The sequence below is a fragment of the Stappia sp. P2PMeth1 genome, from assembly GCF_900185735.1.
Lineage (GTDB): Bacteria > Pseudomonadota > Alphaproteobacteria > Rhizobiales > Stappiaceae > Stappia.
Window position 1 is genome coordinate 55932 of record NZ_FYAW01000035.1, and the last position, 55730, is coordinate 111661.

The following is a 55730-nucleotide window of genomic DNA, read 5'->3' on the forward strand; positions in this document are numbered from 1 at the left end:
GACGGCGTGATCCAGCAGATCGCCGATCCCGATACGCTGTTCCAGCGGCCCGACAATCTCTTCGTCGCCGGCTTCATCGGCTCGCCGGGCATGAACTTCCTCTCCGCCGATGTGGAACGGTCGGCCGGCGGGGCGGCGATCACCCTGTTCGGCAACCGGATCGCCGTCGACGAGGCGCGGCTCGCCGGCGCCTCGACCGTCATCGCCGGCATCCGGCCGGAGCATTTCCGCCTCGGCGAGGGCCCTGCGACCTTCGCCATCCGTCCGAGCCTCGTCGAAAGCCTCGGCTCGGAGAAATACGTCTATTTCGACGGAGGCGAGCACATGGTCGCGGCCGGCGAGAGCGAGGACGACAAATCGAAGGGCCTGATCGCCCGGCTCGCCCATTCGGGCCCGATGGCGGAAGGCGAGGGCCTCGTCCTGTCCTTCGATCCGGCCGAACTGCATCTCTTCGATGCGGTGAGCGAAAAGGCGCTGCGCTGATGCTGGTTCTCGTCACGGGAAGCTCCGGCCGCGTCGGCCGGGCAACGGTCGCGGCCCTGCGCGCCGCCGGGCACGAGGTGCGCGGCTTCGACCTGCGTGCCTCCAATCCGAACCAATCAGGCTCCGATCTCGACGAGGTGGTCGGCAGCTTCGAGGATGCCGAGGCCTGTGCCCGCGCGGTCGCCGGCACGGATGCGGTGCTGCATCTGGGCGCCTTCATGTCCTGGGTGCCGGCCGAGCGCACGGCGATGTTCCGCGCCAATGTCGAGGGAACGCGGGTGCTGCTCGACGCGGCGGCCGACGCCGGCGTGCGCCGCTTCGTCTTCGCCAGCTCCGGCGAGGTCTATCCGGAGAACGCGCCGCTGTTCCTGCCCGTCACCGAGGAGCATCCGCTGCGGGCGAACAGCCCTTACGGCCTCACCAAGCTGCTCGGCGAGGACCTCGTCTCCTTCCACCAGCGTATCGGCAGTTTCGAGACGGTGATCCTGCGCTTTTCGCATACGCAGGATGCGAGCGAGTTGCTCGACCCGGACAGCGTCTTCTCCGGCCCGCGCTTCTTCCTGCAACCGCGCATCCGCCAGCAGGAGCGCATGGGCAACACCGCGGTGGCCGAACTGCTGCGCGCGGCCGATCCCGGACGGCCCGCCCATGTGCTCGCCCGCAATGCCGCCGGCAAACCGTTCCGGATGCACATCACCGACACCAGGGATATGGTGACGGGCGTGCTGCTGGCGCTGGAATCGGACCGGGCGGCCGGGGGGATCTTCAATCTGGGGGCGAGCGACCCCGTCGATTTTGGGCGGCTGCTGCCGGCGATGGCCGAAATCACGGGATTGCCGGTCGTCACCGTTGACCTGCCCGGCGCCGGCGTCGATTACCAGACCTCGAACGCAAGGATACGCGAGACGCTGGGGTTCGAGCCGGAATGGACGATCGATCGGATGTTGCAGGAGGCGGCGCGGACATGGCGGACGCGAGCACAGGCCTGAGCCAGTCCCGCAAGGACGTCCCCTCCGGTACGGCGGCGCTCGCCAAGGGCCTGACGCTGCTCGACATGGTGGCCGATGCGGAGACGCCCTTGCGCTTCGCCGACCTGCTGCGCCAATCCGGCCTGCCCAAGCCGACCTTCGCGCGCATCCTGCGCACGCTGATCGCCTTCGGCCTGGTGCGCCAGAACGAGGAACGCGGCACCTATGTCATCGGGCCGCGCTTCCTGGAACTGTCGCACCGGGTGTGGGACACGTTCGACCTGCCGACCGCCGCCGCCCCCGAGCTGGAGCGCCTGTCGGCCGAGCTCGGCGAGACGGTGGCGCTGTGCCGGCTCGACGGCGACCAGGTGCAGTATCTCGACGAGCGCTCGGGCGACGGGCTCGGCGTCAGGGTCGACACCGGCCGCCGCGTGCCGCTGCATTGCACCGCCGCCGGCAAGGTGCTGGTCGCCTTCCAGGAGCCGGGGTTCGCCCGCGCGCTGCTGGAGCGGCTCACCCTCGACCGCCACACGCCGCGCACCATCACCACGCTGGAAGCCTTGCAGGCCGACCTGACGCTGACCCGCGCGCGCGGCTATTCGGTCTCCTACGAGGAGCACCTCAACGGCGTCAACTCCGTCGCCGTCGCCATTGCCGGCAAGGACGGCACGCCCATCGGCGCGCTGGTCGCGCTGGGCCCCTCGTCGCGGCTCGACACGTCGCATATCCACCCGGTCGGACGCGAGCTGATCGCCGCCGCCCGCAGGATCACGGGCGCGGCCGGTGCCATCGCCATCAGTTCCCGCCCGCGCCCGCGCACCAGCCAGTCGCAGACGCCGGCCGATCTCGCCTGCGTCCTGCCCTGGGGCGCGCAGCTCGGCGAGGCCCCGGTCTGGGACCCGGTCGCACGCAGCCTCTACTGGGTCGATATCCTGCATCCGGCGGTCTACCGCTTCGACCCGTCGAGCGGCCTCAACGAGACCTGCGAGACCGGCAAGCTGGTCAGCTCCGTGATGCCTTGCGGCGACGGCTCGCTGGCGGTGGCAACGCAGGACGGCATCGAGTTCCTGGACTTCGTCTCCGGCACCCTGCAGCCGCTGGTCGACCCGGAAGCGGGCATCCCGGAGAACCGTCTCAACGACGCCAAGGTCGGCCCCGGCGGGGCGATCTGGGTCGGCTCCATGCGGCTCGATGCCAGCAAGCCGAGCGGCGCGCTCTACCGGGTCGCCGCCGACGGCACGGTGACACGCAAGGAAAGCGGCATCTCGGTCAGCAACGGCATGGCCTGGAGCCCGGACAACCGGGTCTTCTACTTCGTCGATACGGTGCCGGGCCTGATCTACGCCTATGATTTCGAGCCCGGAAAGGGCGTTCTCGGCAACCGCCGGGTGCTTGCCCGCATCCCGGAAAGCGAGGGCCGCCCGGACGGCATCGCCGTCGACAGGGAAGGCGGCGTGTGGTGCGCGATCTGGGACGGCTGGCGGGTCAACCGCTACCTGCCCGACGGCCGGCACGAGCGCAGCATCGAGCTTCCCGTTCCGCGCCCGACCAGCGTTGCCTTCGGCGGCGAGGGGCTGGCGACGCTCTACATCACCAGCGCCCGCACGCGGCTGCCGGCCTCGACCCTGTCCGAGGCGCCGCTGTCCGGCGGCCTCTTCGCCTGCACGCCGGGCCTTAGCGGTGTGCCGATCACCCTGTTCGACAGGGGTCAGAGCGCCGCATGAACACGCTCGAGACGATTTTCGGCCTTCACGGCCGCGTCGCGCTGGTCACCGGCTCGAGCCGGGGCATTGGCGCGGCCATCGCCATTGGGCTTTCAGGCGCCGGCGCCACGGTCGTGGTGCACGGCCACAGCCTGGAAGCGACCGCGGGAACCGTTGCCGCCATCGAGGCGGGCGGCGGCACGGCGCTCGCCCTTGCCGCCGACCTTGCCGAGCGCGGCGCCGGGCGCCGTCTGGTGGAGGAGGCGGAGGCCCGGCTCGGGCATCTCGACATCCTCGTCGTCAATGCCTCGGCCCAGGTCAATGCCGAGCTTGCCGACCTCACCGAGGCGGATTTCGACTTGCAGGTGGCGGTCAACCTGCGCTCCACGGTGGAGATGCTGCAGACGGGCCTGCCGCGCATGGCGGCGCGCGGCTGGGGCCGGGTCGTCAGCATCGGCTCGATCAACCAGCTCCGGCCCAAGGCCATCGTCACCGCCTATGCGGCGACCAAGGCCGCCCAGCACAACCTGATCCAGAGCCAGGCGCGCGACTATGCCCGCTATGGCGTGCTGCTCAACACGCTGGCGCCCGGCCTCGTCGACACCGACCGCAACGCGGGGCGCAAGGCGGCGGACCCGCAAGGCTGGGACGACTATGTCCGCACGCTCAACTGGATGGGCCGGGCCGGGCAGGCCGAGGAGATGGTCGGCGCGGCGATCTTCCTTGCGTCTGACGCCTGCAGCTTCATGACCGGCGAGAGCATCGTCCTGTCCGGCGGCTATTGAGCCCTCACGGCTTGTAGAAGATCAGCCCGGCGCCGGCGACGATCAGCGTGAAGCCGGCGAGATGCGTCCAGCGCAGCGGCTCGCCCAGAAACCAGATCGAGAACACGGCGAAGACGCTGAGCGTGATGACCTCCTGGATGGTCTTCAGCTCGGCGGCGCTGAAATGCCCGTGGCCGATGCGGTTGGCCGGGACCTGCAGCACATATTCGAAGAAGGCGATGCCCCAGCTCACCAGGATGACGATGACGAGCGGCGAGCTCTTGAACTTCAGGTGCCCGTACCAGGCGAAGGTCATGAAGATGTTGGAGGCGAGCAGCAGGCCGATCGTGACGAAGGGCACGTAGGAGAGATTGGCAAACGGCATCGGGGAGATCCACCGCCAGCGCAGGGACACGCCTGCCGGGCGGCGCGGTCGCCCGGTGCGGCATCGACCCGGACATCCGGTTTCCCTCGCGCCCCCGGCACGCCGGAGAGGGCGGAGCGATTCGACGGCAGGAAGATAGCGCCGTTCGCGGATTGCAAAAGAGGCAAGACGGGCCCTCGCGACGGGAAATCCCGCAAGGGCGCGGCGCGCGGGCGACATTCTCGACCGGCGATGGAATTGCCGCTAAGAGTGAGTCGCATCGGTTGTTTCGTTTCCGCAAGACTATTGAGGGAGTTGCGTGTGGGTGCTGACGCAACGTCGAAGCCGCGAGCGCCGCGCGGCGTCCAGTCCGTCGAGACCGGCGGCGCCATCCTGATGGCGCTGGCCCAGGCCGGCGGCCCGCTGAAGCTGAAGGACCTCGCCGAGGCGCTCGGCATGGCGCCTGCGCAGTTGCACCCCTACCTGGTCAGCTTCCGCAATATCAACATGGTCGAGCAGACCGAGACCGGCCAGTACCAGCTCGGCCCTTTCGCCTTGTGGCTGGGCCTCACCCGCCTGCGCAACCAGAACGCCTATCGCGAGACGCTGCGCCGGGTGCCGGCGCTGGCCGAGGAACTGGGGCTGATGGTGGCGATCAGCGTCTGGGGCCTGCACGGGCCGACCATCGTCTATATCGAGGAGACGGCGGCGCGCATCCACTCCAACGTTGCCGTCGGCGGCACCTTCATGGTGACGATGACGGCGACCGGCAAGATCTTCGCCGCCTTTCTGCCGAAGTCGACGACCGAGCCGCTGGTCCGCGCCGAGCTGCAGGGCATCGAGCCCTCGCTCTATGGCATCCCGATGGTCGACGAGGCGACGTTCCGCAAGGAGGTCGCCTCCGCTTGCAAGAAGGGCTACTCGATCACCCGCGACGCGCCGATCCCCGGCGTCAGCGCCATCGCCGCGCCGGTCTTCGACCATACCGGCATCATCCAGCTTTCGGTCACGGTGATCGGCCCGACCAACTATATCGATCTCGCCGAGGACGGGCCGTGCCTCAAGCGGCTGATCGAGTTCACGAGCGACCTGTCCCGCGATCTCGGCCATATCCCGCCCGCCTGACCAGCGCGCCGGCAATGTCGAGCGACAGGATCAGGCCGCTGGCGGCGATGGCGACGCCGGCAAGCTGCATGGCGCTCGGCCACTGACCGGCGATCGGGATCGCCAGCAGCACCGCCAGCGGCGGGATCATCGCCGGGAAGAGGCCGGCAAGGCCCGAGCCCAGCCGGCTGATCGCCGCCGCGTAGAGGACGATCGCCAGGCTCCCGCCGAGCGCACCCTGATAGAAGGCCTGTTCGAGCCACATGCCGGCCGGCAGGCGCGCCGGTTCGAGAAACACCAGATAGACCGGCAGCAGCACGACGGTGGTGGTCGCCGAGGCCGCACCGATCGCCTCGACGGCGGGAAGCCGCCAGCGGCCGAGAAGATAGGTGAAAACGCCCCACAACGTGCCCGAGCCGACGAAGCACAGATCGCCGATCAGCGTCGACGTGTCGGCCATCTTCGAGGGCGCGTTGTCGGCGGCGATCGCCACCAGCCCGCCGATCAGCACGAGCATGCCGATCTTGCGGTTCAGCGTCATCTTCTGACCGTCGAGCACCACCGGCAGCAGGTTGGCGACGATGATCGTCATGCCCGGCGAGATCACCACCGCATGCGCCAGCGGTGCGATGCCGAAGCCGGTGTTGAACAGGAAGGCGAAGGGCGGACCCATGGTGATGGTCAGCAGCGCCAGCCGGGGCAGGGTGAGGCCGCTCATGCGCGAGCGGCGCAGCAGCATCAGCGGTGCCATCAGCAACGTCGCCCCGCCATAGCGGAGCAGGGCGAGGTCGGCGCTGGAAAAGCCGTCCGACCGGCCGATATCGACGCCGACATTGTAGAAGGCCCAGGCAATGGCGGCCGAAAGGCCGAACAGGACGCCCGGCAAAAGGCGGCCCGGATGCCCCAGGCCGTCGGTGTCCCTGGTCGCGCGGGACATGGTCAGTCGTTGGCCCCGGCCATGTGGCGCGCGGCGATATAGCCGAAGGTGATCGCCGGGCCGAGGGTGATGCCGCCGCCGGGATAGTTGCCGCCCATGATGCTGAGCGCGTCGTTGCCGGCCGCATAAAGCCCGGCGATCGGCCGGCCCGCCTCGTCCAGCACGCGGGCGTTCCCGTCGGTCTTGAGGCCGGCGAAGGTGCCGAGATCGCCGATCACCAGCTTGACCGCGTAGAACGGGCCCTTTTCGACCGGCGCGACGCAGGGGTTGGGCAGGTGCTCGGGATCGCCGAGCGAGCGGTTGTAGGAGGTCGAGCCCTTGTGGAACATCGGGTCCTCGCCCTTGCGGGCATGCTCGTTGAAGGCGTCGACGGTCTTCTCCAACTGCGTCGCGTCCGCGCCGATCTTCTCGGCGAGTTCGCGCAGGCTCTTGCCCTCGAACAGGTAGCCGGAGCGGATATGGCCGCGATAGGGCACCGGCGCCGGCTTGACGAAGCCGAGGCCGTATTTGCGCAAGGTCTTGTGGTCGGCGATGAAGAAGGCGCAGATCTCGCCGCCCTCGGCCTCGCAGGCCTTGCGCATCGCCTGGCAGAAGTCGTGGTAGGAATCCGCCTCGTTGACGAAGCGCCGGCCCGAGCGCGTCACCGCGATGACGCCGGGCTTGGAGCGGTCGACGAAATGCGGGAAGACGCCGAGCGTGCCGTCGCGGCGCGGCGGCTGCGACACCGGCACCCAGGCCGCGGTGTTGGGCAGGTCGTCGCGGATCGCGCCGCCCGCTGCCGCGCCGAGGCGCAGGCCGTCGCCGGTGTTGCCGGGAGGGGCCGGCGAGACGTGCTCATGGCCGGACGGCGAATGCGGGAACAGCTCCTTGCGCCGCACCGCGTCCTGCGGGAAGCCGCCGGCGGCCAGCACCACGCCCTTGCGCGCGGTGATCTCGACCGGGCCCTCGTCCGTGTCGACGATGGCGCCGGTGACGGTGCCGCGCTCGTCGCGCAGCAGCTCGCGCACCCCGGCGCGGGTCCAGATCGGCACGTTCATGTCGAAGCAGGACCTGGCGAGGCGCCCGACCAGCGCGTTGCCGTTGACGAGGCGCATCGGTCGGCCGTGGAAGGCCATGTCCTTGAGGAACTTGAGGAACAGCTTGGCGACATAGAAGGCCGAGATCGGCGACCTGGTGACGCGGAAGAAGTGCAGCAGCTCCTTGCCCGAGCCGATCATCATGCCGAGGAAGGTGATCTCGGCGAGCGGCGGGCGCAGGCGGCGGATCTCCTTGCCGAGTTCGCGCCCGTCGAAGGGGCGGGCGACGATGGAGCGGCCGCCCGGCATGCCGCCCGGCGCGTCCGGGTGATAATCGGCGAAGGTCGGGCCGAGGTCGAACTGCAGCGCGGTCTTCTCTTCGAAGAACTCGACGGCCTTCGGGCCGGCTTCCAGGAAGGCGTCGACGCGGGCCGGATCGAAGAACGCCCCGGTCTCGTGCTCCAGATAGGTGCGCGCCTTCTCGGGCGTGTCCTCGACGCCGGCGCGCTTCGCCGGACCGCTGCAGGGGATCCACATCCAGCCGCCCGACCGGGCGGTGGTGCCGCCGAACACCGGCTCCTTCTCCACCACCAGGACATCGAGCCGGCGATGGGCGGCCGAGACGGCGCTGGCCAGACCGCCGGCGCCCGATCCGACGACGAGAACGTCGCAACTGTGCTTTTTCATTGGTGCAATTCCTTGAGGGACGGGCCGGATCAGGCCGCCAGATAGCCGCCGTCGACGGGCAGGATGGCGCCGGTCACGTAGCTGGACATGTCGGAGGCGAGGAACAGGACGGGGCCGACGAGTTCCTCCGGCTGGCCGGTGCGCCCGAGCGGCGTATGCGCCATGAACCGGCCGATGGCCGCCTCGTTGCCGCGTGTGTGCTCGGTCATCGGCGTGTCGATGACGCCGGGAGCAATGGCGTTGACCCTGACGCCGCGCGGGGCGAATTCATGGGCCAGCGCCTTGGTGAACTGGGCGAGGGCGCCCTTGCTGGCGATATAGGCGGCGATGCCGGGCCCGGCCGACAGCGACATGATCGAGGCGAGATTGACGATCCGTCCGCCCGTCGCCTCGAGCTGCGCCGCGAAGGCCAGCACCATGTTGCGCGGCCCGTCAACATTGACGCGGAACGTCTGGTCCCACTCCGCCTCGAAGCCCGGATCGCCGAACCGGTGCCGCTTCAGGATGCCGGCATTGTTGACGAGGATGCGGGCAGCGCCCAGCTCCGCGCGGGTCTTCTCGGCGAAGGCGCGGGCGGCGTCCGGATCCGCGACGTCGCATCGCGCGCTCAGGGTCTTCACCCCCGCCTCGGCCGCCAGCGCGGCGGTCTGTGCGGCGGCGTCGGCGTTGATGTCGCACACCGCCACATGCGCGCCGGCCCGGGCAAGACCCAGCGCGATCGCCCGGCCATTCCCCTGTCCGGCGCCTGTCACGACGGCGACGGAGCCTTCAACTCCAATCATGGGCGTCTCCCGGAATTAGTGTATTGCTAATCAGTTTGATTATAGATAACACTTGAGTTAGGCAAGCGGGGGGTCGAAAAAAGCCGCTCGCGCCTCGCCCGCCGCCGGAGAGCGCGGCAGAAAAGCAAAGAGATGCCCCGTTCGGGGTGCGTTTTAGGGAGGTCCTGATGAAGGCACGGCTCGCAACCGCTGCGCTGGCGGCAACCATGCTTACCGCTGTTCCGGCGCTTGCCGACAGCTACGACCTGCAGAGCGTTTTCGGCCTGCAGGTGCCCTCGATCGGCCAGAGCCCGGTCAAGTGGGCCGAGCGCGTCAAGCTGATGACCGACGGCGCCATCGACATCAAGGTGCACGGCGCCGGCGATTTCGTGCCGCCGTTCGAAGTGTTCGAGGCGGTCAGCACCGGCGCGATCCCGATGGGCTTCGACTGGATCGGCTACTGGGCGAGTTCGATTCCGGTCGCCAATCTCGTCGGCTCGATGCCCTTCGGCCCGACCCCGGAAGTGGCGCTCGGCTGGATGTTCGAGGGCGGCGGCCTGGAGATCATCCAGAAGGCCTACGATCCGCACGGCGTGAAGATCATCCCGTGCCATCTCGTCGTGCCGGAGGCCGGCGGCTGGTTCAACAAGCAGATCAACACCGCCGAGGACTTCAAGGGCCTCAACATGCGCATCGCCGGCCTTGGCGGCCAGGCGCTCGCCCGCCTTGGCGCCAACACCCAGCTCGTGCCGGCCGGCGAGATCTTCGTGTCGCTGGAGACCGGCCGCATCGACGCGACGGAGTTCTCCGCGCCGCAGCTCGACATCGGCTTCGGCTTCGAGAAGGTCGCCAAGACCTATTACTTCCCGGGCTGGCACCAGCCGTCGAGCTGGGACTCCATCATCGTCAACATGGACGTGTGGAACGGCTTCACCGAGGGCCAGCAGCAGATCATGGTCGAGGCCTGCAAGGCCAACATCACGGCGAACCTTGCCGACCAGATCCACCAGCAGGCGATCGCCATCGCCAAGATCCGCGAGGCCGGCGTCGAGATCAAGCGCTTCCCCGACGAGGTGCTGGTGGCGCTGCGCGAGGCCTCCCAGGCGGTGATGGAGGACGAGGCGGCCAAGGACGCGATCTTCAAGGAGGCGCTCGACTCGCTGAACGCCTATATCGAGCGCGTCGGCGAATGGGGTGAGTTGCAGGCGCTGCCGCGCTAAGCCAGTCTCACAGACCACTGATCGGACGGCATCCCGCGACGGGTGCCGTCCTTTCGCACTCAACCGCCCCGCAAGGTCACGCCCGCAAGGTGAGGGAGGTCGTCTTGTCCGAACTGAGCCGCAAGGCGGGAGAGGCGCTGTCCTTTCCCGGCAAGATCGTCGGCTGGCTGGTGCTGCCGCTGATCGTCTCCGTCTGTCTCGGCGTGCTGGCCGCCAAGTTCGGCACCAACCGGCTGGCCGACTGGGGCGTGCGCGTGCCGCTGTTCGACACCGGCGTCACCGTCAACACCCTGCTCGACCTGCAATGGCACATTTTCGCGCTGCTGGTGCTGTTCGGCGGCGTCTATGCCTATCGCGACCGCAGCCATGTCAGCGTCGACTTCCTCGCCTCCGGCTTTTCCGCCCGCACCAGGGCCGTGGTCGATCTGGTCTGCGACCTGATCTTCCTCTTGCCCTTCTGCCTCATCATCGTCTGGTTCGGCAGCCGCTTCGCCCACCGGGCCTATATCACCGGCGAGGGCTCGACCTATGGCGGCATGATCGACCGCTGGATGATCAAGGCCTGCATTCCGCTCGCCTTCTCGCTGCTCGGCCTTGCGGCCGTCAACCGCATCATCGGCACCGCGATCGCCCTGGCGCGCGGCGACTTCTCTGCCAAGGACAAGAAGGGCTCGTGATGGAAGACGCTTTCTGGCCGCTGCTGATGCTGCTCGGGCTGATGGGCGGCATCTTCGCGGGCTATCCGGTCGCCTTCGTCCTTGCCGGCATCGGCATCCTCTTCGCCGTGATGGCCGGCGTCCCGCTGATCTTCCTGTCGACGACGGTGGCGCGGATCTATTCCGGCACGCTGACCAACTGGCTGCTGATCGCCATTCCGCTCTTCGTCTTCATGGGGCTGATGCTGGAGCGCTCCGGCGTGGCCGAGCGGCTGCTGAAGTCGCTGGCCTCGGTGTTTCGCGGCATGCCCGGCGGCTATGCCTTCGCGGTCGCGATCATCGGCGTCGTCATGGCCGCCTCGACCGGCATCATCGGCGCCTCGGTGGTGCTGATGGGCATGATGGCGCTGCCGACCATGCTGCAGAACCGCTACGATCCGAAGATCGCCACCGGCCTGATCGCGGCGAGCGGCACGCTCGGCATCCTGATCCCGCCGAGCATCATGCTGATCGTGCTGGGCGACCAGTTGCGCGTGTCGGTCGGCGACCTGTTCATGGCCGCCGTCGGTCCGGGCCTGCTGCTCGGCCTGCTCTACATGCTCTACCTGGTCTTCGTCGCGGTCTTCCAGCCGCATCGCATGCCGGCGGCGCCGGCGGCCGATCCGCGGCCGTTCTGGCGGGCGGCGGCGAGCCTGGTGCTCGACCTGCTGGCGCCCGTGCTGCTGATCGTCTCGGTGCTCGGCACCATCGTCGCCGGCATCGCCACGCCGACCGAGTCCGCCGCCATCGGCGCGCTCGGCGCCATGGTGCTGGCGCTGGTGTCGCGCCAGCTCGACTGGGCAACGCTCTATGCGGCGCTGCGCGACACCACCAAGACCACCGCGATGATCATCTTCGTCATGCTCGGCGCGACCGTCTTCTCGGTCGTCTTCCGCAAGCTCGGCGGCGATGCGCTGATCGCCGACCTGTTCTCGGTGCATGTGGAGCGGCCCTATGTGGTGATCATCATGATCATGGCACTGGTCTTCGTGCTCGGCTTCTTTCTTGAGTGGGTGGAGATCACGCTCGTCGTGGTGCCGATCGTCGCCCCCGTCGTCGCCGGGCTCGACTTCGGCCTGACGCCGGAGCAGACGCTGATCTGGTTCGCCATCGCGCTGGCGGTCAACCTGCAGACCTCGTTCCTGACCCCGCCCTTCGGCTACGCGCTGTTCTACCTGCGCGGCATCGCGCCGAGAGGCGTTTCCATCGGCACGATCTATCGCGGCGTCATTCCTTTCGTGATCCTGCAGGTCTCGGCACTGGCAGCGGTGATCTGCTGGCCGCAGATCGCCCTCTACCTGCCGCTGGCCCTGTCGAAATAGCGCTCCGCCGGCCAGGTCCGGCGGCGGGGGATGAGTTAACTCTTTCGATTGTCATTCATAAATCGTTGGCATTTTGCCGATCTTCGCTTTGAAGCATTTACCTGTTGCAGGCATACTCGGCCCATGAATTCCATCGTCCTCGATGCGCTGCCCGCAAACGAAGACAGTCGCCTGCGGGCGCTGCGCCGGCTCGGCATCCTGCATTCGGAGCGGTCGACGGAATTCGACGCCCTGGTCGAGGCGGCGGCGGCGGTCATGGACTGTCCGATCGCGATGGTCTCGTTCGTCGACGAGCACGAACAGTGGTTGAAGGCCTTTTGCGGGCTGGATTTCCAGGAAACGCCCCGCAAGGCGGCGATCTGCCGCCACACCATTCTCAGCCCCGATCTGCTCGTGGTTCGCGATCTCGCCGCCGACCCCCGGTTCCAGCACGACCGGCTGGTGGTCGAGCCGCCGCATGTGCGCTTCTATGTCGGGTGTCCGCTGTCGATCGACGGCATCCACCGGCTCGGTTCGCTCTGCGTGATGCACACCGAGCCGCGCGATCCGACCCCGTCGCAACTGCAGCAATTGCGCCGGCTCGGCGTTGCCGTGGAAGGGCTGATACGGGCCTATGCCGCCCAGGCGGAGGCGGCCACCTTGCGCGAGGACGCGGTGCGCCAGCAGGCGCTGGTCGAGACCCAGTCCCAGCTCCTTGCACAGACCACCAGCATCTCCGGCGTCGGCGGCTGGGAACTCGACCTGGAGCGCGACACGCTGCTGTGGACGGATCAGGTGCGCCGCCTGCTGGAGGTGGACGACGACTACGTCCCGGACTTGAAGGAGGCCTTCGGCTTCTTCCGGCCCGAGGCGAGAGGCGAACTGCGCCGGGCGCTCGACGATGCGCGGCTGAGGGGCTTTCCCTTCAGCCTCGAACTCCTCGCACGCACCGCCAAGGGCCGCGAGCGCTGGGTCCGTCTCGCCGGCAAGCCGTTGATGCGCGAGGACAGGACCCTGCGCATCGTCGGCGCGATCCGCGATGTCACCGACCGCAAGACGGCCGAGATCCGGCTGCAGCATTCCGAGGCGCTGTATCGCACGACGCTGCTGTCCCTGTCCGAGGGGGTGATCGTCGCCGATGCCGACGGCCGGATCCTGTCCCACAACCCGGCGGCGCTCGCCATGCTCGGCCTGGACGGGCAGGACATTACGGGCCGCGAGTTGCAGACGCTCGACCTCGACTTTCTCGCCAAGGACGGCGGGCAGGGCAGCCTTGGCAACCTTCTCGCGCGCGGCGTCGCGGATCCGGCCAGCCTGTCCAGCACCGTTGCCGGCCTGCGCCTCGGCGATGGGGTCCTGCGCTGGCTCAATCTCAATGCGGTGGCCTATTCCGGTCCCGGCGACGGGGCCGGCGGGGGCGCGGTGATCTCCCTCACCGATGTCACCGAGACGGTGCGCCAGGCGGTGACGCTCGAAGGGGTGTTCCGGAACTATCCCGGCGCCGTGGTCTATTTCGACCAGGACCTTGTCGTCGCCGGCTGGAACCGGGCTTTCGAGACCCTGCTCGACGTGCCGCCCGACTATCTGAGGCGGCGTCCCTCGCTCGCCGACTACGTGCTGATGAACGCCGAGCGCGGCGAATATGGCGAAGGCGATCCGCGGGAACTCGCCCGCCAGCGGCTCGAAACCATCCTCGGCGGACCCGAACATGCCTATGAGCGCAGCCGGCCAAACGGCATGATGCTCGATATTCGCGGCACCTTCCTGCCGGGCGGCGGGTTGCTGTCGACCTTCACGGACATCTCCGACCGCAAGCGGATCGAGCGGCAGCTTATCGAGAACGCGCGTGTGGCACGCGAGAAGTCCGACGAGTTGGAGACCGTGCTCGCCAACATGAACCAGGGGGTCAGCGTCTTCGACCGGGACGGCCGCTTGACCCTGTGGAACGAGCAATATGTCTCGCTGTTCGGCTTCGAGCCCGACGCCATCGCGCCTGGAAGGCCCTTCCGCGAGCTGGTGTTCCAGACCAACGTGCGGCAGGAGGCGCGCGAGGAGGTCGAGGCCCGTATCACAATGCTGATGCGGCGCATGGAAGCGGGCGAGACCATGCGCTCCACCTTCCGTCTGAAGACCGGCCGCATCATCTCCACCGTCCATGCCCCGCTGCCCGACGGCGGCTGGGTGGGAACGCATGAAGATGTCACCGAGCGCGAGCTTGCCGCCGACAAGGTGCTGCATGCGGCCCGCCACGACACGCTGACCGGCCTGGCCAACCGGACCTATCTCAACGAGCAGCTCGAAAAGCTCGCCACCGGCGAGGCGCCGGCCGAGGGGTGCCTCGGAATTCTGATGCTGGTCGATCTCGACCGGTTCAAGCCGGTGAACGACGCGCTCGGCCACAATGCCGGCGACGCGGTGCTATGCGAGGTGGCGCGCCGGCTGCGGCTGTGCGTGCGCGAGAGCGACTTCGTCGCGCGCATCGGCGGCGACGAATTCGCCGTGCTGCTGTTGTCGGGAAGCGGGCTGACCTGGCCGTCCGATCTGGCGGAAGCGGCGGCGCGCAGGATCCTGTCCGCCATGTCGACGCGGTTCGCCGTCGAGGGCAGCAGCATCCAGATCGGCGCCAGCATCGGCATCGCGCCGATCCTTCGCGGCGCCGAGATGTCCGAGCTCCTGCGCCACGCGGATGCCGCGCTCTACCAGGTCAAGCACCAGGGACGGAACGGCTTCCGCATTCACGAGCCGCCGGTCGACGAACCGGCGGGAGCGGGGCAGGTCATCGCCTGGCCGGGAGCGGCGGCGGCGGCCGCGGCCGGCACCGTCGCCCCGGTACTGCTTCGACCGGCGCCCTCCGGCGGCGAGTTGCTGTTCCAGCCGATCGTCTGTCTGCGCAGCCGCGAATTGCGGGGCTATCAGGCGCTGCAGCATCTGCCGGGCCAGACCGGCGGAGCCGGGGACGTGGCGCAGGACACCGCGGCGGTGGAAGCGGCGACCGCCGGGCTTCTGCGCGAGGCGCTGAGCGCGGCGGTCCGGCTGCCCGACGCGCAGATGATCTCCCTGTCGCTCGGTGCGCGCCAGTTCGGCCTCGAAACCCTGGCGGCCACCATCGAGCGGGAGATCGCCGCCGCCGGCATCGATCCGGGGCGCCTCCACCTGCAGGTCGCGGACGGCTACTTCCTGCTCAACTCCGGCGCGGCCTCGGGCCAGTTCGAGGCGTTGCGCGACATCGGCGTGCGGCTGGTTCTCGACAGGTTCGGGGCGGAGGCGTCCTGTCTCAAGCTGCTCAGCCGCTTCCGCTTCGATTCCCTGCGCATCGATGGCTGCAGCCTGCAGGACATCCTGGCCGGAGGGCGCGGCGCGGCGGCGATCCGGGCGCTGGTCGCCGTCGCCGAGACGCTGGGCGTGCCTGTGGGGGTCGAGGGGGTCGACAGCGAGGAGCGTGCGAGCCTGCTCTCGGCCGCGGGCTGCGTCCATGGCCAGGGCCGGCTGTTCGGGACACCCGAACCCATCGAGGCCTTCCTCTCCGTCGCCTGATCTTGGCGGCGCCGCTCCCTGTCGCGTCAACTGGCCCGCGTCAACTGGCCCGCGTCAACTGGGTGGTTGCTTTGCCGCGTGAATTCATTAGGTAAGGGCGGACGGTCGGCGCCCCGCGCGCCGGCTGCGGGCACGACCCCGGGCACAACCCATAAGGTGGCTGATCCATGCGGCAACTGAAGCTGGCGGCGTTGGACGAGGAAGACCTGGCGGTGATTTCCGCGCAGGTGCAGGACGCCGTGCTCAAGGTGGGCGATATCCGCTACTATCCTTCCGACCGGCACCTGGTGCTCGTCATGAACCGCTTCGCCTGGGACGGCGAGAGCACGGGGAGCCGCGCTGCCAACGAGCGCCGCCGTTCCGCCCTGTCCTTCGCCCGGGCGGAGCGCCCGCGCGCGCTGAACATCCGCCAGGACGCGAAGGACGCGGTGCTGTCGCTGCTGGCGGTCAACTTCGTCGCCGGCAGCGAGCCGGCCGGGCGCATCGACCTCGTCTTCGCCGGCGGCGGCACGCTCTCCTTCGATGTCGAATGCATCGAGGCGCAGCTCGCCGACCTCGGCGCGGCCTGGGCGACCGGGCACCGTCCCAGCCACCCGCTCGACTGACGTTTTCTCAACACCCTCCGGGCGGTGCCCGGCAAACCGTGGAGGTCCCGCCGTGGCGATCCGCCTGTCCACCGGCGCAGCCGATTTCGAGGCCGCTTTCGCGGCCCTGCTCGCCAGCAAGCGCGAGGCATCCGCCGATGTCGATGCGGCGGTGCGCGACATCATCGAGGCGGTGCGGGAGCGGGGCGACGCCGCGCTTCTCGACTACCCCCGCCGCTTCGACCGGCTGGAGGCGCAAAGCCTTGCCGAACTGACCGTCACCGCCGAGGAGATCGAGGAGGCGGTGAAGAAGGTCGACGCCCGCACGCTCGACGCCCTGACGCTGGCGCGCGACCGCATCGCCTCCCATCACGCCCGCCAGATGCCGGCGGACGACCGCTACACCGACCCGATCGGCGTCGAACTCGGCTCGCGCTGGACGGCGATCGAGGCGGTCGGCCTCTATGTGCCCGGCGGCACGGCCAGCTACCCGTCCTCGGTGCTGATGAATGCGGTGCCCGCCAGCGTCGCCGGCGTGTCGCGCATGGTCATGTGCGTGCCGAGCCCGGACGGCGCGCTCAACCCGCTGGTGCTGGCCGCGGCCCACCTTGCCGGCGTCACCGAGATCTACCGGATCGGCGGGGCCCAGGCCATCGCCGCCCTGGCCTTCGGGACGCAGACCATCCGTCCGGTCGCCAAGATCGTCGGTCCCGGCAACGCCTATGTGGCGGCCGCCAAGCGGCGGGTGTTCGGCACGGTCGGCATCGACATGATCGCCGGCCCGTCCGAGATCCTCGTCGTCGCGGACGGCGCCAACGATCCCGACTGGATCGCAGCCGACCTGTTGTCGCAGGCCGAGCACGACACCAGCGCCCAGTCGATCCTGATCACCGACGACGCGGGTTTTGCCGAGGCCGTCGAGAAGGCGGTCGAGCGCCAGTTGCGGACCCTGCCGCGCGCCGATGTCGCCGGTCCGAGCTGGGCCGATTTCGGCGCTATCATCACCGTTGCCTCGATGGACGAGGCGCCGGCGCTGGTCGATGCCATCGCCCCCGAACACCTGGAACTGGCCGTCGAGGACGCGGAAGCCCTGTTCGCCCGCATCCGCAATGTCGGCGCGGTGTTCCTCGGCCGGCACACGCCGGAGGCCATCGGCGACTATGTCGGCGGCTCCAACCACGTGTTGCCGACGGCGCGCTCGGCGCGCTTTTCCTCCGGCCTGTCGGTGCTCGATTTCGTCAAGCGCACCTCGATCCTGCGCTGCGATGCGCGGACGCTGCGCGAGCTCGGCCCGGCGGCGATCGCCCTTGCCGAGGCGGAGGGGCTGGCCGCGCACGGCCGCTCGGTCGCCATCCGGCTCAACCTGTGAGGGCGCGGCGTCGAGCAAGCGGCTTGTCGGCACGGGCGTTGACGGGATAGGTGTTGGGACGATTGCTGGACGACGCGCTGCGACGGCGGCGCGGGCAATGGAGGGTGCAAGCGCAGGTCATGGGAGAAAAGAACAGCGCCCGGCTGGTCGCGGTGGAACTCGACGAGGCGTCGATCGTCCGCTCGACGCCCGATATCGAGCATGAGCGCGCGGTCGCCATCTACGATCTCATCGAGGAGAACGAGTTCGAGCCGAACGGCGACGACGGCGGTCCCTACCGGCTGAGATTGTCGCTCGTCGAGAAGCGCCTGGTCTTCCTGGTCGAGCGGGAGGAGGGGCACCCCGTCGTCACCCACATCCTGTCGCTGACGCCGCTGCGCAAGGTGGTGAAGGACTATTTCCTGATCTGCGAGAGCTATTTCGAGGCGATCAGGACGGCGACGCCGAGCCAGATCGAGGCCATCGACATGGGCCGCCGCGGCGTCCACAACGAGGGTTCGCGCATCCTGATGGAGCGGCTGGAGGGCAAGATCCGGGTCGACATGCAGACCGCCCGCCGTCTCTTCACCCTCGTCTGCGCCCTGCACTGGAAGGGCTAGAGCCCTTTCGGCCAATTCGGAGCCATTCTGACGGAGCGATTTTGTGACAAGGTCAAGCAAAGGCACGCAGGTCGTATCTGGATACGGACAAGGGGCTTTGCGCCGGAGTTGGCGCAAAATCGCCCGTCCCGCAGGGCTTCCGATTGGCGGGCGCCCGACGCCGAACCGATCTTGCCCGATGCGAAGGCATCGCGCGGCGACCGTTTCGACGCCGGATCGCCGCTCCAATCGAGAAGCAGAATTGACTTCGAATTGGCCGAAAGGGCTCTAGGCGTGTCGGGGCCGGGGGAGACGCCCGGTAGCACGCCTGGAGACGTGCCCGGTACTGCGCCGGCGGCGGCGCCCGGTGCCGTGCTGTTCGCCTGCGGCATGAACGCCGTGCGCTCGCCGATGGCGGCGGCGATGCTCGCCCAACTGTTTCCCGGCCGGGTCTATGTGAAGTCCTGCGGCGTGCGCGCCGGCGAGCCCGATCCCTTCGTCGAGGCGGTGATGAGCGAGATCGGCTGCGATCTCGCCAGGCACCGGCCGAAGACCTTCGAGGATCTCGACGAGTCGGGCTTCGACCTGGTGGTGACGCTGGCGCCGGAAGCCCATCACAAGGCGCTGGAGATGACCCGCACCGACGCGGTCGAGGTGGAATACTGGCCCACCCCCGATCCGACGCTTGCCACCGGCTCGCGCGAGCAGATCCTCGGCGCCTATCGCGCCGTCCGCGACGGGCTGATGACCCGTATCAAGAAGCGTTTCGGCTGGACCGCGACCCCGGCCGGCTAGACCCCTTGTCCGGCCTCTGCACAGCCGCGGATTTTCGCGAATCCCGCTGTTCCCTTTCGCGGTGCGATCCGGTAGGTTCCCCGCCACATCCGGCTCGATAATCAGGAAACCATATGGCCAAGGAAGAAGTCCTCGAATTCCCGGGGGTTGTGACCGAACTGCTCCCCAACGCGACCTTTCGCGTGAAGCTCGAAAACGACCACGAGATCATTGCCCACACCGCCGGGCGCATGCGCAAGAACCGCATTCGCGTTCTCGCGGGCGACCGCGTGCTTGTCGAAATGACGCCCTACGACCTGACCAAGGGGCGCATCACCTACCGTTTCAAGTGACGCCGAACGGCCATCCGGCCCGGTCCGCCACCCGTGACAGAGAGATAGCGGTCCGATGAGCGCCGCAGCTTCCGACGACAGCAAGACCGCAGGGGCCCGCGGGACGGGCGCGCGCCCGACGCTCGTGCTTGCCTCCGGCTCGCCGCGCCGGCTGGCGCTGCTCCAGCAGATCGGCATCGATCCGGACACGCTGCTGCCCGCCGATATCGACGAGACGCCGCGCCGGGGCGAGACCCCGCGTGCGCTGGCGCAGCGGCTTGCCCGCACCAAGGCCGAGGTGGCGCGCCGCGCCGCCGACCGCAATCCGGCGCATGTCGACGGGCTGGTGCTGGCCGCCGACACCGTCGTCGCGGTCGGGCGCCGGATCCTGCCCAAGGCCGAGACTCACGAACAGGCGCTTGCCTGCCTCGAACTGCTCTCCGGGCGCGGCCACCGCGTCTATACCGGCCTGTGCGTCAGCGCCCCGAAGGATGTGGTGCGCCAGCGGCTGGTCGAGACGCGCGTGCGGTTCAAGCGCCTGTCGCGCGCCGAGATCCACGCCTATCTCGACAGCGGCGAGTGGCGCGGCAAGGCCGGCGGCTATGCCATCCAGGGCCTTGCCGGCGCTTTCGTCGCCAAGCTGGTCGGCTCCTACACCAATGTGGTCGGCCTGCCGTTGCACGAGACGGCGAACCTGTTGGCCGGGCTCAAGTATCCGGTTCTTGCCGGCTGGGCCGACCCGGCCGCGATCCGGCCCTGAGACGCTCCGGTCCGGCCGGGCGATTGCCGCTTGGCCTTGCCGGCGGTTCCTGTCACAACGGGTCGGGTCATGAGGCAGGGGCACGTCCGTGCCGGCCGCTCGGGGGGATCATGCGAAGCGGGGAATGCCGATGAATCTCGCAGCCTGGCTGGCGCGTGCCGGACGCGCGCGCGCGGATGCCGTGGCGCTGGCGCGCGGGACGTCGCCGGTCGCCAGCTATCGCGACTTCGCGGGACGGGCGGCCCGGCTCGCCGGCAGCCTGGTCTCGCAATACGGCCTTGTCCGCGGCGACCGGGTCGCCATCGTCGCGAAGAACGGCCCGCATTATCTCGAGGCGCTCTATGCGATCTGGTGGGCCGGGCTGGTCGCGGTTCCCGTCAACGTCAAGCTGCACGGCGCCGAGATCGGCTGGATCCTGGAGAACTGCGGCGCGCGCCTCGCCTTCGTCAGCACCGGCATGGAGGCGGATGTCGCCGCCTATGCGCCCGCGGGCCTGCGCGACGTAGTGACGCTCGGCGGGCCGCCGTTCTGGGCGCTGGTCGCCGGCGATCCGCTGCCGCTTGCCGATGCGGCGCCGGATGACCTTGCCTGGCTGTTCTACACCTCCGGCACCACCGGCCGGCCCAAGGGCGCGATGCTCAGCCACCGCAACCTTGCGGCCATGAGCCTTGCCTATCTCACCGAGGTCGATCCGGTGGCGCAGGGCGACACCCTGCTGCACGCGGCGCCGATGAGCCATGGCTCCGGCCTTTACGCCATGGCCCATGTCATGCGTTTCGGCATCAACGCGGTGCCGGAGTCCGGCACCTTCGAGGCCGGCGAGGTGCTGGAGATCATCGCCCGCACCCCCGGCGTGTCGATGTTCGCCGCGCCCACCATGGTCCGCCGGCTGACCGAGTCTCCGGTCGAGGCGATGGCGGAGAATATCCGCACCATCGTCTGGGGCGGGGCGCCGATGCATCTGGCGGATGCGCGCCGCGCCATCGACCGCTTCGGCCCGCGCTTCGCCCAGATCTACGGCCAGGGCGAAACGCCGATGACCGGCACTGTGCTGTCGAAGGCGGACATTGCCGACCGCGATCACCCGCGCTGGGAGGCAAGGCTGGCCAGCGCCGGCCTTGTCAGCTCAGTGGTCGAGATGCGGATCGACGGCGCCGCCGCCGATCACGGGGCGACCGGCGAGATCCTGGTGCGCGGCGACACGGTGATGCTCGGCTACTGGGACAATCCCCAGGCGAGCGCCGAGGCGCTGCGCGGCGGCTGGCTCCATACCGGCGATATCGGCAGTTTCGATGCGGAGGGCTATCTCACCCTGCTCGACCGTTCGAAGGACGTGATCATTTCCGGCGGCAGCAACGTCTATCCGCGCGAGGTGGAGGAGGTGCTGCTGACCCATCCCGGCGTGCGCGAGGTCGCCGTCATCGGCCGGCCGGATGAGGAATGGGGCGAATGCGTCGTCGCCGTCTATGCCGGCGAGGCCGAACCGGCCGATCTCGACGCGCTCTGCCTCGAGCGGATCGCCCGCTTCAAGCGGCCGAAGGACTATCTGCGGGTCGACGACCTGCCGCGCAACAGCTACGGCAAGGTGCTGAAGACCGAATTGCGCGCCCTCGACCAGCGCCGCCGGCGCGCCAGGGGCTGACGCAGGGCCGCCGGGGTCAAGGTCGACGCCGGAGGGCGGGTCGGGTAGAACTGGCCGACGAGGGCCGGGCACGGGACGAAGGACAGGCAATGACGGGCGAAGGGCGCGAGGGAGACAGCAACGGGGGCGACCGGCAGAGGCGGGCACGGCCATGCCCCGTCTGCGGCAAGCTCTCGGTGGAGCGCTTCCATCCCTTCTGCTCGTCGCGCTGCGCCGATGTCGACCTCAACCGCTGGCTGTCGGGCAGCTACAGCGTGCCGGTGGTCGAACTGGAGCCGGAGGACCTTGCCGCGCTGGAGGCGATGCAGGACACTGGCGAGGACGGCAAGTGAGCCGGACGTGACGCACGGGATTGCGCCGGTGTGTGATCCCGATCACCGCCCGGTCCCGGAAACCTGATAGGTTTGCCGCAGGATGAGCGGGAGAGCCTGCTTGTGACCCGCCGACAGGAGCCTGGACCATGGCCGTGACATTTCGCCCCCTCGCCCTTGCCGCAGCGGCCTGCGCCCTGCTTGCCGCCGCCGCTCCGCAGGCCCTGGCCAGCGAGCGGGTCGGGGTGGCCAGCGCCGTCAACCAGAGCGCCCAGAGCCAGCGTGGCGGCGCGGGAATGCGCACCATCCATATCGGCGCGAATTTCGTGAACCGCGAGAAGATCGAGACCGGGGCCACCGGCCTTGTCCAGGTTCTGCTCGCCGACGGGTCCAACTTCGTTGTCGGCCCCAACTCCACCCTGGTGATCGACGAATTCGTCTACCGCCCCTCGGAGGGCAGCGGGCGTCTCGTGGCGACGTTCGGCCGGGGCGTTGCCCGCTATGTCGGCGGCCGCATCTCCAAGGAGCGCGGCGGCGTCACCATCAACACCCGCCAGGGCACCATCGGCGTGCGCGGCGGCATGGCCAATCTGGTCGACCGCGGCAACGAGGCGATCTTCTCCTTCCTCTATGGCAAGGACCTGACCTTCACGGGCCGGGACGGCAAGACCACCCGCGTCTACCGGCCGGGCTTCTCGATCCAGGCGAGCGGCGGGCGGGGCGTCAGCCAGCGCACGCCGCAGGCGCTGATCGCCAGCGTCAACCAGATCCTGGCCGGCAATCGTCCGTCCGGCAAGCGGCCGACCGGCAGCCAGCTTGCCGGCTTCGCCGCCGTCAATTCCACCCTGCCGCCGTCGGCGGAGGCCCGCTATCCGGCGCCGATTCTCGGCCAGCCGGCTTCGCCGACCCAGCTTCTCGATCTCAGCCACGCCAATTCCGTGGTTCTGCAGGCGACCAAGCAGTATTGCGGTTACTACTGCTACTGACGCGCCGTGCGGCCTGGCCGCGTCATCGGGTACGGTTGATCTGGCTCCGGCAAGCTGGCAGTGTCGCGTGAGCGAAGCCGGGGGCACCTTCGGCCGGGTTTGGCGGCGCGGGCGGGGCCAGGGCATGGCGCCCGGCGGCGGCATGTGAGGAGTGAGCGGGATGCGGTTGGCTTCGTTCGGCGCGGGTGCGCTGTCTGTGATTGGCGGGATGCTGCTGTCGGCGTCCCTCGCGGTTGCTCCGGCCCAGGCCGATTTTGCCCTCACCATCCTGCATATCAACGACCTGCACTCGCGGCTTGAGCCGATCAATCGCTTCGATTCCACCTGCGATGCCAAGGACGATGCCGAGGGCAAGTGCTTCGGCGGCATCGCCCGGATCAAGAGCAAGATCGACGAGCGGCGCGCGGCGCTGGCCGCGGCCGGCCGCAATGTCATCACCCTGGATGCCGGCGACCAGTTCCAGGGCTCGCTGTTCTACACCACCTACAAGGGGGCAGCGGCGGCCGAGTTCATGAACATGATCGGCTTCGACGCGATGGCCGTCGGCAATCACGAGTTCGACGACGGGCCGGCCGGCCTTGCCGCCTTCCTCGAGGCGGTCGAGTTCCCGGTCCTGTCCGGCAATATCGACGTGGAGAACGAGCCGGCGCTCAAGGGCAAGGTGCCGGGAGCAATCGTGATCGAGGTCGGCGGCGAGAAGATCGGCATCGTCGCGGTGCTGGCCGAGGACACGGTCGAGACCTCGTCTCCCGGTCCCAATGTCCTGTTCCAGCGCGCCGAGACCTATCTCAAGGGCGCGGTGGAAGGGCTGCAGGCGGCCGGCGTCAACAAGATCATCGCGCTGACGCATATGGGGCTGCCGCGCGACATGGAGATCGCCGCGCGGGTGGCCGGGGTCGACGTCATCGTCGGCGGCCATTCCCACACGCTGCTGTCCAACACCCATGAGGGCGCCGCCGGTCCCTATCCGTTGCTGGTGCAGAATCCGGCCGGCCGCCAGGTGCCGGTCGTCCAGGCCTATGCCTATGGCAAGTATCTGGGCGAGATCGAGATCGTCTTCGACGATGCCGGCAAGGTGATCTCCGCCGCCGGCAACCCGATCCTGCTCGACGCCTCCGTGCCGGCCGACAAGGCCGCCGCCGCCCGCCTTGCCGAACTTGCCGCACCGCTGGAGGAAATCCGCGCCAAGGTGATCGGCAGCACCAGCGAGACCATCGACGGCTCGCGCGAGACCTGCCGCGCCCAGGAGTGCTCGATGGGCAACCTGATCGCCGATGCCATGCTCGACCGCACCAGGGCGCAGGGCGTGCGGATCGTCATCCAGAACGGCGGCGGCATCCGCGCCTCCATCGATGCCGGCGAGATCACCATGGGCGAGGTGCTCACGGTGCTGCCGTTCCAGAACACCCTCGCGACGTTCCAGATCAAGGGCCGCGATGTCGTCGCGGCGCTGGAAAACGGCGTGTCGCAGGTGGAGGAGGGGGCCGGCCGCTTCCCGCAGGTCGCCGGTATCCGCTTCTCCTGGACCCGCGCGCGCAAGCCCGGCGAGGGGCGAATCATCCAGGTCGAGGTTGAGGGCGACGCCGGCTGGGAGCCGCTCGACATGGACGCGACCTATCTGGTCGCGACCAACAACTACATGCGCGGCGGCGGCGACGGCTACAGGATCTTTTCCGAGGCCGGCACCAATGCCTATGATTATGGTCCGGGGCTGGAAGAAGTGGTGGCCGACTATATCGGCGCCCGTGCCGACGGCTATGTTCCCTATACCGACGGCCGCATCCGCGAAGTGCAGTAGCAGGCCCGCACGGCCGGGGGCATGTGCCCGGATTGCAACATGCCCCCCAATATTTGACGAGGCCTCTTCTTGAGGCAGGACTCGTCGCGGCCGCGTGGCGTAATGTCCTCCCGTTCTAATGTGTTTTTTGATTGGAGGGGCCGGTGAGCTTGGCGGTCTATGCCCGGCGCGAGAGTCTGCGTTTCGCTGGATGTGCCGTGGCCGCCCTTGTCGCGTTTGCCTGCATGCCGGCGCCGGCTGCGCTTGCGCAGGGCGCTCCGCAGGGTGCGCAGGTGTCGCTGTCTCACGAGCAGCTCCGCGCCCGTCAGGCCGAGTTGCTGGCGGCGATGATGCGCGATCCGGCCGACCTCGACATCGCCTTCGAATATGCCAACCTGTCCGCCCGCATGGGCGACTACGAGGCCGCGATCGGCACCTTCGAGCGCATGCTGATCTATGCGCCGGGCCTGCCGCGCATCCAGCTCGAACTCGGCGTGCTCTATTTCCGGCTTGGCTCCTTCGATGCGGCGCGCTCCTATTTCGAGCAGGCGCTTCAGGCGCCGAACGTGCCGCCGGAGGTGGCTGAGCGCGTCCAGACCTTCATGACCGCGATCGACACGGCCGAGGATCCGGCGAAATTCTCGGCGACGGTGATGACCGGCCTGCGCTGGCAGTCGAATGCCAATGCCGGGCCGGGCGGGCGCTTCGTGACGTTGAACGGCATCTCCTTCCTGCTCGACGACACCGCCGTCGGCCGCGCCGACTGGAACGCATTCGTTGCCGGCAACGTGCACGCGGCCTATGACCTCGGCACCCAGGGCGACCTGCTGGAGGCGGACCTGCTGTTCTATGGCGGGCGCTATTTCGACAGCACGCGGCTCAACACCGAACTCGCCGAACTGACCTTCGGGCCGTCGTTCAACATGGCCCGCTTCGACATCGACAATGCCCGCTTCGGCGTCTACGGCATCCTCACGGGCGTGCGCCTCAACGAGACCAACTATACCGGCGCCACCGGCTTCGGCGCTCGCTTCGCCATCCAGCCGGACCCGCGCTCGTCGATCAATGCCAAGGTCGAATACCGCTACCGCTGGTATCGCGACAGCGCCACCTATCCGACCGTCAGCAACCGCAACGGCTATCAGATCCTGGCGCAGTTGAGCCATGCCTACCAGTTCTCGCAGGCCTGGTCGGGGCGGGTGTCGCTGCTCGGCGACTATGAGGAGGCGGCGGCCCGATTCGAGCAGAGCTGGGAGATCGGTGCGACGGCCGGGCTCACCTATCGCTTCGCCTCGCCGGTCGAGATGCTGCGCACCGTCTGGTCGATCGATGCCGATGTCGGCTATGTCCGCCGCGCTTTCGCGGCGCCGGACCCGGTGGTCAGCTTCACGGAAAGCCAGCGGGACAACGAGTTCTGGGTGCGCGGCGCGCTCAACGTGCCGTTCCGCCCGGACATTGCCATGTCCCTGTCCGGGGAGTTCCGCAGGCTGCAATCCAATTACCAGACACGCGATTATTCCAATGCGTCCGTGACGCTCAGTCTGATCAAGACGTTCTGATCTTCTGATTTACGCCGTCCTATCGGGGGCTGATATGCGCAGGCAGTGTTTCATGGCGGCTCTCGGGGCTGCCCTTGTCGTGGTGCCGGGTACTGCTACGGCGCGCAACGACGTGGGCGTTGCGGCAGCGGTCAATCAGGACGCGCGGCGCACGCCGCCGGGCGCCGGCACCCGTACCGTGGTGCTCGGCGACACGCTGATCTATCGCGAGCGGATCGAGACCGCCGGCGAAGGGCTGGTGCAGATCCTGCTGGTCGACGGGTCGACCTTCACCGTCGGCGCCAATTCCGACCTTGTCATCGACGAATTCGTCTACGATCCCGATGCCGGGACGGGCAGGCTGGTCGCCTCCTTCGGCAAGGGCGTCGCCCGCTTCGTCGGCGGCAAGCTCAGCAAGAACCCGGGCGGCGTCACCGTCAACACCCCGGTCGGCACCATCGGCATCCGCGGCGGCATCGCCAATCTCAACCTGACCGACGGCGCGGGGCGCTTCTCGCTGCTGTTCGGCAAGGAACTGAGCTTCCGCGGCCCGGACGGCCAGACCCGCCGCATCTACGAGGCCGGCTACACGCTCGCCGTCGCCGCGGCGGCGGCCGGGGGCTACCGGCCGGAGATCCGGCGCACCAGCCAGGCGGACATTGCCGGCGTGCAGCAGGGGCTGGCGGGGCGCGGCGGCCAGACCGGCGGCGCATCCAGTTCCCCGACCGACGCCCGCGTGCGCGACTCCGGCATCGGCCAGGGCAGTTCCAGCCAGCCCGTCGTCACCGTCATGCCGCGCCCGCGGCCGCTGGTGGTGGCCTCGACCGGCATCGACGACGGCGGCTACATCGTCAGCGACATCGTGCCCGGCGCCAACGGCAACCACATCCGCGAGATCGTCAATGATCCGCCCCAGGTGGACGGCACGCAGGTGGTCCTGCGGGTGCTGACGACCGGCTCCTCCTACGATCCCTCGCTGGAAACCTTCACGGTCTCCAACCCCGGCCGGCAGGGTCTGGTCGGCGGGTCCGCGGCCACCGACACCACCGCCACCTTCACGATCACCGGCGGCGGCACCCAGCTCACCGGGACGATCGGCGGCGAGACAATCACCATACCGCTTCCCGCCGGCGGCCAGGCGGCGTTCCGTGTCGTCACCTCGGGCGGGCGCACGGTGGTCGGGACGGTGCACCGCAACGGCAACCATTTCCTCGCCTTCACCTTCTTCGAGGAAATCTCGTCCTCGGTGCTGGCGGTCAACGATCCCGTCATCGGCATCTGGGGCACGCGCACCGATCCGGCGACGCTGCGCGCCACGGCGGTCAACCAGATCCGCCGTTACCGCCTGTCGGCCGATCCGTTGCAGGTGGCCAGGACCGGCGTTGCCCATGACCTTTATTTCCTCAACCCGCTGGCGGGAGAGTTGCTCGGCCCCGCCTTCCTGCAGACCGTGCGCACCAGCGATTTCCTCGTCGTCACGGGCTCCGATCTCGACGACGACGACGCGCGCTACCTTGTCGCCTCGATGTCCATCCAGGGCAGCGGCGCCGCCCAGGCGTCGGCGATCTCGGTGTCCACCGGACTGATCTACGAGGACGAGACGGAAGGCTTCGTCATCGAGGGGCCGCGGCGCGGCGGCTTCCGCATCTCCGGCTACGACCCTTCAGTGTTGCATGGGGGGCCTGTCGATTCCGTGCCGGGCGCGGATGGGGGCCACATCTTCGGCCCGAACGCGGAGAATTTCGTGCTCGGCTTCGATGTCGGCGGGCTTGAGACCGGCACCGACGTGTCGGCGCGCGGGCCGTATCCCTATGGCTCGTTGACCGAGATGGTTTCCGGCTACACCCATGTCGGCCAGCTTGAGTCGGTCTCGCCGACGGGCGAGTTCATCCGCACCAGCCGGGTGCTCAACGGCTATGCCTCCGGCATGGTCGAGGCGGCGACGAATGGCGGTGTCGCAACGCCGTTCTGGTCCCTTGCTCCGGAGATGCTCACCATCGCCTTCGATGCCGGCAACAATTCGGTCGGCGCGTCGATGACGATCCTCGACACGTTCGACGGCGACGATCACCTTGCCGGCCTGGTGCTCGGCTTCGGCGACAGCCTGTTCACCTGGAGCGGCGACGGTCATTCGGCCCTGATCGACGACGATCGCTACGCGTTGAGCGGCAATTTCGGTGAGACCTTCGCCGTGACCGACGATGGCGAGATCATCGCGCCGGACAGCAACCCGCGCAGCTACATGATACCTTCGACGCTGGTGGCGGGGGCCGACGACGCGCTGTTCACGGATGTCGCGCGCTGCACCTGCGCCTTCCTGGAATGGGGCTATTGGGGCACCCGCTTCCGCGGCGAGGACACGTCCGAGACGGCGCCGTTCGATCCCCGGCGGCGCGATTTCGTGCATCTCGGCACCTGGGCGGCGGGCGATGTCTCCACCATCGGCGAACTGCCGCTCACCGGCACGGCCTCCTATGCCGGCCATGCGGTCGGCAGCGTCACCAACATCACCAATGATGGCCAGGCACAGTATCTGGCGGCCGGCAATTTCAACATGACCTTCGATTTCGGCGCGCGCACCGGCGAAGCCAGCATCAGCAATTTCGATGGTCGCAGCTTCGGCGGCTCGGTCTACTCCCCCACCGGCAGCCCGAGCGACCTCAGCCATTTCGTCGGCGGCCTCGGCAACATGAGCGAGACGGTGTCGGGCGTGCTGACCGGCTCTTTCGTGAACGGTCCGATGGGCGCGGCGCAAGGGGTGGTCGGCAGCTTCGGCATCTCCGACATCACCGGCGCCTACACCGCCACCGGCGTCGTCGTCGGCCAGCGCTAGGCGAGCCGTTTCAAGGGCTTGCCCGCCGCCAGGATCGGTTTGCCGAACCAGTGGCGGGCATGGCCCCGATGCCTGTCCGGCTTGTGCAAAACTTTGCAAGGGCAACTGGACAGGCTTGGTGCGAGCCTCTATAAGACCGGCACTCCGATGCGACGCAGGCAGATGGCCGCGCCGCTTCGCGGGCCCAGGTAGCTCAGTTGGTAGAGCAGCGGATTGAAAATCCGCGTGTCGCTGGTTCGATTCCGGCCCTGGGCACCACTTTCCCTTAGATAAATCCCTACAGACCAAGCCCTTAACGGCGTCCCTTTAACGGTGGCATCGTGTAACTTGGCGAGTCCGTCGTCGAGCCCTGCGTCACGCATCCGGTCCTGTCGATGTGACGCCCGCCGCAACGGCGGCCCGTGAAGTTGGCGCCGGACCTGCGTTGAGGATGTCCTGCAAGGGGAGTGGCGGGCGGAAGATGGGCGGACCGGGCCTGCACAGGTGCCGGAGCGTTCGCTGCCGGGGCGTCCGCTGCCGGAGCGTTCGCCGTGCGTTGCCTCTGCGCGGTCGCGGATCGTGACCGCCCGCGGCGAGGCGAGCGTGGTCACGCCGAAGCTGCGCCCCGAACGGACGCGATCGGCCGCCTCGTCAATCGGCGTATCAGTCGGTCGCCCGCAATCGGTCGCCCTCAGTCGTTCCCCTGTACCGGCGAGTTTCGTTTCAGGAGAGCCCAGAGCAGGATTGCCAGCGTGAGCAGCATCAACGCGGCGGTGGCGGGACGCGAGAACATCTCGATGTAGCTGCCGCGATGGATCAGCAGTGCCCGGCGCAGGTTTTCTTCGAGCATGGGTCCGAGAATGAAGCCGATGAGCAGCGGCGCCGGCGAATAGTCGAAGAGCCGCAACAGGAAGCCGACGAAGCCGAAGCCGAGAACCAGCCATACCGCGAAGGCGCTGTTGGTGAGCGTGTAGACGCCCGCGCAGATCAGCGCCACGATCACCGGATACATCATCGAATAGGGGATGCGCAGCAGCCAGAGCCAGATGCCGACCAGCGGCAGGTTGAGCCCCAGCAGGATGATGTTGCCGAGCCAGAAGCTCGCGATCAGGCCCCAGAACATCTCCGGCTGCTCGAAGATGAATTTGGGGCCAGGCGAGATGCCGTGGATCATCAGCGCGCCAAGCATGATCGCCATCGTCGGGCTGCCGGGAATGCCGAGCGACAGGGTGGGAATGAAGGCGGTCTGGACGGCCGCGTTGTTGGCGGCCTCGGGCGAGGAAATGCCCTCGATCGCTCCCTTTCCGAACCGGTGCGGGGTCCGGCTGATGCGCTTTTCGACCGCGTAGCCGATCAGCGAGGCGATGGTCGGCCCGGCGCCGGGCAGCGGCCCGACCACGCTGCCGACCCCGGCGCCGCGCGCCATCGGCAGCAGCGTCTTCAGGAATTCCGGCCGGCTCGGGATCATCGAGCGCCACGTGACCTTGGGCATCGGGCCGCGCGCCTTCTGGGCGCTGATCGCGAAGATGATCTCGCCGACGCCGAACGTGCCCAGAGCCAGCGCGACCAGGCTGACGCCGTCGAAGAGCTCCGGAACGCCGAAGGTGAAGCGATAGTCGCCGCTGTTGACGTCGATGCCGACGGTGCCGAGCAAGGCGCCGAAAAGCACCATCGCGATCCCCTTCAGCGGCGGCCCGTCGGAGATCGTGGCCGCCATGATGATGCTCAGCAGCAGGATCGCGGCATATTCGGACGGACCGACGGCGACGGCCAGCCGGCTGATGACCGGCGAGAGGAAGGTCAGCAGCAGGATGCCGACGGTTCCTCCGAAGAAGGACACATAGGTGGTGACGGTCAGCGCCACGCCGGCCTTTCCGTTCTGGGCCATCGGATAGCCATCGAGACAGGTGATGGCGTTTGACGAGGTGCCCGGCAGATTGAGCATGATCGAGGCGGTCGAGCCGCCATATTCGGCGCCGTAATAGATCCCCGACAGGAACACCAGCGCCGTTGTCGGGTCGAGATAGAAGGAGACCGGCATCAGCAGCGAGATCGCCGACAAGGCCCCGACGCCGGGCAGCACCCCGACCAGCGTTCCAAGGAAGACACCCGCGAAGCAATAGACCACCGAGGTCAGCGTCAGCGATGCGAAGCCGAGCGTGAACAACTCCATCGGATCACACCTTGATCAGAGCCGTGGGGGAATTCAGCCCGATCACGAAGACGAGCCAGACGAGCAGGCAGGAGAAGAGGACGATGCCGATCGTTTGCCGCAGTCCGGCGCCCCGGTCGGCCAGGCATGCGAGCAGGACCGAGACGCCAAGGGCCGGAAACAGACCGAACCGTCCGATGATCAGCGCGAAGCTCGCGACGCTGAACGCGATCAGAAGCAGCTCGCGCCGGGGAATGTGGACGGGCGTCGCCGACGCGCGCAGCCCGCCGATCGCGATGACCGCGCCGAGCAGCACCAGCGCCCCGCCGATCAGCAACGGAAAGTAGCCAGAGCCCATCCGCGCGGCGCTGCCGATGCCGTAGTCGAAGGCGCGATAGGCCGCGGCGGCTCCGATCAGGGCGAGCAGGAAACCGCTGATGGCGTCGCGATTGAGCTTCGGCTGCATGGGGCGTCGGTCTCTTTGTGCGATGATGGGGCGCGATGATGGGGCGCGATTACGGGGCGCGATTACGGGGCGCGATTACGGGGGCGCGATTAGGGGGCAGAAGGCGCCGGCATCGCGGCCTTGGCCTGAGCGCGGGCGTTGCGAATGTGTATGACCGCGGCCTGCTGGGCCCCCGGAACGTTCCCCTCGCGGATGCAGGACAGGATGTCGCGCATCTCCTTCAGGCTCTCCTTCGGGCGCCCGGGCCGGGACATCGAGCGCGAGCGCAGCAGGTTCACCCGCGCGAGGAGGCCGCGCAGGATGTCGGCGAGGATGTCGTTGCTGCAGCCCTGGAACATCACCTCGTAGAAGGTCGTCGTGGCCCCGATCAGTTGAGCCGGGTTCAGCCCCTCGGACGAGGCCTGCTCGAATTCCTCGAGTGCCGCGTCCATCCGCTCCAGGTGCTCGCCGGTTGCGGCGAGCGCGAAAAGGCGCACGACCTCCGGTTCGATCAGCTCCCGCACGTCGTAGATCCGCTCGGCCTCCTCCCAGCCGAGCTTGACCACGATCGGGCCCCGGTTGGGGCGGACCTCGACCAGGCGCTCCGCCTCGAGCTGACGGAGCGCTTCGCGGACCGGCGTGCGCGACGCATCGAGGTGGGAGCACAGCTCGGCCTCGGACAGCCGCTGGCCGGGCACGAACACCCCGGTGATGATGTCGCCCCGCAATGCATTGGTGACGCGCTCGCGCACGCTGCCGCCGCGGACGCGCGCCGTATCGCTGGTGTTGCTGTCCATCTATCTCCGTCCTGCGTCTCTCGCTCCGGCGACACGGTCGAGAAATGCGCCGACCGCACGGTTGAAGCTTACCGGATTGTCGTCATGCACATAGTGCCCGGCACCTTCGATCTCCTGGGCGACCACGCGCGGGTTCGTTTCGCACATTCGCTGGACCCGTGCCGGGTCGAGATAGTCGGAGTTTGCGCCGCGCAGCACGAGAACGGGGCAGGCGAGGCCGGACAGGGCCGGCCAGAGGTCCGGGTTCGGTCGCACGCTGGCCTGCTCGATCCGGCATTTCCCGATCCCGAGCTGATCGTGGCGCCAGACGATCTTGCCGCCGACGGCTTTCATCGAATGGGTGATGCGCGATTCGATCGCCGCGTCGGTGACGTTCGGCCGGATCGACCGCCAGAAGGCGCGCGCCTTGTCCAGATCGTCGAAGGAGAGCGGCGTCGTTTTAAGTTCCTTCAGGATCCGCTCGATGCCGGCGCTGCCGTCGGCCTCGGGTCCGCTGTCTTCGAGAATCAGCGACGCGAAGCGCTGGCCATGTGTCAGCGCATAGGTCAGCGCGTTGATGCCGCCCATGGAGTGGCCGAGAACATGGAGCGTCTCGGCCCTCAGGTGGTCGACAAGTGCGCCCAGATCGGCAGCGTATTGATCGGCGAAGTAGTTTCGCGCCGGATCCCAGTCCGTTTCTCCCCGGCCGCGCTGGTCGGGCGCCACCACGTAGAAGCGATCCGCGAGGGTCTGCGCCAGTCCGGCGAAGGTCCGGCCATAGCTGCGCAGACCATGCAGGCAGATCAGCATCGGACGGCCGGGATCGCCCCAGGTCAGATAGTGGAACCGCAACCCGTTCAGGTAGACGAAACTGGACTGCTCCCGGTGCATCGTGTCTGGCTCCGCGTTCTATTCGGCCGCGAGCGGTGCGACCTGCGGTCCGCCGAGGCGTGCGTGGATACGTCCGCGCGTCGCGACGGCGAAAGCCACCACCACCTCGTCGGCATTGGGCGCATCGTCGAAATAGGCGCTCACCGTGTCGTAATAGGCGCGCGCATAGAGTTCGCCGATATGGGCGAGCGGCACGTCGATCAGGGCGCCCGGGCCGCTGCGCTTGCCGGTCGAGGGAATCCACTCCTTCGCGCCGGGGAGCACGGCCCGGATCGGGGTCGCGAAACGGGCGGTGATGAAGGCGTTGCCGTGCTCGTATTCGCCGGCGCTGCCGACGACGCAGGCCTTGCCGTAGCTTTCGGCCTGCGCGCCGCCCAGGGCGGTGAGGATGCGCCGGGCAAACTCCTCTCCCAGTCGGTCGCTGCCATCGATGATCTCGCTCAGATCTCTGCTGAAGCGGCCCGCATAAGGGTTCCTGATCGCCGCGGCGATCAGGATCTTGCGCAAGGGAGCACCTTCGTCCGACTCATAGATCTCGTTGGTCAGGACTTCCTGTTCCTGACCGTACCAACGGCGGATCTGGTAGTCGGCGATGTTGTCTTGACGCATCGTCTCGTTGACCTTTCAGCTTACTCGGAAATATCGATATTGGTGGTGGCGAGGATGTGCCTCACCAGCGCCACGGAGGCGTCGCGCTTCTTCTCCAGCTCTTCCGGCGAGCTGCCCTGCGCCGTGACGCCGAGCTTGGCGAACTCCTCTTGCGCCTCCGGCTGGTCGAGGACCGTCTGGATCGCCTTGGAGACCTGGGTGCGGATCTCGGCCGGCACCCCCGACGGGGCGAAGATCCCGAACCAGCCGGCGTCGTCGAGATCCTCATAGCCTTCTTCGGCGAAGGTCGGAATGTCGGGGAACTGCGACAGGCGCTCTGGCGCTGCCACCGCCAGACCTCGCATGGCCCCGTCATCGAGCGAGGCGGTGAGCGCGGTCACCGTCAGGAAGGCGCTGTCGATATGGCCGCCGGTCACGTCGGCAACGGCGGGGGCGGATCCCTTGTAGGGCACATGGATCGTCTCGGCGCCGGATCTGGAGGCGAGCAGCGTGCCCAGCAGGTGCGGCGTGGAGCCGACGCCGAAAGTGCCGTAGGTCAGCGGCCGGGCTTTCGAGGCGTCCACATAGCCCTTCAGGTCCGTGATCGGCGATGACGCCGGGACCACGAGGATGAGCGCACTGTTGGCGACCATGCTCACCGGATCGAGGCCGGTGAGCATGTCGCCCATCTTGTCCTCGTGCAGCACCGGCGAGATCGCGTTGGTCGAGGAGGTCCCGAACAGCAGCGTGTAGCCGTCGGCGGCTTGCGTCTTCACATAGGCACCGGCAACGGCGCCGCTCGCGCCGGGACGATTGTCGACGACGACCGGCGTCCCGAGCGCGGTCTCCAGCTTGTTCGACACCAGCCGCGCCAGCAGGTCGGTGCCGCCACCTGGAGCGAAAGGCACGACGAGCGTGACCGGACGGGCGGGATATCCCTGGCCCAGGACCGGGCCTGTCAGCCCGGCGGTTGCCGCGACGCAAGCTGCGGCCAGCAGAAAACAGCGACGGTTCATGTTCCCCTCCTCTTAATACAGGATTGTATGATAATCACATCATACGTTCCGAGTTTCAAGGCCTGATTTGCGCGTCGAAGAGAGGCCCGTTCTGCGACGGGCGATGTGTCTCGGGTTAGGGTCCTGACCCTAACCCTCGTCCGAAGGCGCAGGGCGGCGGCTGAGGCAGCTTCCCTCCTTCAAAACGACGGCATGTTGCGCGGACAATCCAAAGGCCCGAACGATCGGGCGCGCGGTCCGCACCGGGGGCGGACGCGTCTGCCTTTTCAGCTCTCGATGCCGGGGCGAATGATCTTCTCATGCCTCGTCGATGCCGCGCTGGCATGCGAGACCGGCCTTTCTCAAGGCAACCTGGAGCGCGCGATCGAACTGTCCTATCCGATCCCGGTGTCGGCACCGTCAGCGAGGGCCGGGCAGGGCGGCTCGCACCGCGCAGTTCACTCCGGCCGGTTCACGCCGGAACCACCACCGCGTTCACCGGGGCGGCCATGATGCGGGACGCCAGCTCTTCCTTGAGTTCGCTCCAGCGGGCCTGCTCGGCGGGTGTCAGCGGCCGCTGCTTGGAGGTTCGTCCGATCGCGACGAACTCCGCGCCGACGGCGCCCGGGGCCGTGACATAGGCGCGAGTGTGGCCGTCCACGGTCACCTCGAACCAGAACCGGCCCTCCGCGGCTTCCGGAGCGCTGTGCGGCGCCATCGCCGTATCGATGTGATAGGCGCCCCGGCTTGTGGTCCGCGCGATCATCTCGACGGCATCGCGCACGCCGAGACCGGGAAAGGCGGTGCGCACGGACACGGTTTCCCGGTCGGGCGGACCGTCCGGCGACAGGTCGGCGAAGGCGCGCTGCATCAGACGGAAGCCGAGCGCGACACCGCCGATATTGGTGCGGCCATGATACTTGATGCAGTCCTCATAGGTGATGGCGAGCGTGGTGCCATGGTCGATGATGGCGAGTTCGGGAGCGACGATCGTCATGGCATGTGAACCTTGCGGCTGTGGAACAGGGCATCGTCGGGGGCCCCGAGCAGGCGGCCGATCACGGTGTGCTTGGCGATCTGATAGGCGGCGAGTTCCTCCCGCGTGCCTTGGCCGTCCTGATGACGGCGGATCTGGTCGACGAAGGCATCGGTGAAATAGCCGTCGGCCAGCCAGTAGCCGCTTGCGCGGGAGCCGACGGCGATCTCGAAATAGAACCTGCCGACGATCGCCGCCGGGGCGTCCGGCGGGCCGGCCTCGGGATCCACGGTCAGGCGGCCGCGCGTCCGTGCCCGGGTGATCATCTCGACGCAGTCGAGAATTCCGGCTCCGGGGAAACCGACCAGAACCCGGATGTCGTCGCGATGCGGCGGGCCCTCGGGGCTGAGATCGGCAAAGGCGCGCGCGAACAGCCGCAGGCACAGGGCAGTGGCGACAATCTGGCCGGGACCGGCGTAGCGCACGAGGTCGTCGCGGCCGATGGCCACCATGCCATCCTGGTCGCGCACCACGACACATTGCACGGGGACGCCCGCGGTCACCGCTTGCTGCGTCGGGGCGGAACGGATGGGCTGAGGAACGTGGTCAGGCATGGGCTTCCTGCTGCTTCGGCGGGGCGGAGCACGCCGACGAGGGCCGCGAACGCCGCGCGGCTAATATGAATGAATGTCTCAAGTTTGCAGCGGAAAAATGCGGCCCCAGGCGGGGTTGCGCTGCCGTGACGCAGGCGCGCTGTCGCGCCCGCCGGCAGGACGGCCGGGGCGTTGGGAGGCGTGGAGGAGGCTGCCGGGCGCGTCGGAGCCGGGCTATTCCGGCTGAAAGCCGCCGATCAACTGCCGCAGGCCGATGACGCCGCCGACGAGAATGGCGGCCAGCGTCGTCGGGCCCGACCAGGCCAGCGCGGCGCTCGCCGTCACGCCCTGGCCGACCGAGCAGCCCATGGCGACGACGCCGCCGATGCCCATCAGCATGGCGCCGCTGACCTGACGGCCGAGTTCGCGCGGGTCCTCGCAGGCTTCCCAGCGGAACAGGCCGCGGATCGACGAGCCGATCAGCGCGCCGCCGATCACCCCGATCACCGCGCCGACGGAAAAGCTGATGCCGCCGGCGGTCGAGGTCATCAGGAACACCAGGGTGCGCCCCACCGGAGCGGTGAAGGACGGGCCCTCGACGGAGACGGCGCCAAGGCTGATGTCGGAGAGATAACTGGTTCCGGCGAAGCACCAGACGACGGCGACGCCGGCGGCGATGCCCCAGCCGATCATCCGCGGCGAGCGGCGCAGCGGCGCATGGGCGAGGCCCCAGGCGAGGCAGGCGAGGCCGATGACCACCACCGTCACCACGGCGGGGATGCCGAGCAACGAGTTGAGATCGTGGACGATGCCCTGCGGCCCGGTGGCGTCCGGCTGGGGAAACAGGGCGGTGCGCACCGGCGCCAGCGGGCCGGACAGGGCGATGAAGCCGAAGATGCCCATCACCACCACGACGACCAGCGAGCGCAGGTCGCCGCCGCCGAAGCGCACCAGGGCGCCGAAGCCGCAATTGCCGGCCAGCGCCATGCCGTAGCCGAAAACGAGGCCGCCGAGGATCGAGGCGAGCGGGTTCCAGGAGATCGAGTGGTAGAAGCTGCCGCCGAGATCGACGATGCCGGCCATGGCGGCGAACTGGGTGCCGAGAACGGCGACGCCGACGACGATGCCCCACAGCCGCAGCATCGTCTGGTCCTTGCCGTAGACCGCGCTTTCCAGCGCGCCGAGCGTGCAGAAATCGCCGAGCCGGGCCGCCAGTCCGAGCACGATCCCGCCCGCCAGCCCGACCAGGGCCGCAAGCAGGCCAATTGGCACCGCGTCCATGCCTTTTCCTCCCTCCCGAATGATGTCGCGGCGGCCGGTCTTATGCCGGTTTCGGGAACAGCCGCGCCAGGGTTTCGATCATCGCGGCCACCTTCGGGTCGAGGATCGAATAATAGATCGCCTGCCCGTCCCGCCTGGCGCTTACCAGGCCTTCGAGACGCAGGCGCGCCAATTGCTGACTGACCACAGCCTGACGCGAGGACAGCAGATTTTCAAGCTCGGTGACGCTCTTGGGGCCGCCGTGGAGATGGCACAGGATCGTGAGCCGCCCGTCGTGACCGAGCGCCTTGAGGAAGGTGGCGACCTCGTTGGCCTGCCCGACCAGATCGTCCAGGTCGACAGTGTCCGTCTCGCCCTCACTGATATCCTGCGTGCCGGACAAGAGAATGGCCCCAATCGTCGCGTGGCCTTTCATAGAGCGGCCGTAGCGGCATCGCAACCGAAACCGGTGCGATGCGCCAGCCCGTCCGAGGCGTCAGCGGGCGTCGGCCCGGGCGATCAGGGCGGCGAGCAGGGGCCAGAAGAAATCCTCACCCGGATAACCTTCCAGGCGGCCGATCTCGCGACCGCCGGCCAGCAGGATGAAGGTCGGGGTGAACACCGGCGGCGCCGCCAGATGGATGTCGTCCGGCACCGGCGCGCGCAATTGCTGGCTGCGCAGCGGCGCCTGGCGCCCCTCGTCGGTCAGCGGATATTGCGGGCCGATCTCCTCGTGCCAGCGGGCGCAATAGGCGCAGCCGGGCTGCTCCACCATCAGCAGTTCGAGCGGGGCTGCGGCCTCCGAATCGACCGGCGAATCGGCCACCGCCCGCGGCGCGGTCATCGTCAGTCCCGCGAGAAGCAGGCCGGGAAGGAGCAGGCCGGGAAGGAGCAGGCCGGAAAGGAGCAGGCCGGCCAGGGCGAGACGGCCGAGGCGGCGGTGTGCCGGAAGACTGTCGAGAGGGAGGCGGCGGAGCATGTTGACAAACCTATATTCACATAGGAATATCCTAATATAATTGAATAGACCGAACAAGGCTGACGCGTCGGGGGAGGGGCGGATGCTGGAAATCAGCTTCGGAGGGGCCGCCCTGGCGGGGCTGCTCTCCTTTTTTTCGCCCTGCATCCTGCCGATGGTGCCGTTCTATCTGTCCTATATGGCCGGATTGTCGGCGGCGGAGCTGCGGGAGGGCGAGGTCATCTCGCCCGGCGCCCGGCGCCGGCTGATGGTCCAGGCGCTGGCCTTCGCGCTCGGTGTCACCTCCATCTTCGTGCTGCTGGGGCTCGGCGCCACGGCGCTCGGCCGGGTGTTCCTGGAATGGCGGGAGGTGCTGTCCTGGGCAGCGGCGGCGGTGCTCATCGTCTTCGGCCTGCATTTCCTCGGCGTGCTGCGCATCGGCCTGCTCTATCGCGAGGCGCGGGTGCAGAGCGGCGCGCGGCCGACGACGCTGGTGGGGGCCTATGTCATGGGCCTTGCCTTCGGCTTCGGCTGGACGCCCTGCGTCGGCCCGGCGCTGGCGGCGATCCTGATGGTCGCCGGCGGCATGGGCGAGGTCTGGCGCGGCGGTGCCCTGCTGCTCGTCTATGGTCTCGCCATGACCTTGCCTTTCGTCGTCGCCGCGCTCTTTGCCGGGCCGTTCCTCGGCTTCGTCGCCCGCCACCGCCGGCTGATGGGCTACGTGGAGAAGGCGATGGGCGTGATGCTCATCCTGTTCGGCCTGCTGATCGCCACCAATTCGGTCAACCTGATCGCCGACTGGATGATCCGCAATTTCGACTGGAGCGCCACGCTGACCTGACCGCCCCGCTGACCTATCGAAGGGAGATATCGTCATGATCCGTCTTGCCATTCTTGCCGTCATCGGCTGGCTGGCCGTGCTGCCGGCCTCCGCCGCCGAGCTCGGCGACGACGGTCTGCACAAGCCGGCCTGGCTGCGCGAAACCTTCAAGGACCTGCGCGAGGATCTCGCCGAGGCCAATGCGGAGGGCAAGCGGCTGATGATCACCATCGAGCAGCGCGGTTGCATCTATTGCACGCGCATGCATGAGGAGGTGTTCACCGACCCGGCGATCGAGGCGCTGATCCGCGAGCAGTATTTCGTGGTGCAGATCAACCTGTTCGGCGATGTCGAGGTGACCGATTTCGACGGCACCGTGCTGCCGGAGAAGGCGATGGCGACGCGCTGGGGCGTCCTGTTCACGCCGACGCTGATCTTCCTGCCGGAAGCCGTTTCGCCGGATCAGACGACCGCTGAGGCGGCTGTCGCGATGATGCCGGGCGCCTTCGGCAAGGGCACGACCGAGGCGCTGCTGACCTGGGTGCGCGAGCACGGCTACGAATCGGGCGAGCACTTCCAAGCCTATCTGGCGCGCCGCATGGCCGGACAGCAGTGACCCAAGCATTTGACAAACAGAGATAAATTAAGACATTCAAAAAAATATATATCTCTATTGCAAGAAGGATGGCAGGGTTGCTATCCTTGCAACCGAGGAAGCACTCTGGGAGGAGAGCAATGACACGCTGGCTCGTGCTGGGGGGCGCAATGGCCATGGCCATGGTGGCGCCCGCCCTGTCTGAAACCGCACCCAAGGAAGTCAAGTACGAGGAGGGGGCCGTCGCCGCCTCGCTCACCGGCGTCCCCGGCGATCCCGAGGTCGGCATCAAGGTCATGACGACCAATGCCCTCGGCAACTGCGTCGCCTGCCACGCCATCGAGGCGCTGCCCGATGTCGAGTTCCCCGGCACCATCGCGCCGATGCTGGACGGTGTCGCCGATCGCTATGACGAGGCGCAACTGCGCGGCATCGTCGCCAATGCGAAGATGACCTTCGACGGCTCGTTCATGCCGGCCTTCTACAAGACCGACGGCTTCGTCCGTCCGGGCGACGGCTTCAGCGGCAAGGCGGGAACCGAACCGCTTCCCCCCGTCCTCAGTGCGCAGCAGATCGAGGATGTGGTGGCCTATCTTCTCACCCTCAAGGACTGACGCGGCAGCGCGACGCTCAAGGAGATGACTATGAAACTGACACGACGCGAGGTGCTTTGGGTCGGGCTTGGCGGCCTTGCCGTGGCCGCCGTGCCGGGCCTTGCCCGGGCCGCGACCATTGAGGAACTGACGGCGGCCTTCACCGGCGGCGCCGCTCCGGCGGGCGAGGGGATCTCGATCACCGCGCCGGAGATCGCCGAGAACGGCAACACGGTGCCGATCGGCGTCGATGCGCCGGGCGCCGTCGCCATCATGCTGCTGGCGACCGGCAATCCGGAGCCGGCGGTGGCGACCTTCACCTTCGGCCCGGCGGCCGGCAGCCAGCGGGCGGCGACCCGCATCCGTCTCGCCCAGACCCAGGACGTGGTCGCGCTGGCGAAGATGGCCGACGGATCGATCCGTCAGGCGCAAGCGACCGTCAAGGTCACCATCGGCGGCTGCGGCGGCTGATCGTCAGGCAACAGGAGAGGCAATATGGCAAGCGATGCAAAGCCCCGGGTCAAGGTCCCGAAGTCGGCGTCCGTCGGCGAGGTGGTGACGATCAAGGCGCTGATCAGCCACAAGATGGAATCCGGCCAGCGCAAGGACAAGGACGGCAAGCTGATCCCGCGCTCGATCATCAACCGGTTCACCTGCGACTTCAACGGCGTCAACGTCGTCGACGTCGCCATCGATCCGGCGGTGTCGACCAACCCCTATTTCGAGTTCGACGTCAGGGTCGATGCGGCGGGTGACATCAAGTTCACCTGGTACGACGACGACGGCTCGGTCTACGAGGACGTCAAGGCGATCGAAATCGCCTGATCGCGCTGCCACACCGAGTTTGGGAGGAAGGCTCATGCAGCCGCGCAACATGATCATCAGGACCGCCGCCGCGGCATTCGGCCTCGCGATGGCCGGTACCGTGCTGGCGGATCCGGTGGAGGATACGCTGGTCGTCGAGACGGACGACGGCACCATCGAATTCGTGACGCAGACGTCGCCGCCGGAGCACCTGAACGGCGCCTTGCGGGAGATCTATTCGGGCTGGCTGTTCCGCGAGGACGAAACCCGCGACCTGCAACGGGACGATTTCGACAATCCGGGCATGGTCTTCGTCGACCGGGGCCTCGATGCCTGGAACAACCCGATGGGCGCCAAGGGCGAGTCCTGCGCCGGCTGTCACCAGGAGCCGGACAGCATGCGCGGCCTGCGCGCGGTCACCCCGCGCGTGGATCAGGCCTCGGGCAAGCTGATGCTGGTCGAGGACTATGTCAACGAATGCGTGACCCGGCACATGGGTCTCGAGGCCTGGGGCTGGACGTCCGAGAAGATGAAGGACATGCTGGCGCTGATCTCGATGCAGTCGCGTGGCGAACCGGTGAATGTGGCGATCGACGGGCCCGCCGCCTCCTATTGGGAGAAGGGCAAGGAGATCTACTACACGCGCTTCGGCCAGTTGGAGATGTCCTGTGCCAATTGTCACGAGGACAACTATGGCCAGATGATCCGCGCCGATCACCTGTCCCAGGGCCAGGTCAATGGCTTTCCGACCTATCGCCTCAAGGATGCCGGCATGGTCAGCGCGCAGCAGCGCTTCGTCGGTTGCGTGCGCGACACCCGTGCGGAGACCTTCAAGGCCGGGTCGGACGAGTTCAAGGCTCTGGAACTCTATGTCGCCTCGCGCGGCAACGGGCTCAGCGTCGAGGGCGTTTCGGTCCGGCATTGAGATCGGACCCGCGCTGATGTCAGGGGGCGGCCGCGCGGATCGGCCGGCCGCCCTCGAACACCGTCTTTCACATGCGGACAGCCACGCGGCGCGCTTCGGCGCGGACGGAGGAGGTGTGTCCGCGGCAAGGAGTTAGCGAATGATCACGCGCCGGGAATTCCTGCAGGCGTCGATGGCCGCCTCGGCCATCGTCGGCACCAGCGGCTTCGGCACCTGGGCGCGGCTCGCCGCGCAGCAGGCCCTGACCCAGGACCAACTGCTGCGGTTCGACGATTTCGGCAACGTGACGCTGATCCATGTCACCGACATCCATGCCCAGTTGAAGCCGATCTGGTTCCGCGAGCCGGAGGTCAATCTCGGCGTCGGCGGCGCCAAGGGCCATGTTCCGCATGTCACCGGCGCCGACTTCCTGAAGATGTTCGACATCGCGCCCGGCTCCGCCGACGCCTATGCGCTGACCTGCGAGGACTTCGCCGCGCTGGCGCGGGCCTATGGCCGCATGGGCGGCATGGACCGGGTCGCCACGGTGGTCAAGGCGATCCGGGCGGCGCGGCCGGACTCGATCCTGCTCGACGGCGGCGACACCTGGCACGGCTCGATGACCAGCTTCCTGACCAAGGGGCAGGATATGGTCAATGTCATGAACGCCCTGGGCGTCGAGGCCATGACCAGCCACTGGGAATGGACCTATGGCACCGACCGGGTGAAGGAGATCGTCGAGGGACTGCCGTTCCCCTTCCTCGGCGCCAACATCTTCGACGCCGAATGGGACGAGCCGGCCTTCGAGCCCTATCAGGTCTTCGAGAAGGGCGGCATCAAGGTCGCCGTCATCGGCCAGGCCTTCCCCTATATGCCGATCGCCAATCCCGGCTGGATGTTCCCGGAATTCTCCTTCGGCATCCGCGAGGAGCGGATGCAGGCGGTGGTGAACGAGGTCCGCGCCGACGGCGCCGATCTGGTGGTCTGCCTGTCGCATAACGGCTTCGACGTCGACCGCAAGATGGCCGGCCGGGTCAAGGGCATCAACGTCATCCTGACCGGCCACACCCATGACGCGGTGCCCGAGCCGGTGCTTGTCGGCGAGACCATCCTCATCGCCTCGGGATCCAACGGCAAGTTCGTCTCGCGCGTCGACCTCGATGTGCGCGACGGGCGCATGATGGGCTATCGCCACAAGCTGATCCCGATCTTCTCCGACGTGATCGAGCCCGATCCGGAGATGGCGGCGCTGATCGACGGCGAGCGCGAACCGTTCAAGGCGCAGTTGGAGGAGCAGATCGGCACCACCGAGAGCCTGCTCTACCGGCGCGGCAATTTCAACGGCACCTGGGACGACCTGATCTGCGACGCGATCCGCTCCGAGCGCGACGCCGAGATCGCCATGTCGCCGGGGGTGCGCTGGGGCACGACGCTGCTGCCGGGCGATCCGATCACCCGCGAGGACATCCACAACGTCACCTCGATGACCTATGGCGCCTGCTACCGCACCGAAATGACCGGCGAGACGATCCGGGCGATCCTGGAGGATGTCGCCGACAACATCTTCAACCCCGATCCCTACTACCAGCAGGGCGGCGACATGGTGCGTATCGGCGGCCTCGCCTATGCCATCGACGTGTCGAAGCCGATCGGCCAGCGCATCTCTGACATGGCGCTGGTCGACACCGGCGAGGCGATCGAGGCCGGCCGCTCCTACACCGTCGCCGGCTGGGCCAGCGTCAACGAGGGCACCGAGGGCCCGCAGATCTGGGATGTGATCGAAGCGCATGTGCGCAAGCTCGGCTCGGTGAAGCTGGAGCCCAACACGTCGGTCGTCGTGACCGGTATCTGAGACGAAGCAAGGAGCGTTCGCCATGTCCGACGAACCCATCGCCCGCACCTCCCGCCGCGACTTCCTGCGCAGCACGGCCCTGGCCGGCGCGGGTCTTGTCGCCGGAAGTGCCACCGCCGGCGCGTCCGGCCCCGATCCCAAGATTGTCGAGGTGCAGGACTGGGCCAGCAGCTTCGGCGATCCGGTCGACGCCACGCCCTACGGCATGCCGATCCGCTTCGAATCCCATGTGGTTCGGCGCAATGTCGAATGGCTGACCGAAAGCCCGGTCTCCTCGATCAATTTCACGCCGATCCACGCGTTGGAAGGCACGATCACGCCGCAGGGCTGCGCCTTCGAGCGGCACCATTCCGGCGCGATCGAGCTCAGCAAGGCGGATTACCGGCTGATGATCAACGGCCTGGTCGACACGCCGCTGGTGTTCACCTTCGAGGACCTGCTGCGCTTCCCGCGCTCGGTCACCACGGCCTTCTGCGAATGCGCGGCCAATGGCGGCATGGAATGGGCCGGGGCGCAGCTCGAGGGCTGCCAGTACACCCAAGGCATGATCCACAACATGGAATATACCGGCGTGCCGCTGCGGCTGCTGCTGGAGGAGGCCGGCGTCAAGCCCGAGGGCAAGTGGGTCTACGCGGAAGGCGCCGACGCCAGTTCCAACGGGCGCTCGCTGCCGCTCGACAAGGCGCTGGACGACGTCATGGTCGCCTTCTTCGCCAATGGCGAGGCGCTGCGCAAGGAGCATGGCTATCCCGTCCGCCTGGTGGTGCCGGGCTGGGAAGGCAACATGTGGGTGAAGTGGCTGCGCCGCCTCGGTGTCTATGACCAGGCGGTGGAAAGCCGCGAGGAAACCTCGAAATACACCGACCTGATGCCGGACGGCCGGGCCCGCAAGTGGACCTGGGTGATGGACGCCAAGTCGGTCATCACCTCGCCCTCGCCGCAGGTGCCGATCCGCCACGGCAAGGGGCCGCTGGTGATCTCGGGCCTCGCCTGGTCGGGCAATGGCCGCATCACCCGGGTCGACGTCTCGCTCGACGGCGGCGTCAACTGGCAGAGCGCAAGGCTCTCCGGGCTGGCCCTGCCCAAGGCGCTGACCCGCTTCCATCTCGACATCGACTGGAATGGCGAGGAGCTGCTGCTGCAGTCCCGCGCCGTCGACGAGACCGGCTATGTCCAGCCGACCAAGGACCAGTTGCGCGAGATCCGCGGACTCAACAATGTCTATCACAACAACGGCATCCAGACCTGGTGGGTCAAGGCCGACGGGGAGGTCGAGAATGTCGAAGTCGCGTGACGTCCTGATCCTCGCGATCTGCGCCGGCGCGCTGCTGGCGACGCCGGCGCTGGCCGGCAAGCTCGGCCTCGGCCGCGAGGCGCTGCCGGAGGAAATCGCGGCTTGGGACGTGGCCGTGCTGCCCGACGGCACGGGCCTGCGTCCCGGCTCCGGCGATGTCGCCACCGGCGACGAGGTTTTCGCCGAGAAATGCGCCTCCTGTCACGGCGAGTTCGCCGAGGGCCTCGACAGTTGGCCGGTGCTGGCCGGCGGCGAGGGCACCCTCACCGATCGCCGGCCGGTGAAGACGGTCGGCAGCTACTGGCCGTATCTGTCGACCGTGTGGGACTATGTGCATCGCTCGATGCCGTTCGGCGCGGCCCAGACCCTCAGCGTCGACGAGACCTATGCGATCACCGCCTTCCTGCTCTATTCGAACGGGCTGGTGGACGAGGATTTCGTCCTCTCCGACGAGAATTTCCGCGAGGTCGAGCTGCCCAACGCCGTCGGCTTCTATCCCGATGACCGGCCGCAGACCGAATATCCGCTGTTCAGCGGCGAGCCCTGCATGAGCGACTGCCGCCAGCCGGTGGCGATCACCAAGCGGGCGGTCGAGCTGAACGTCACGCCGCAGGATCCCGACGGCCGCCCCGCCGGAACCCTGCCGCCGCTTTCGGAGGCCGCCGCGCTGCCGGCGGATCCCGCGCCCGCCACCGAGACCGCCGCGGCAACCGAGGTCGCCGCCGCTCCGGCGGCAGCGGAGCCTGCTCCCGTGGCCGAGGCCGCCGCCGCCGATCCGGCCCTGATCGCCGAAGGCATCGGCGTCTTCAAGAAATGCGTCGCCTGTCACAAGGTCGGCGAGGGCGCAAAACATGCGGTCGGCCCGGTGCTGAATGGCATCGTCGGGGCTCCGGTCGGGGCGGCGGACGGCTACAAATATTCCAAGGTGATGCTGGAGGCCGGCGCCGGCGGCATGGTCTGGGACGCGGAGACGCTCCACGCCTATCTCGCCGATCCCAAGGGCTTCCTGCCGAAGAACAAGATGGCCTTTGTCGGTCTCAAGAAGGACCGGGACCGGGAGGCGGTGATCGCCTATCTGGCCTCGCTCGGAAAGTAGCACGATGCGCCGCCGCCACCTCCTCTCCGCCCTGGTCCTGCTCGCCGTCGGCGTGGGGATCGGGTCGGGGGTGGGGTCGGGGGCGGGGTCGGTGGCGGCGGCGCCGATCGGCGATGCGGAGCGCGGCGCGCTGCTGTTCGCGCGCCAGTGTTCGGCCTGTCATCAACTGGGGGTGGGCGCCGTCAATCGGGTCGGCCCCCACCTCAACCGCGTCTTCGGCCGCACCGCCGGCAGCGTCGAGGGCTACAAATATTCCAAGTCCATGGCCCGGATGGGCAGCGACGGGCTGGTCTGGACGCTGGACACGCTGGACGCCTATGTCGAGAACCCGCGCAGCCTGGTGTCGGGCACCCGGATGGCCTATCGCGGCATGAAGGACGCCGAGGCGCGCTCGGCGCTGCTCGCCTATCTGCGCGAATGGTCCGACAAGCCGCAGAACATCCCCGAGGCGGAGCCGACGGCCCGCGCCAGCGGGCTGGTTCTCGATCCGGCGATCCTCGCCATTCAGGGCGATCCGGATTTCGGCGAATACCTCTCCTCGGAATGCACGACCTGTCACCAGCGGGACGGCAGCGACCAGGGCATTCCGGCGATCACCCGCTGGCCGACGGAGGATTTCGTCGCGGCCATGCATGCCTACAAACGCAAATTGCGGCCGCATCCGGTGATGCAGATGATGGCCGGACGACTTTCGGACGAGGAGATCGCGGCGCTCGCCGCGTATTTCATCACCCTCGACTGAGACAGAACGATGCGCGGATCCACCGCGCTCGCAAGGGGGAGAGGACACCCCGGAGGAAACGCGCATGACATTGAGCAGACGCACTTTCATCGCCACCGGCCTGGCGGCCGGCAGCGTGTTGCATGCCCCAGTCGTGTTCGGCCAGTCGCGGCCGAAGGTCGTGGTGATCGGCGGCGGTGCCGGCGGCGGGACGGCGGCCCGTTACCTCGCCAAGGACAGCAAGGGGGCCCTCGATGTCACCCTGGTCGAGGCCAACCCGATCTACACGACCTGCTTCTTCTCCAATCTCTATCTCGGCGGCTTCCGCGACTTCGAGAGCCTGCAGCACGGCTATGACGGGCTTGCGGCGGGCGGCGTCACCGTGATCAACGACACCGCGACCGCCGTCGACCGGGAGGCACGGACCGTCACCCTCGCCGGCGGGCAGGTGCTGTCCTATGACCGGCTGGTGCTGTCTCCGGGCATCGATTTCAAGGATGGGTCGGTGCCCGGCTGGTCGCTGGCCGACGCGGAGGTGATGCCGCATGCCTACAAGGCCGGGCCGCAGACCCAGCTCCTGAAGCAGATGGTCGAGGCCATGCCGGCGGGCGGCACCTTCGCCATGGTGGCGCCGCCCAACCCCTATCGCTGCCCTCCCGGACCCTATGAGCGCATCAGCATGGTCGCGCATCTGCTGAAGCAGACCAATCCGACCGCCAAGATCCTGGTGCTCGATCCCAAGGACAAATATTCCAAGCAGGCGCTGTTCGAGGAGGGCTGGCAGCGGCATTACGACGGCATGGTGACCTGGGTCGGACCCGATTTCGGCGGCGGCTCGGTCGAGGTGCGGCCGGCGGCGATGGAGATCGTCGTCGACGGCGAGGTGCAGAAGGTCGACGTCTGCAACGTCATTCCCGGGCAGATGGCCGGCAAGATCGCCCAGATCGCCGGCGTGACCGACGACAGCGGCTGGGCGCCGGTTGATCCGGCCTCGATGCAGTCGAAGCTGGATGCCAATGTCTGGGTGCTCGGCGACAGCTCGGCCCAGGGCGACATGCCCAAGTCCGCCTTCTCCGCCAATTCCCAGGCCAAGGTCGCGGCCATGGCCATTCGCGGCGAGCTGACCGGCTCCAGGACCTTCCCGGCGAAATACTCCAACACCTGCTGGTCGCTGATCGCGCCGGAGGACGGGGTCAAGGTCGGCGCCTCCTACGAGCCGACGCCGGACAAGATCGCTTCGGTGCACAGTTTCATCAGCCAGACCGGCGAGGACGCGGCCCTGCGCAAGGTCACTTTCGAGGAATCCCTCGGCTGGTATGCCGGCATCACCGCCGACATCTTCGGATAACGGCTCCTCCCCAACTGCGGGCGCCCCTTGTCCGGGCGCCCGCCTTCTTTTCGCAGCCCCCGCCTTCCGTCGGAGCCCTCCTTCTTTCGGAGCCCCCGTCTTTCGGAGTCAATGCCATGCTCTCCCGTCGCCAGTTTCTCGCCGCCAGCGCCGCCGCCGCCGCCCTGCCTCTGTCGGGTCACCGTGTCTGGTCGGCCGCCTCGCTGGAGCTTGGCGCGGCCCGGCTCGACACCCTGTCCGACGGCATGTTGATGCTGCCGGGCGACTTCATCCTCGGCGGCATGCCCGAGGCGGAGCTTGCCGGGATCATCGCCCGTCACGGCCTGTCCCGCGACCAGCTCACCCCGCCGTGCAACGTCACGCTGCTGCGCGACGGCACCAACACGATCCTGTTCGACGTCGGCGCCGGGCCGGACTTCCAGCCGAGCGCCGGCAAGCTCGGCGAGGCTCTGGACGCGCTCGGCGTGACGGTCGAGGACATCACCCATGTGCTGTTCACCCATGCCCATCCCGACCATCTGTGGGGCCTGCTCGACGAGTTCGACGAGCCGCTGTTTCCCAATGCGGAGTTCATGATCGGCGCGGCGGAAATGGATTACTGGATGGACCCCGACACGGTCGCCAGCATCGGCGAGGCGCGGGCGACATTCGCCATCGGCGCCCAGCGGCGGCTCGAGGTCATCGCCGACCAGGTGCGCCGGCTGGAGGAGGGCGAGGAGGCCCTGCCGGGCATCGTCGCCCGGTTGACGCCCGGCCACACGCCCGGCCACATGGGCTTCGAGATCGCCGCCGGCGGCGATCCGGTGATGGTGGTGGGTGATGCCATCGGCAATCACCACGTCGCCTTCGAACAGCCGGGCTGGGCCTCGGGATCGGATCAGGACCAGGATCTTGCCGCCGCCACCCGGCTTGCCCTGCTCGACCGGCTCGCCGGCGAGCGGATGCGCCTCGTCGGCTTCCACTTGCCCGACGGCGGCATCGGCCGCGCCGAACGCGCCGGCAGCGCCTATCGCTTCATCGCCGACATCTGAGAGGGCCGGTCCGGCCTGCCGGCATCTGCTTCGGCCCTCTACTCGGCCGGCACGGTCTCGGGGGCGGCCTCGGGGCCGGCAGCGGGGCTGGGCGCCTGGTCGACCAGGGCATCGGTCACCACCGCGCCGATCCACATGCAGGCCAGCGCCAGCCAGGCGGTTGCGACGAAGATCGAGCCGCCGGTGACGCCGGCACCGACCGCGCAGCCGCCGGCCAGCATGGCGCCGAAGCCCATCAGCGCCGCGCCGAGCATCGAGCGGCGCATCTGGCTTTCGCCGTCGAAGCCCTGGAATTTCAGTTCGCGGGCCAGCGCCGCCGCGACGAGTGCGCCGAGGAACACGCCGGGCACCAGGCCGATGTCGAAATCCAGCACCGGATTGTCGGTCAGGAAGAACATCAAGGTATTGGCCGAAGGGCCCGAGAAGGTCGCCGAGGTGACGCTCATCGGCTCGAACGCGACCTGCGCCAGGGTGAAGGTCAGCGTCCAGCCGAGGGCGATCGCGAAGCCGACGCCGGAGGCGAAGACCAGCGTCGACCAGCCGATGGCGTTGCGCAGCGCCAGCCACAGGGCGAGGGCGGCGCAGGCAAGGCCGAGCACCAGCCCCGCCTCCTGCGGCAGCGACAGGGCGGGCAGCAGGTCGACATTGTGGCCGCCGGGGGTGACCCACAGTCCGGCCAGCCACTGGCGCAGCGGTGCCAGCCAGCCATGCAGGGTCATCTGCGCGACCACGGCGAAGATCAGTCCGGAGACGACGGAGCGCAGGTTGCCGGTCGCCGCCAGCACCAGCAGCCGGCCGGAGCAGCCGCGCGCCAGCACCATGCCGGCGCCGAACATCAGGCCGCCGATGATGGCGCCGGACCAGGAGCCGGCCACCGCCATCATCCGCGCGTCGGAGCTGCGGAACAGGCCGGCAAGCTGGGCCGCCTGCACCCAGATCACCGCCGCCGAGAAGGTCAGCAGCCAGACCGCCATGCGCGGGCCGAGCCGCTTGCGCGCGAACTCCACCGTCGCCGCGCGCAGGCAGAAGGAGGAGCGCTGGGCGGCGAAGCCGAAGACGGCGCCGGTGGCGAGGCCGAACAGCGCCGCCAGTTCGGCCTCGTCGACGATCTCGAGCAGAAAGGTGATGTCCATGGGAAAAGCCCTCCGCCGGCATAGTGCCCGCCGGCAACGAGGGAATCATTGATCTGGAGCATGGTCCAGCGGGTTTTGCTGCAAGCGCGATTATCCCGCCGTCGGGGCGATCACCGGGCGCCCCTCCGTCTCGCAGGCCTTGCGGATCCTGGCGAAGCTCATGGCAATATGCGCCCGCCGCACATGGCCGGCGGCGACGAGGTCGCCATGCTCGATCGCTTCCGTGGTGTCGGCGACCTCGCGCTGGAAGGTCGTGAACTCGGTGTGGATCAGTTCTTTGGAATTCCTCAGCCGCAACGCCGTCTTCAGCCAGATGCGCGCCGTCTGGTAATACAGCCGCTCGTTGATCTCGCGCAGCGGCCCGTTGGTGGTCAACGCGTTGTACAGGTGGAAGAAGTCCATGTTGATCCGCGAAAAGGTGCGCGGATCGCCCTCGCTCACCATCTCGTCGCATCGCGCCCGGATCTCGTGGAAGCGGGCGATCAGCGCCGCGTCGACGGGGGCCGGCGACAGCCTGCCGACCAGTTCGGCCAGTTCCACCCGGAGCTCGTAGACCTGCGCCAGCTCGTTGACGTCGATGTCGGTGACGATGGTGCCGACCCCGTGCACCGAGCGCAGCAGCCCTTCCGCCTCCAGCTTGACCAGCACCCGGCGGATCGGGGTCCGCGACACGCGAAACTCCTCGGCCAGGTCCTCCTCGCGCAGCCGACTGCCCGGCGCATGGTCGAGCAGGCAGATGCGCATCCGCAAGGTCCGGTAGATCCGTTCGAAGCGCCCGCGCGCGCCCTCGTCGGACGGCCGCCGCACGCCACTGTCCACCGTCATCGGCGCGTCCGTTTTTCCCGTCCGGCCCTCCATCCGGTTCCCGTCTTCGTTCGCCGCCAACCGCGCCACTCCCGCATTCCGTTCCAGCCCGCCCTTGTCCGGCATTTCCCGGCGGACGGCAAGGCGCCCGGCCCGGGCGCGGCGTCATGTCTCCCTCACCTTCGACGGCAGGGTATTTTCGCCAATGTGTACAACTAAATCCGAATTTCGAAAAGGCGTTGAGATGTCTCTCGATTTCCCCGAGAAAATCCGTTGACACGCTCCGCTGCGACATGATGTTGTGCACAACATAACAAGCAAGACGTGGTGGAACAGAGGAGCTGTCTGATGAAAAGTGCCATCTTCAAGGGCCTTGCCGCGCTCGGCATGGCCGCGGTCGCCTATGGGTTCGTGGGCGCCGCCAATGCCCAGTCCCTGCTGGAGCGCGCCGACAAGGGTGAACCGATCCGCATCGGCTTCGCCAACGAGATCCCCTTCGCCTATCCGGGCGACGACGGCAGCCCGAAGGGCTTCGTCAACGCCTTCACCATCGGCGTGCTGAAGTCGATGGGCTACGAGAACATCGAGCCGGTGCAGACCGAGTGGGGCGGCCTCATTCCGGGCCTCAATGCCAACCGCTTCGACATCGTCACCGGCGGCATGAACATCCTCGCCAGCCGCTGCGAGAACATCGCCTTCTCCGAGCCGATGGCCAAGGTCGGCGACGGCTTCATCGTGGCGCCGGGCAACCCGAAGAACATCAGCGACTATGAGAGCCTCGTGGCGGCCAATGCGGTGATGGTCACCGGCGCCGGCTATTCCAACATCGAGGCCGCCAGGGCCGCCGGCGTTGCCGATGCCAACATCATGCAGGTGCCCGGTCCGACCGAAATCCTCGCCGCCGTGCGCGCCGGCCGCGCCGATGCCGGCGCCGGCACCTACTTCACCATGAAGCAGCTCGCCGACAGCTCGGGCGGTGCCGTCGAGGCCTCCGATCCGAACGCCATGCCGGAGGACTCCTTCAACTGGGCCGGCATCGGCTTCCGCAAGGCCGACCAGGACTTCCTCGACAAGTTCAACGAGGCCCAGGCCGCCTATATCGGTTCTGAAGAGATGCTCGCCGCCGTTGCCGAATACGGTTATGGCGAGGGCTCGCTGCCGGGCGAGCGGACCACCGAGTGGGTCTGCGCCAACCGCTGACATGACGACGACGACAGGCGGGCCGGCGCGGCCGGTCCGCCGCCTTTCCCCTGCAGTCGCGCGGGGCGCGGTGCCCGCCGCGCCGTCATGGCCTTGAGCAAGGTCGGAGAGCAAAGGGCTGGGCGGCATGTCCTATTTCGAATTCCTCGGCCAGTATGGCGACCGCATCGCCAGCGGCACGCTGATCACCATGGCGCTGACGGTGCTCTCGGCGCTGCTGGCGGTGGCGATCGCGGTTGCCGCCGGCCTGATGCGGATGGCGCCGAACATGGCGGTGCGCGGCCTCGCCACCGTCTATATCGAGATCTTTCGCGGCACCTCGCTGCTCGTCCAGCTCTACTGGATCTTCTTCGTGCTGCCGCTGTTCGGCATCACGCTGGAAAAGTTCACCGCCGGCTTCGTCGCGGTGGGCATGAATCTCGGCGCCTATGGCGCGGAGCTGGTGCGCGGCGCCATCCTCTCCGTGCCCAAGGGGCAATGGGAGGCGGCGCTGGCGCTCAACATGTCGCCGGCCAAGCGGATGATCCGGGTGATCCTGCCGCAGGCGGTGCTGATCATGCTGCCGTCCTGGGGCAACCTCCTGATCGAGCTGCTGAAGGGCACCGCGCTGGTCGCGCTGATCTCCGTCGCCGACCTGATGTTCCAGGTGAAGCAGATCAACGGCACCACCTTCCTCTCGGCCGAGACCTTCGGCACCGCGCTGATCATCTACTATGTGCTGGCGCGCTTCATGATCACGCCGTTCATGCGCTGGCTGGAGCGGGTGATGATGCGCAAGATGGGGAGGGCCTGAGCCATGTTCGACTGGCGCTGGGACTTCACCTTCCAGATCCTGCCCCGCCTGATCGTCGCCACCGGCAACACCCTGCTCGCCGCCGGCCTCGGCTATGCCATCGCCGTCGTGCTCGGCCTTGCCCTGGTGCTGGCGCAGCGCACGCCGTTCCGCCCGCTCACCGTGGTGGTGCGCGAGGCGGTCGAGTTCATCCGCTCGACGCCCTTGGTGCTGCAGATCTTCTTCGTCTTCTATGTCGGCCCGCAATTCGGCATCCGCCTGTCGCCCTGGACGGCCGGCATGATCGCCATCGGCCTGCACTACGCGGCCTATCTGTCGGAGGTCTATCGCGGCGGGCTGGAATGCGTGCCGAAGGGCCAGTGGGAGGCGGCCAAGTCGCTCAACCTGTCGACGGCGCGCACTTACTTTCGCGTCATCCTTCCGCAGGCGTTGCCGCCCTCGCTTGCCGGCATGGGCAACTATCTCGTCGGCATCTTCAAGGACACGCCGATGCTCTCCGTCATCGGCGTGGCGGAACTGATGCACACGGCCAACGCCATCGGTTCGGAAACCTACCGCTTTCTCGAGCCGTTCACGCTGGTCGGCATCATCTTCCTTTGCATCTCGCTGCCAACGGCGGCGCTGATCCGGCTCTTCGAGACCTGGGTTCGCCGCAAACTCGGAATGGGCTGATGGACACCACAGACGTTTCCGCCTTCCCCTTGAGGCTCGAGGGCGAGGCGACCCCGATGGTCAGCTTCAAGAAGGTCACCAAGTCCTATGGCAGCCTGGTGGTGCTGGACTCGCTCGACCTCGACGTGGCGGAAGGCGAGATGGTCACCATCATCGGCCCCTCCGGCTCGGGCAAGACCACCGTGCTGCGCATGCTGATGACGCTGGAGACCATCAATGGCGGCGTCATCTATGTCGACGGCGAGCCGCTGACGCATATGCCGCGCGGCGGCGGGCTGGTGCGCGCCGACAATCGCCACATGCGCAAGATGCGCTCGAAGATCGGCATGTGCTTCCAGCACTTCAACCTGTTTCCGCATATGACGGCGCTGGAAAACTGCATGGAAGGTCCCGTGCATGTGCTCGGCCTGTCGAAAAGGGAAGCGCGCGAGCGCTCCGAGGAACTGCTGGCGATGGTCGGCATGGCCGACAAGCGCGACCAGCACCCCTCGCGCCTGTCCGGCGGCCAGCAGCAGCGCGTGGCGATCGCCCGCGCGCTGGCCATGCGGCCCAAGGTGATGCTGTTCGACGAGGTGACCTCGGCGCTCGATCCGGAAGTGATCGGCGAGGTGACCAACGTCATCCGCCAGCTCGTCGCCGAGCACAATCTCACCATGCTGATGGTCACTCACCAGATGGGCTTCGCCAAGGACATTTCCGACCGCATCTGCTTCTTCTATGGCGGCCGCATCGAGGAACAGGGCACGCCGGACGAGCTGTTCGGCAATCCGCGCAAGGAGCGCACCCAGCAGTTCCTCAGCGCGGTCAAGGAGGCGACGTGAGCGTCGATCTCGCCGACATCCTGGCGGCGCGGCGCGCCATCGCCGGCATTGCCGCGCGCACGCCGATGGTGCCCTCGCTCGCCGTGGACGGCGACCTGCTGCTGAAGCTGGAGACGGCGCAGCCGATCGGCGCGTTCAAGCTGCGCGGCGCATTGAATGCCGTCGCCGCCGTGCCTGATGGGGCGCCCGGCGTCACCTGCTGCTCCACCGGCAATCACGGCCGCGGCGTTGCCTTCGCGGCGCGCGCCGCCGGACTTCGCGCCGTCATCTGCATGTCCGAGCTGGTGCCGCAGGCCAAGGTCGAGGGCATCCGCGCGCTCGGCGCCGAGGTGCGCATCGCCGGCCGCAGCCAGGACGAGGCCCATGCCGAAAGCCGCCGGCTGGCGCGCGAGGAGGGGCTCATCGAGATCTCTCCCTTCGACGATCCGCTGGTGATCGCCGGCCAGGGCACCATTGGCCTTGAAATGCTGGAGGACCGCCCGGATCTTGCCGCGATCCTGGTGCCGCTGTCCGGCGGCGGGCTTGCCGCCGGCGTCGCGCTGGCGGCCAAGGCGATCAAGCCGTCGATCCGCGTTGTCGGCGTCACCATGGAGCGCGGCGCGGCGATGTTCGCCT

55 protein-coding genes and 1 tRNA gene (2 of these 56 cut by a window edge) are annotated in these 55730 nt (G+C 68.1%); 39 read left to right on the plus strand and 17 right to left on the minus strand.

The genetic code is table 11. From position 1 onward, the window contains the following. The 4 genes in view from P2PM1_RS20165 to P2PM1_RS20180 are tightly spaced (each overlapping or abutting the next) and all read left to right on the plus strand, a layout consistent with a single transcriptional unit that may run on beyond the window. Positions 1-483, plus strand: partial view of an ABC transporter ATP-binding protein gene (locus P2PM1_RS20165; protein WP_186400282.1) — the final stretch only. 624 nt of this gene lie to the left of the window's left edge; only the last 483 of its 1107 coding nucleotides appear in the window; the start codon falls outside the window, past its left edge; its stop codon occupies positions 481-483. Further along, positions 483-1472, plus strand: a complete 990-nt coding sequence (locus P2PM1_RS20170; protein ID WP_186400283.1) for an NAD(P)-dependent oxidoreductase — start codon at positions 483-485, stop codon at positions 1470-1472. The genes P2PM1_RS20165 and P2PM1_RS20170 overlap by 1 nt, the downstream gene beginning before the upstream one ends. After that, positions 1448-3175: an SMP-30/gluconolactonase/LRE family protein gene (locus tag P2PM1_RS20175; RefSeq protein ID WP_186400284.1), complete on the plus strand. Its 1728-nt coding sequence runs from the start codon at positions 1448-1450 to the stop codon at positions 3173-3175. The genes P2PM1_RS20170 and P2PM1_RS20175 overlap by 25 nt, the downstream gene beginning before the upstream one ends. Continuing rightward, the gene (locus tag P2PM1_RS20180) at positions 3172-3939 is read left to right on the plus strand and encodes an SDR family NAD(P)-dependent oxidoreductase (RefSeq protein ID WP_186400285.1); all 768 of its coding nucleotides are present in this window, start codon (positions 3172-3174) and stop codon (positions 3937-3939) included. The genes P2PM1_RS20175 and P2PM1_RS20180 overlap by 4 nt, the downstream gene beginning before the upstream one ends. A 4-nt stretch (positions 3940-3943) precedes the next feature. Here the strand turns inward: P2PM1_RS20180 and P2PM1_RS20185 are convergent, their stop codons facing one another. Then, positions 3944-4303 (minus strand): DMT family protein, encoded by a 360-nt coding sequence (locus P2PM1_RS20185; RefSeq protein ID WP_186400286.1) that lies wholly within the window; start codon positions 4301-4303, stop codon positions 3944-3946. A gap of 300 nt (positions 4304-4603) precedes the next feature. Between P2PM1_RS20185 and P2PM1_RS20190 the strand changes: the two genes are divergently transcribed. Next, positions 4604-5407 (plus strand): IclR family transcriptional regulator, encoded by an 804-nt coding sequence (locus tag P2PM1_RS20190; RefSeq protein ID WP_186386577.1) that lies wholly within the window; start codon positions 4604-4606, stop codon positions 5405-5407. Here P2PM1_RS20190 and P2PM1_RS20195 read toward each other — a convergent pair. From P2PM1_RS20195 to P2PM1_RS20205, 3 genes are read right to left on the minus strand one after another with little or no spacing between them, the layout of a single operon-like run. Further along, the gene (locus P2PM1_RS20195) at positions 5361-6323 is read right to left on the minus strand and encodes a DMT family transporter (protein ID WP_186400287.1); all 963 of its coding nucleotides are present in this window, start codon (positions 6321-6323) and stop codon (positions 5361-5363) included. The two genes, P2PM1_RS20190 and P2PM1_RS20195, sit on opposite strands and share 47 nt — an antisense overlap. Positions 6324-6325: 2 nt before the next feature. Next, positions 6326-8026, minus strand: coding sequence for an FAD-dependent oxidoreductase (locus P2PM1_RS20200; RefSeq protein WP_186400288.1), 1701 nt, complete (start codon positions 8024-8026; stop codon positions 6326-6328). A gap of 29 nt (positions 8027-8055) precedes the next feature. Beyond that, a complete protein-coding gene (locus P2PM1_RS20205) occupies positions 8056-8808 on the minus strand; it encodes an SDR family NAD(P)-dependent oxidoreductase (protein WP_186400289.1) in 753 nt (250 codons plus the stop codon). 167 nt (positions 8809-8975) lie between these two features. On the opposite strand from P2PM1_RS20205, the gene P2PM1_RS20210 reads away from it, so the two are divergent. From P2PM1_RS20210 to P2PM1_RS20290, 17 genes are all read left to right on the plus strand, one after another. Then, positions 8976-10007 carry a TRAP transporter substrate-binding protein gene (locus P2PM1_RS20210; protein WP_186400290.1) on the plus strand — a complete coding sequence of 344 codons (1032 nt, stop codon included), beginning with the start codon at positions 8976-8978 and terminating at the stop codon, positions 10005-10007. Positions 10008-10111: 104 nt separating this feature from the next. Further along, complete coding sequence (locus P2PM1_RS20215) at positions 10112-10684, plus strand: TRAP transporter small permease subunit (RefSeq protein ID WP_186400291.1); 573 nt, start codon at positions 10112-10114, stop codon at positions 10682-10684. Continuing rightward, the gene (locus P2PM1_RS20220) at positions 10684-12024 is read left to right on the plus strand and encodes a TRAP transporter large permease subunit (protein WP_186400292.1); all 1341 of its coding nucleotides are present in this window, start codon (positions 10684-10686) and stop codon (positions 12022-12024) included. Before P2PM1_RS20215 ends, P2PM1_RS20220 begins: the two co-directional genes overlap by 1 nt. 123 nt (positions 12025-12147) lie before the next feature. Next, positions 12148-15537: a PAS-domain containing protein gene (locus P2PM1_RS20225; RefSeq protein WP_186400293.1), complete on the plus strand. Its 3390-nt coding sequence runs from the start codon at positions 12148-12150 to the stop codon at positions 15535-15537. Positions 15538-15704: 167 nt separating this feature from the next. Then, the gene (locus P2PM1_RS20230; RefSeq protein WP_186400294.1) at positions 15705-16142 is read left to right on the plus strand and encodes a DUF2948 family protein; all 438 of its coding nucleotides are present in this window, start codon (positions 15705-15707) and stop codon (positions 16140-16142) included. A 52-nt stretch (positions 16143-16194) separates the two neighbouring features. After that, positions 16195-17490, plus strand: a complete 1296-nt coding sequence (gene hisD, locus P2PM1_RS20235) for a histidinol dehydrogenase (protein WP_244301578.1) — start codon at positions 16195-16197, stop codon at positions 17488-17490. Between the two features lie 119 nt (positions 17491-17609). Then, a complete protein-coding gene (locus P2PM1_RS20240) occupies positions 17610-18089 on the plus strand; it encodes a UPF0262 family protein (RefSeq protein WP_186386587.1) in 480 nt (159 codons plus the stop codon). Positions 18090-18404: 315 nt separating this feature from the next. Further along, entirely contained in the window at positions 18405-18863 is a 459-nt protein-coding gene (locus tag P2PM1_RS20245; protein WP_256376481.1) for a low molecular weight phosphatase family protein, read from the plus strand. Between the two features lie 113 nt (positions 18864-18976). Beyond that, entirely contained in the window at positions 18977-19195 is a 219-nt protein-coding gene (infA, locus tag P2PM1_RS20250) for a translation initiation factor IF-1 (protein ID WP_013653834.1), read from the plus strand. A gap of 55 nt (positions 19196-19250) precedes the next feature. After that, complete coding sequence (locus P2PM1_RS20255; RefSeq protein ID WP_186386589.1) at positions 19251-19934, plus strand: Maf-like protein; 684 nt, start codon at positions 19251-19253, stop codon at positions 19932-19934. Between the two features lie 130 nt (positions 19935-20064). Next, positions 20065-21576: an AMP-binding protein gene (locus P2PM1_RS20260; protein WP_186400399.1), complete on the plus strand. Its 1512-nt coding sequence runs from the start codon at positions 20065-20067 to the stop codon at positions 21574-21576. 89 nt (positions 21577-21665) lie between these two features. After that, positions 21666-21908 (plus strand): DNA gyrase inhibitor YacG, encoded by a 243-nt coding sequence (gene yacG / locus P2PM1_RS20265; protein ID WP_186386591.1) that lies wholly within the window; start codon positions 21666-21668, stop codon positions 21906-21908. A gap of 128 nt (positions 21909-22036) precedes the next feature. Then, the gene (locus P2PM1_RS20270) at positions 22037-22873 is read left to right on the plus strand and encodes a FecR domain-containing protein (RefSeq protein WP_186400296.1); all 837 of its coding nucleotides are present in this window, start codon (positions 22037-22039) and stop codon (positions 22871-22873) included. Between the two features lie 160 nt (positions 22874-23033). Further along, entirely contained in the window at positions 23034-24671 is a 1638-nt protein-coding gene (locus tag P2PM1_RS20275) for a bifunctional UDP-sugar hydrolase/5'-nucleotidase (protein ID WP_186386593.1), read from the plus strand. A gap of 197 nt (positions 24672-24868) precedes the next feature. Next, positions 24869-26209, plus strand: a complete 1341-nt coding sequence (locus tag P2PM1_RS20280; RefSeq protein WP_186386594.1) for a tetratricopeptide repeat protein — start codon at positions 24869-24871, stop codon at positions 26207-26209. Positions 26210-26261: 52 nt separating this feature from the next. Then, a complete protein-coding gene (locus tag P2PM1_RS20285) occupies positions 26262-29021 on the plus strand; it encodes a FecR domain-containing protein (RefSeq protein ID WP_186400297.1) in 2760 nt (919 codons plus the stop codon). Between the two features lie 182 nt (positions 29022-29203). After that, a tRNA-Phe gene (locus P2PM1_RS20290) sits at positions 29204-29279 on the plus strand. 412 nt (positions 29280-29691) lie between these two features. Here the strand turns inward: P2PM1_RS20290 and P2PM1_RS20295 are convergent. The 11 genes from P2PM1_RS20295 to P2PM1_RS20345 form a co-directional block, all read right to left on the minus strand. Then, entirely contained in the window at positions 29692-31173 is a 1482-nt protein-coding gene (locus P2PM1_RS20295; RefSeq protein ID WP_186396486.1) for a tripartite tricarboxylate transporter permease, read from the minus strand. 4 nt (positions 31174-31177) lie between these two features. Continuing rightward, positions 31178-31618 carry a tripartite tricarboxylate transporter TctB family protein gene (locus tag P2PM1_RS20300; RefSeq protein WP_186386597.1) on the minus strand — a complete coding sequence of 147 codons (441 nt, stop codon included), beginning with the start codon at positions 31616-31618 and terminating at the stop codon, positions 31178-31180. An 89-nt stretch (positions 31619-31707) separates the two neighbouring features. Next, on the minus strand, positions 31708-32394 hold the full coding sequence (locus tag P2PM1_RS20305; RefSeq protein ID WP_186400298.1) for a GntR family transcriptional regulator: 687 nt from the start codon (positions 32392-32394) through the stop codon (positions 31708-31710). After that, positions 32395-33264, minus strand: coding sequence for an alpha/beta fold hydrolase (locus tag P2PM1_RS20310; protein ID WP_186400299.1), 870 nt, complete (start codon positions 33262-33264; stop codon positions 32395-32397). Between the two features lie 18 nt (positions 33265-33282). After that, positions 33283-33873, minus strand: a complete 591-nt coding sequence (locus tag P2PM1_RS20315) for an amino acid synthesis family protein (RefSeq protein WP_186386600.1) — start codon at positions 33871-33873, stop codon at positions 33283-33285. 20 nt (positions 33874-33893) lie between these two features. Next, positions 33894-34868 (minus strand): tripartite tricarboxylate transporter substrate binding protein, encoded by a 975-nt coding sequence (locus P2PM1_RS20320; protein ID WP_186400300.1) that lies wholly within the window; start codon positions 34866-34868, stop codon positions 33894-33896. 451 nt (positions 34869-35319) lie between these two features. Next, the gene (locus tag P2PM1_RS20325; protein ID WP_186400301.1) at positions 35320-35844 is read right to left on the minus strand and encodes a hypothetical protein; all 525 of its coding nucleotides are present in this window, start codon (positions 35842-35844) and stop codon (positions 35320-35322) included. Then, positions 35841-36386 carry a hypothetical protein gene (locus P2PM1_RS20330; protein ID WP_186400302.1) on the minus strand — a complete coding sequence of 182 codons (546 nt, stop codon included), beginning with the start codon at positions 36384-36386 and terminating at the stop codon, positions 35841-35843. The genes P2PM1_RS20325 and P2PM1_RS20330 overlap by 4 nt, the downstream gene beginning before the upstream one ends. 264 nt (positions 36387-36650) lie before the next feature. After that, positions 36651-37697, minus strand: coding sequence for a YeeE/YedE family protein (locus tag P2PM1_RS20335; RefSeq protein ID WP_186386604.1), 1047 nt, complete (start codon positions 37695-37697; stop codon positions 36651-36653). Positions 37698-37737: 40 nt separating this feature from the next. After that, the gene (locus P2PM1_RS20340; RefSeq protein WP_305849852.1) at positions 37738-38079 is read right to left on the minus strand and encodes a helix-turn-helix transcriptional regulator; all 342 of its coding nucleotides are present in this window, start codon (positions 38077-38079) and stop codon (positions 37738-37740) included. Between the two features lie 93 nt (positions 38080-38172). Next, a complete protein-coding gene (locus P2PM1_RS20345; RefSeq protein ID WP_244301579.1) occupies positions 38173-38655 on the minus strand; it encodes a thioredoxin family protein in 483 nt (160 codons plus the stop codon). 82 nt (positions 38656-38737) lie between these two features. Between P2PM1_RS20345 and P2PM1_RS20350 the strand changes: the two genes are divergently transcribed. The 12 genes from P2PM1_RS20350 (at position 38738) to P2PM1_RS20405 (ending at position 49692) form a co-directional block, all read left to right on the plus strand. Beyond that, on the plus strand, positions 38738-39475 hold the full coding sequence (locus P2PM1_RS20350; RefSeq protein WP_186396477.1) for a cytochrome c biogenesis CcdA family protein: 738 nt from the start codon (positions 38738-38740) through the stop codon (positions 39473-39475). Between the two features lie 34 nt (positions 39476-39509). Further along, positions 39510-40070, plus strand: a complete 561-nt coding sequence (locus P2PM1_RS20355; RefSeq protein ID WP_186386607.1) for a thioredoxin family protein — start codon at positions 39510-39512, stop codon at positions 40068-40070. 119 nt (positions 40071-40189) lie between these two features. Beyond that, entirely contained in the window at positions 40190-40663 is a 474-nt protein-coding gene (gene soxX, locus P2PM1_RS20360; protein WP_186386608.1) for a sulfur oxidation c-type cytochrome SoxX, read from the plus strand. Between the two features lie 30 nt (positions 40664-40693). Continuing rightward, positions 40694-41113: a thiosulfate oxidation carrier protein SoxY gene (soxY, locus tag P2PM1_RS20365; protein ID WP_186386609.1), complete on the plus strand. Its 420-nt coding sequence runs from the start codon at positions 40694-40696 to the stop codon at positions 41111-41113. 24 nt (positions 41114-41137) lie between these two features. Beyond that, complete coding sequence (gene soxZ / locus P2PM1_RS20370; RefSeq protein WP_186400303.1) at positions 41138-41467, plus strand: thiosulfate oxidation carrier complex protein SoxZ; 330 nt, start codon at positions 41138-41140, stop codon at positions 41465-41467. A gap of 34 nt (positions 41468-41501) precedes the next feature. Then, positions 41502-42371: a sulfur oxidation c-type cytochrome SoxA gene (gene soxA / locus P2PM1_RS20375; protein WP_186400304.1), complete on the plus strand. Its 870-nt coding sequence runs from the start codon at positions 41502-41504 to the stop codon at positions 42369-42371. Between the two features lie 139 nt (positions 42372-42510). After that, complete coding sequence (gene soxB / locus P2PM1_RS20380) at positions 42511-44202, plus strand: thiosulfohydrolase SoxB (protein WP_186400305.1); 1692 nt, start codon at positions 42511-42513, stop codon at positions 44200-44202. Positions 44203-44224: 22 nt separating this feature from the next. Then, positions 44225-45496 carry a sulfite dehydrogenase gene (gene soxC, locus P2PM1_RS20385; protein ID WP_186400306.1) on the plus strand — a complete coding sequence of 424 codons (1272 nt, stop codon included), beginning with the start codon at positions 44225-44227 and terminating at the stop codon, positions 45494-45496. Next, positions 45480-46592 carry a c-type cytochrome gene (locus tag P2PM1_RS20390; RefSeq protein ID WP_186400307.1) on the plus strand — a complete coding sequence of 371 codons (1113 nt, stop codon included), beginning with the start codon at positions 45480-45482 and terminating at the stop codon, positions 46590-46592. The genes soxC and P2PM1_RS20390 overlap by 17 nt, the downstream gene beginning before the upstream one ends. A 4-nt stretch (positions 46593-46596) precedes the next feature. Then, the gene (locus P2PM1_RS25560; protein WP_186400308.1) at positions 46597-47334 is read left to right on the plus strand and encodes a c-type cytochrome; all 738 of its coding nucleotides are present in this window, start codon (positions 46597-46599) and stop codon (positions 47332-47334) included. Between the two features lie 64 nt (positions 47335-47398). Further along, entirely contained in the window at positions 47399-48661 is a 1263-nt protein-coding gene (locus tag P2PM1_RS20400) for an NAD(P)/FAD-dependent oxidoreductase (protein ID WP_186400309.1), read from the plus strand. A 116-nt stretch (positions 48662-48777) separates the two neighbouring features. Continuing rightward, a complete protein-coding gene (locus tag P2PM1_RS20405) occupies positions 48778-49692 on the plus strand; it encodes an MBL fold metallo-hydrolase (RefSeq protein ID WP_186400310.1) in 915 nt (304 codons plus the stop codon). A 38-nt stretch (positions 49693-49730) separates the two neighbouring features. Here the strand turns inward: P2PM1_RS20405 and P2PM1_RS20410 are convergent, their stop codons facing one another. Both P2PM1_RS20410 and P2PM1_RS20415 read right to left on the minus strand, forming a co-directional pair. Further along, on the minus strand, positions 49731-50825 hold the full coding sequence (locus P2PM1_RS20410; RefSeq protein ID WP_186400311.1) for a YeeE/YedE family protein: 1095 nt from the start codon (positions 50823-50825) through the stop codon (positions 49731-49733). Between the two features lie 90 nt (positions 50826-50915). Beyond that, positions 50916-51650, minus strand: coding sequence for a GntR family transcriptional regulator (locus P2PM1_RS20415; protein ID WP_186400312.1), 735 nt, complete (start codon positions 51648-51650; stop codon positions 50916-50918). A gap of 327 nt (positions 51651-51977) precedes the next feature. Here P2PM1_RS20415 and ehuB point away from each other — a divergent pair, with 327 nt between their 5' ends. The 5 genes from ehuB to eutB all read left to right on the plus strand — a co-directional run. Then, on the plus strand, positions 51978-52829 hold the full coding sequence (ehuB, locus tag P2PM1_RS20420; RefSeq protein ID WP_186400313.1) for an ectoine/hydroxyectoine ABC transporter substrate-binding protein EhuB: 852 nt from the start codon (positions 51978-51980) through the stop codon (positions 52827-52829). 127 nt (positions 52830-52956) lie between these two features. Then, a complete protein-coding gene (ehuC, locus tag P2PM1_RS20425) occupies positions 52957-53622 on the plus strand; it encodes an ectoine/hydroxyectoine ABC transporter permease subunit EhuC (RefSeq protein ID WP_186396462.1) in 666 nt (221 codons plus the stop codon). Positions 53623-53625: 3 nt separating this feature from the next. Beyond that, on the plus strand, positions 53626-54294 hold the full coding sequence (ehuD, locus tag P2PM1_RS20430) for an ectoine/hydroxyectoine ABC transporter permease subunit EhuD (protein WP_186400314.1): 669 nt from the start codon (positions 53626-53628) through the stop codon (positions 54292-54294). Beyond that, positions 54294-55115 (plus strand): ectoine/hydroxyectoine ABC transporter ATP-binding protein EhuA, encoded by an 822-nt coding sequence (gene ehuA / locus P2PM1_RS20435; protein ID WP_305849851.1) that lies wholly within the window; start codon positions 54294-54296, stop codon positions 55113-55115. The genes ehuD and ehuA overlap by 1 nt, the downstream gene beginning before the upstream one ends. After that, positions 55112-55730: the 5' portion of a hydroxyectoine utilization dehydratase EutB gene (gene eutB / locus P2PM1_RS20440; RefSeq protein ID WP_186400315.1), read on the plus strand. It continues 377 nt past the right edge of the window; only the first 619 of its 996 coding nucleotides appear in the window; the start codon lies at positions 55112-55114; the stop codon falls past the right edge of the window. Before ehuA ends, eutB begins: the two co-directional genes overlap by 4 nt.

Excerpts from the sequence above, each read along its gene's own strand:
- P2PM1_RS20175 (WP_186400284.1), top strand. The coding sequence starts at position 1,448 with ATGGCGGACGCGAGCACAGGCCTGAGCCAGTCCCGCAAGGACGTCCCC.
- soxY (WP_186386609.1), top strand. The coding sequence starts at position 40,694 with ATGAAACTGACACGACGCGAGGTGCTTTGGGTCGGGCTTGGCGGCCTT.
- P2PM1_RS20255 (WP_186386589.1), top strand. The coding sequence starts at position 19,251 with ATGAGCGCCGCAGCTTCCGACGACAGCAAGACCGCAGGGGCCCGCGGG.
- P2PM1_RS20355 (WP_186386607.1), top strand. The coding sequence starts at position 39,510 with ATGATCCGTCTTGCCATTCTTGCCGTCATCGGCTGGCTGGCCGTGCTG.
- P2PM1_RS20200 (WP_186400288.1), bottom strand. The coding sequence starts at position 8,026 with ATGAAAAAGCACAGTTGCGACGTTCTCGTCGTCGGATCGGGCGCCGGC.
- P2PM1_RS20230 (WP_186400294.1), top strand. The coding sequence starts at position 15,705 with ATGCGGCAACTGAAGCTGGCGGCGTTGGACGAGGAAGACCTGGCGGTG.
- ehuB (WP_186400313.1), top strand. The coding sequence starts at position 51,978 with ATGAAAAGTGCCATCTTCAAGGGCCTTGCCGCGCTCGGCATGGCCGCG.
- P2PM1_RS20220 (WP_186400292.1), top strand. The coding sequence starts at position 10,684 with ATGGAAGACGCTTTCTGGCCGCTGCTGATGCTGCTCGGGCTGATGGGC.
- P2PM1_RS20210 (WP_186400290.1), top strand. The coding sequence starts at position 8,976 with ATGAAGGCACGGCTCGCAACCGCTGCGCTGGCGGCAACCATGCTTACC.
- ehuC (WP_186396462.1), top strand. The coding sequence starts at position 52,957 with ATGTCCTATTTCGAATTCCTCGGCCAGTATGGCGACCGCATCGCCAGC.
- ehuD (WP_186400314.1), top strand. The coding sequence starts at position 53,626 with ATGTTCGACTGGCGCTGGGACTTCACCTTCCAGATCCTGCCCCGCCTG.
- P2PM1_RS20270 (WP_186400296.1), top strand. The coding sequence starts at position 22,037 with ATGGCCGTGACATTTCGCCCCCTCGCCCTTGCCGCAGCGGCCTGCGCC.
- P2PM1_RS20295 (WP_186396486.1), bottom strand. The coding sequence starts at position 31,173 with ATGGAGTTGTTCACGCTCGGCTTCGCATCGCTGACGCTGACCTCGGTG.
- P2PM1_RS20415 (WP_186400312.1), bottom strand. The coding sequence starts at position 51,650 with ATGACGGTGGACAGTGGCGTGCGGCGGCCGTCCGACGAGGGCGCGCGC.
- P2PM1_RS20400 (WP_186400309.1), top strand. The coding sequence starts at position 47,399 with ATGACATTGAGCAGACGCACTTTCATCGCCACCGGCCTGGCGGCCGGC.
- P2PM1_RS20315 (WP_186386600.1), bottom strand. The coding sequence starts at position 33,873 with ATGCGTCAAGACAACATCGCCGACTACCAGATCCGCCGTTGGTACGGT.
- P2PM1_RS20170 (WP_186400283.1), top strand. The coding sequence starts at position 483 with ATGCTGGTTCTCGTCACGGGAAGCTCCGGCCGCGTCGGCCGGGCAACG.
- P2PM1_RS20345 (WP_244301579.1), bottom strand. The coding sequence starts at position 38,655 with ATGCTCCGCCGCCTCCCTCTCGACAGTCTTCCGGCACACCGCCGCCTC.
- P2PM1_RS20180 (WP_186400285.1), top strand. The coding sequence starts at position 3,172 with ATGAACACGCTCGAGACGATTTTCGGCCTTCACGGCCGCGTCGCGCTG.
- soxB (WP_186400305.1), top strand. The coding sequence starts at position 42,511 with ATGATCACGCGCCGGGAATTCCTGCAGGCGTCGATGGCCGCCTCGGCC.
- P2PM1_RS20285 (WP_186400297.1), top strand. The coding sequence starts at position 26,262 with ATGGCGGCTCTCGGGGCTGCCCTTGTCGTGGTGCCGGGTACTGCTACG.
- soxZ (WP_186400303.1), top strand. The coding sequence starts at position 41,138 with ATGGCAAGCGATGCAAAGCCCCGGGTCAAGGTCCCGAAGTCGGCGTCC.
- P2PM1_RS20405 (WP_186400310.1), top strand. The coding sequence starts at position 48,778 with ATGCTCTCCCGTCGCCAGTTTCTCGCCGCCAGCGCCGCCGCCGCCGCC.
- P2PM1_RS20275 (WP_186386593.1), top strand. The coding sequence starts at position 23,034 with ATGCGGTTGGCTTCGTTCGGCGCGGGTGCGCTGTCTGTGATTGGCGGG.
- P2PM1_RS20305 (WP_186400298.1), bottom strand. The coding sequence starts at position 32,394 with ATGGACAGCAACACCAGCGATACGGCGCGCGTCCGCGGCGGCAGCGTG.
- P2PM1_RS20205 (WP_186400289.1), bottom strand. The coding sequence starts at position 8,808 with ATGATTGGAGTTGAAGGCTCCGTCGCCGTCGTGACAGGCGCCGGACAG.
- ehuA (WP_305849851.1), top strand. The coding sequence starts at position 54,294 with ATGGACACCACAGACGTTTCCGCCTTCCCCTTGAGGCTCGAGGGCGAG.
- P2PM1_RS25560 (WP_186400308.1), top strand. The coding sequence starts at position 46,597 with ATGCGCCGCCGCCACCTCCTCTCCGCCCTGGTCCTGCTCGCCGTCGGC.
- yacG (WP_186386591.1), top strand. The coding sequence starts at position 21,666 with ATGACGGGCGAAGGGCGCGAGGGAGACAGCAACGGGGGCGACCGGCAG.
- P2PM1_RS20310 (WP_186400299.1), bottom strand. The coding sequence starts at position 33,264 with ATGCACCGGGAGCAGTCCAGTTTCGTCTACCTGAACGGGTTGCGGTTC.
- P2PM1_RS20185 (WP_186400286.1), bottom strand. The coding sequence starts at position 4,303 with ATGCCGTTTGCCAATCTCTCCTACGTGCCCTTCGTCACGATCGGCCTG.
- P2PM1_RS20410 (WP_186400311.1), bottom strand. The coding sequence starts at position 50,825 with ATGGACATCACCTTTCTGCTCGAGATCGTCGACGAGGCCGAACTGGCG.
- P2PM1_RS20335 (WP_186386604.1), bottom strand. The coding sequence starts at position 37,697 with ATGGACGCGGTGCCAATTGGCCTGCTTGCGGCCCTGGTCGGGCTGGCG.
- soxA (WP_186400304.1), top strand. The coding sequence starts at position 41,502 with ATGCAGCCGCGCAACATGATCATCAGGACCGCCGCCGCGGCATTCGGC.
- P2PM1_RS20240 (WP_186386587.1), top strand. The coding sequence starts at position 17,610 with ATGGGAGAAAAGAACAGCGCCCGGCTGGTCGCGGTGGAACTCGACGAG.
- P2PM1_RS20300 (WP_186386597.1), bottom strand. The coding sequence starts at position 31,618 with ATGCAGCCGAAGCTCAATCGCGACGCCATCAGCGGTTTCCTGCTCGCC.
- P2PM1_RS20195 (WP_186400287.1), bottom strand. The coding sequence starts at position 6,323 with ATGTCCCGCGCGACCAGGGACACCGACGGCCTGGGGCATCCGGGCCGC.
- P2PM1_RS20350 (WP_186396477.1), top strand. The coding sequence starts at position 38,738 with ATGCTGGAAATCAGCTTCGGAGGGGCCGCCCTGGCGGGGCTGCTCTCC.
- P2PM1_RS20325 (WP_186400301.1), bottom strand. The coding sequence starts at position 35,844 with ATGACGATCGTCGCTCCCGAACTCGCCATCATCGACCATGGCACCACG.
- P2PM1_RS20320 (WP_186400300.1), bottom strand. The coding sequence starts at position 34,868 with ATGAACCGTCGCTGTTTTCTGCTGGCCGCAGCTTGCGTCGCGGCAACC.
- P2PM1_RS20390 (WP_186400307.1), top strand. The coding sequence starts at position 45,480 with ATGTCGAAGTCGCGTGACGTCCTGATCCTCGCGATCTGCGCCGGCGCG.
- infA (WP_013653834.1), top strand. The coding sequence starts at position 18,977 with ATGGCCAAGGAAGAAGTCCTCGAATTCCCGGGGGTTGTGACCGAACTG.
- P2PM1_RS20260 (WP_186400399.1), top strand. The coding sequence starts at position 20,065 with ATGAATCTCGCAGCCTGGCTGGCGCGTGCCGGACGCGCGCGCGCGGAT.
- P2PM1_RS20225 (WP_186400293.1), top strand. The coding sequence starts at position 12,148 with ATGAATTCCATCGTCCTCGATGCGCTGCCCGCAAACGAAGACAGTCGC.
- soxC (WP_186400306.1), top strand. The coding sequence starts at position 44,225 with ATGTCCGACGAACCCATCGCCCGCACCTCCCGCCGCGACTTCCTGCGC.
- soxX (WP_186386608.1), top strand. The coding sequence starts at position 40,190 with ATGACACGCTGGCTCGTGCTGGGGGGCGCAATGGCCATGGCCATGGTG.